The following is a 57,671-nucleotide window of genomic DNA, read 5'->3' as shown; positions in this document are numbered from 1 at the left end:
ACTTGCGACGAAGTCGAGCTGCATGTGGCTGAGCCGCCGGCCCGCGGGTGGGATCACCAGCCCGATCGTGCGCGTCCGGCCCTCCTTGAGGGCGCGCGCGGCCGCGTTGGGCCGGTAACCGAGCTCGTCGATCACGTCCTGGATGCGCTTGCGCGTGCCCGCGGCGACCGGGCGCTTGCCGCTGAGGGCGTAGGACACCGTGCTGCGCGACACACCCGCTCTCCGCGCGATCTCCCCGATGTTCATCCAGCTCCTCACCCCGGCCGCGGTGACGATCATACTCGGGGCGAATCGGTTCGATCACCCCTTGACTGGTCGGGCGGGTGAGCCTACCTTCCCGAGGTAGGTCGAATCGATTCGCCGAGAGAATCGGCCACCTCCTGCCACCTTCCCGGCACGGAGCCTTCTCGTCGGCTCCGCACCCCGCACGGCCAACTGTCGTCGCCTCAAAGGATCGAGCGCACACCGGTGACCGCAGCCTCCGACAGCTCCGCCTTCTCGATCGCGACCATGCCCTTCAGCCGCCAGGGGGCGTGGTTCGGCATCTCACCGATCACCGCCCAAGGCCGTCAGGAAGAGGACCTGCATCTCGTCTCGCACCAGAGCGGCATGCACCCGGTCCTGCGCTTGACCCCGCGCCTCCCCGTAAGCGCACACCGGGCGGAGACCGACTGGCACGCCACACCGTCCCGCTTGGTCTGGCAAGGTGACGGCGGCCAGGTCTCACTCGCCTACGAGACGGCCGACACCGTGCGGCTGCGCGGCGAGCACCTGGACCTCGCCATCACGCCCGCCGCCGGCGACCTGACGCCGTTCGCCGGCACCTACTTCTACCGCGATCCGGTCGACGGCTCCCACGTGTTCACCTCGTACGAGACGGGCCGCCGGTACCGGATCACCCTGCTCACAGGCGCGGTGTCGCGTACGTGCGGCACGGAGGAACTCGGCGACGCGGCCCGCGGGCTGGTCCTGTCGGGAGCGGAGGGCTGGGAGGCCGTCGTCGAGGAGATCGACAGTGCGCGCGCGCCCTACTCCGCGTGCCTCGACTTCGAATCGGTCGCGGCGAGAACCAGTGCCGATTTCCGCGACTTCGCGGACGCCGTCGTACGGGTGCCGGCCGGCGCGGCTCCCGCCGCGGAACTCGCGGCCTACGTCCTGTGGTCGGCGACCGTGCGGCCTGCGGGGCTCCTGGGCCGCTCCGCGGTGCTGATGTCCAAGCACTGGATGGACAAGGTGTGGAGCTGGGACCACTGCTTCAACGCCCTGGCACTGGCTCCGTCGCTGCCGGCGCTGGCATGGGATCAGTTCCAGCTGCCCTTCGACCACCAGGACGAGTCCGGGGCGCTACCGGACTCCGTCACCCACTCCGAGGTGCTGTACAACTTCGTCAAACCGCCCGTGCACGGCTGGGCTCTGCGGAGGCTGCGCGAGAGCCTTCCCGGCCGTCCCGCCCGCGGCGAGCTGCGGAGGACCTACCGTCGACTGGAGCGGTGGACCGCCTTCTGGCTGACCGCTCGCACGGCGTCCGGCGAGAGGCTGCCGCACTACCAGCACGGCAACGACAGCGGTTGGGACAACGCCACCACCTTCGACACCCGGCGCGTGCTGATCACGGCCGATCTCGCCGCCTTCCTCGTGCTGCAGTTGGCGGAGCTGGCCGAACTGGGCAGGGAAGTCGGCGAGAACGAAGCCGCGGACCGGCACCTGCGCACCGCGCAGTCCCTGCAGGACGCACTCCTGGAACAACTCTGGACCGGCGACGGATTCTGCGCCCGTACACCGCGCACCGGTGAGCTTTCCACCAGCCGAAGCCTGCTCGACCTGATGCCGATCGTGCTGGGTGACCGCCTGCCGCCGGATGTCGGGGCACGGCTCGCCGAGCGAATCGCCTCTCATCTCACGCCGTTCGGCCTGGCCACCGAACATCCGGACTCTCCGCGGTACGCGCCGGACGGATACTGGCGGGGCCCCGTCTGGGCACCTGCCACCCTTCTCGTCGAGGACGGACTGCGCCGGGCCGGTCACGTCGAGCTGGCCGACGAGGTCAGCCGCCGGTTCCTGTCGCTGTGCGAGACGTCCGGCTTCGCCGAGAACTTCGACGCACTCTCGGGCGAGGGGCAGCGGGACCGCGCGTACACCTGGACAGCCAGTGCTTACCTGCTCCTCGCCCACGCCCGCCATGAGCGCGCCACCGCGCCCGACACGGAAGGAGCACGCGGAAGCGCTCGGGCGTGACCCACGTGTCGCCCGACGGCCGTCGCACTCGTGACCTGCTCGCGCAGCGCAGGTGCACCGGGGTGTGATGGCCCCGGTGCACCGGCTCGCCTCTCAGGCGATGGCTCTCAGGACAGGCTCCACCTCTGGTTCGCGCCGCCGTTGCAGGTCCACTGTTCGACCTTCGCGCCGTCGGCCGTCGATGCTCCCGTGACGTCCAGGCAGAGCCCGGACTGCACCCCGGTGACGGTGCCGTCGGATTGGAGTGTCCACTGCTGGTTGCTCTGGCCGTTGCAGGTCCACACGACGACCGGCGTACCGGGCGCGGTGCCTTGTCCGTTGGCGTCCAGACACAGCAGGCTCGCACCGCTGTAGACGCTCAGCCCGCCTTCGGTGGTGCGTGTGAAGAGCTGGTCGGCGCCGCCGGAGCAGTCCCAGATCTGCGTCTGCGTTCCGGGTGCGGTGGACGCGTTCGGTACGTCCATGCACTTGCCGGCGCCCGCGGCGTGCAGTGCGCCGGCCGTGGCACCGCCGCCGGCGGGCACACCCGCCTGGCTGATCACCTGCTGTGCCCCCGACGGCCAACTGGTGCCGCTGACCAGCACGTTGCCGGTCAGGGTGTTGTTGTGGGGGGCGCCGGTGGCGACTTGGGTGGCGCCTGAGTTGTACCAGTTGGTGTCGAAGGTGTTGTCGTTGGTGTTGTTGGTGGCGCCGGCGTTGGTGAAGGCCCACACGCCGGAGTCCTGGACGACGTTGTGGGACATCGTGACGTAGCGGGAGCCTTCGTCGAGGTAGAGGCCGACGGTGTGCTGGTTGTCGTAGATGTAGTTGCCGTCGAAGACCGAGCCGGGGTTGGCGGACAGGTTGTACAGGCTGCCGCCGTCGTGGAACACCTTCTTCGTGCCGTGGATCAGGTTGCCGGTGACGACGGTGTTCTTCAGGGTCGTGGGCGTGGTGTAGACGGGCTGGTAGGCGTAGAGGCCGCGGTTCTTGTAGTCCTGGCTGCCACCGGGGTCGTTGGCCCCCCAGCCCCACCCGACGTCGATGCCGTCGTACGCCAGGTCGGACACCTCGTTGTGGCTGATCACCGCGTGCGTGACATACGTCGACAGGATCCCGGCCATGTCCTTGTAGTCCTTGGCGACGCCGTTGATCCGGTTGCCCTGGATGGTGATGTCCTGGTCCGTCATCGCCGGGTCGGAGGGGTGGTGGGCGTCGGGCTGGACGCCGCCGACGACGATGCCCGCGCCCGCGTCGTCGGTGAAGGTGCTGCCGGACACGCTGATCCCGGACGCCCCGAGGCCGATCCCCGAGGCGTGGGCGTCGGCGTCGTTGCCGATGCCGAGGGCGACCTGGCCCAGGTGGGTGAAGGTGTCCCCGGAGAAGGTGACGGTGTGCGCCGCCGAGACCTGCACCGCGGCCGGTACCTGGCTCCAGCTGTTGCGGGCGGCCTCGAACAGCGGGCAGCCGGACTGGCAGGAGGACAGGAAGTCGGAGGGCTGGCTGAAGGACCGTCCGAGGAACGTACCGCTCTGCTGGTCGGCGTAACCGGTGCCGGTGGAGGGCTGCAGCCAGGTGGTGTGCTGGAAGGAGATGCCCTGGAAGGCGATGTCGTGGACGGGGTCCGTGTAGCTGCCGCTGATCTGGAGCAGCGAGGTCAGGCGCGGGAGTTCGACGTCGTGAGCGCTGGGGTTCCAGCCGGCCGGTGCTTTGTAGTACAGCTGACCGGCCTGGGGGTCGAGGTACCACTGCCCCGTACTCTTCAGGAAGGAGTAGGAGTTCTCCAGCAACATCTGGCCGCCCGCGAAGGGGTTCGCGATCGTGTCGTAGCCCCAGTTGTTGTTGTTCCACGCGGGCTGCTGCATCGTGATCGAGGAACCGCTGACGGACTGCACCGGCGCATAGCGGTCCGTGAACGAGTCCTGACTCTCCACCTCGATCCGGTTCTGCTCCGGCAGAGACGCCAGGTAGTTCAATGCCGGGTTGACGATGGTCATCCCACTCGAGGTGACTTTCACATCACTGCGGGAGATCGTGACCGCCGCCCGAGGCGCCGATGCGCCGTCGACATACAACTGCCGGGAGTCCACGCCGGCCGGCACCGACGCAACGTAGACGTTGCTCGACGCATCCTTCAGCGACCAGCCGGTGACCTGCTGGCCACCGGAGACGACCGGTGACTGTCCCGGTGACGCCTGCCAGGTCACCGTGTGACCGTTGCGTCCGGAGTCGGCGGCCGTCAGTTTCCACGGCTCGGTCAGGCGATAGGTTCCGCCCGCCATGGACACCACCACGTCACCGGTCATGTTTGCGGTGAGGGCCTCGACGGAGGACTTCGCCTGGGTCAGGGAACACGGTGCGGCGGCGGAGCAGGAGGTGCCGCTCCCGGCTGGTGACGCGTACAGCGTGGTCATGGTCGCGGCGCGTGCCGTCACGGCGGGGACGGCGAGCACTACGCCCGCGGCCACCGCCGCTACGACGATGCCGGTCAGGGGCCGGTCCAGGCCCGGCCGGCTTCGACGGGTGAACACCATAACGGGCTCTCTTCCGGTGAGTCGGGCTTCGCGAGGGGTCCAAACGCCGTCCCCGGGCGGGGCCGGGGACGGCGTGTGCCGTCAGTTCCGGGACCACTTCTGGTTGCCGGCTCCGGTGCACGCCCACAGCTGGACGAGCGTGCCGTTGGCGGTGCCGTAGGCACTGGCGTCCAGGCAGAGTCCGGTCTGGACGTTGGTGATGCTGCCGTCGGAGTTCACGTTCCACTTCTGGTTGTTCCGGCCGTTGCAGTCCCAGATGATCGCCCGGGTTCCGTTCGCCGTCCCGCCGGCCTCGTCGTCCAGGCACTTGGAGCCGTAGACCCGCAGTTCCTTGGCGCCGGTGACGGTCCACTGCTGGTTCGTGCCGCCGTTGCAGTCCCACAGTTCGGTCTGGGTGCCGTTGGTCTGAGTCTGGTTGGGCACGTCGAGGCAGCGCCCCGAAGCCGTGCCGCGCAGAGCGCCGCCGGTGCCGCCGCCACCGGAGCCGCCGTAGCCGGCGGCGGTGATGCCGGCCTGCACCGCGTTCTCGGTGGCGTCCGAGGGGAAGCCCGCGGTGATGGCGCCCTCGAAGAACTCGCCCTGTCCGCTGGGGCTGTTGTCGCCCCCGGTGCCGAGCAGGAGCGAACTGTCGGTCTTCATCGGGGAGTAGCCGCCTGGCAGACCGCCGGAATAGGTCGTGGTGAGTCCCCCGCTGGCGGCGCTACCATACTTCAGCGTGAAGTTGCTGGTTCCGTCGTTCTTCTCCCAGGCGCTGACGAACGGATAGTGCACGCCCTGGTTGTTGGGATCGTGGTTCGAGCCGCTCCCCGTGTGGTACATCCCGTTCTCCAGATCGGCCTCCACCCAGGGGCCACTGCCGGTGCAGCCTCCGAACCAGCAGGCGTTGCCCCAGTAGAGGGAGTTCATGGTGGCGTTGCCGGTGTCCGTGTGCGTGTTCTCACCGCTGCCGTAGTCGAAGCAGCACCACTGGTTGGTGTAGTCCGAGGACGTCACCATGTAGATGCCCTCGGGCTGGGACCCGGTCGGCGCCCCGCTGGCATGGTCGATCCGGTAGCCGGTGCCCGGGGTGACCTTGACGCCGAAGACCTGGTGCCCGCCGGCGGTGACGGGCAGCGCCGCGGCGTCGGCGCCGATGTCGGCACCGTTCGCCCCCGGTCCCTTCCAGTAACCACCCCAGGAGATGGGCAGGTCGTTGTGGCGGCTGGTCTGGTCGTAGATCTTGGTGATGATGCAGGAGGTGCCGGCGCAGAACGAGGTCTGGGCGGAGGCGTCGGCGTATCCGCCGGCGGCCAGTACCCCGACGTCGTGGTAGCCGTGGTCCGAGGCGCGCTGGACCTGGTAGAGCGGCCCGCTGTACGCCGCGAACAGCGCTCGGGTGGTCGAGTGCGCCGCGATGCAGGGCGTGCCGCCCGCGGCGTAGATGTCGCAGGGCAGGGACGATGCGGCCGCGGCGGGGCGGGCGGCGGCCGGATGGGCCGCGGTGGCCGGCGCTCCGGCACTCGGATCGCTGGCGGCGGCGCGGCCGCCGAAGAGGGCAGCGGCCAGTGCCAGGACGAGCAGGATGACGGCCAGTGGTCTGGCCCGGCGCGGGCCGGTTGACGCGGACAGCACGGGGTCGCGCATCGGGTCTCCTCGGGTTGTGGGGGGATGAGGTGATTCCGGTAGCCGTCTCTGCAGTCCCAGGCCAGACGTATGTGAGCGCTCACATTCGTTCGGCCGGAACGATTTCGCGCAGGGAGGGATATCGCACCACCGCGCATGTCCCCTGCGCAGTGGGCCCAGATGAGACTGACACATTCAGAACGGCGAACTCAAGAGTGCTGCATTGATCGCCGCCACCAGCCCGGGCACAGCCCTGGACGCGGAGTGCCGGCCGTTGCCCCGGCCTGCGTGACACCACATACGAACGGCCAGGTCAGCACACGCAACGGCGAGAAGGCGCCCTTCCCGCGGCAGGGAACACATCCGTCCCTCCGCGCAGTCCGCGAACAGACGCAGGCTTCCGCAGCGAAGGCGAAGGCTCACGCGCTGGCGTCGTTCCGCGGGCGAGCGGCGTAATGAGTACGACAGCAACTGATGCATCGGCATGGCCCGTGAGCCCGCCGGGGTACCGGCGAGCTCACGGGACGTCGGCTCTCTGCTCTCGTCGCTTCGGGAGCTATCCGAGGGTCCATTGCTGGTTGCTGCCGCCGTTGCAGGGCCACAGTTCGGCCAGGGCGCCGTTGGTGGTGGAGGCACCGGTGACGTCCAGACACAGTCCCGACTGGGTACCGGTGACCGTGCCGTTGGAGTTCACCTGCCACTGCTGGTTCGCGCCACCGTTGCACGTCCAGGCCTCGACCTTGGTACCCGCCGCCGTCTGGTTGTCATACGCATCCAGACACAACCGCGCACCACCGGACACCACCGTCAACTCGTTGGCCGACGTACGCGTCCACGCCTGGTTCGCCTGCCCGCTGCAGTCCCAGATCTGCACCTGCGTACCCGGCACAACCGAACTGTTCGGCACATCAAGGCACTTACCCGCACCCACCGCGCGCAACGCACCCGACGAACCCTGCGGGGGCGTGGTGCCGCCACTGCCGCCGAGCGCCGCGACGGTGGCCGTGTAGGCCGGTTTGGGCTGGAAGTTGCCGTCGTACATCGTGGCCGCGCCCCACCCGGGGAAGGTTCCCGGGATCCACGAGTTGGCGTCGTCCACCCCCCATTGCGAGATACCCACGCAGCGCGAGACGCCCAGGCAGTCGCGGACGACGTTGCCGTAGTCCGTCGCTTGCTGCTGCAGCGCGGAGTTGGACGCCGGCAGCTGGATCCGGTCGTCCAGTTCGGTCACGGCCACGTCGAGGCCGAGGTCCGCGAAGCGCTGCATGTTGGCCTTGAAGTCCGAGGGGACCTGGCCGACGATGAAGTGGCTCTCGAAGCCGATGCCGCCGAGCGGCACTCCCTGGGCGAGCATCGACTTGGCCAGGTTGTAAAGGGAGTTGCTCTTCGCGTTCTCGCCCTCGATGCCGTAGTCGTTGATGTAGAGCTTGGCGCCGGGGTCCGCGGCGTGCGCGGTGCGTACCGCCTCGGCCAGGTATCCGGAGCCCATGGCCCTGGAGAACGCGTCGTTGACGAGGGAGCCGTCGCCGTTCAGCGGTTCGTTGACCACGTCCCATGCGTAGACCTGGCCGCGGTAGTGGCTTGCCTCGGTGGTGATGTGCGCGGTCCATCGCCGCTTGCACCTGGTTCGACGGCAGGTTGCTCACCCACGAGGGAAGCTGAGCGTGCCAGACGAGGTTGTGCCCGCGCACGCGCATGGCGTGGGACGCGGCGTAGGACGTGATCTGGTCACCGGGGCCGAAGTTGTACTGCCCGTTGCCGGGCTCGGTGGTGTCCCACTTCATCTCGTTCCCGGGGGTGACCATGTCGAACTGGGCGTTGGCGACGGCGGTTTCAGCGGTGTTGCTCAGGTCCGACCGCGTCAGGGCGGTGCCGAAGTAGCGTCCCTGGGCCTCGGCCAGACTGCGCAGGGACGTGTCGGCGTGCGCGGACGGCGCCATGCCGAAGGTGAGCAGGGACGCCGCGGCGACGGCGGCGGTCAGACCGGCGGGCACGAGGGCCAGCCGGTTCTGGCGCCTCCCTCGCGCTGGGGTGTGGGGGGTCATGTGATCTCCAACATGGGTGCGACAGCCAGGGCTGTTGTGTGACGCGCACACCGCTGGGAGGAAGGCGATGTCCCGCGCGTGGCGATGAGCGGAATCGGCCCGTCCGTGGGCTGTTGCTGCCGCGCTGCGAGGGTGAACCGATTCGAGAATCGGCGGGCGACCGGGCGGGACCGCAGGCCTCAGGTAAGCAGTTGGGTCGGCACACGTCAAGGAACCGATCCGGAACCGAGCGGTCGAGGCACTGAACGAACCCTCACTGAACTGGGATGATGTGGTGTCGACGAGAGGCGCGCCCCCTCCCCCACCCTTGCTGCGGGCTGCGCACACGCCCGCTGGGGCTCAGGCGGGACGTCGTCGCCCGCACTTCGGCCCGCGACCAGCGCACGAATCGGATCGACTGCCGGCGGGGTTGACACCGGGTGCACCGTGCTGCACGCTGCCGTCGTTCCGACGACCGACTCTGCCTCGACAGGAGGGCGCCTGTCCGAGGCAGAATGTTAGCGCTCACACCTCCCTTGTGAGCGTGTGTTGCCTTGGCTGACCCCCACCTGCCAGGAGACCAGCGTGAACGTCAGAACCACTGACGCGAAGGCGTCCACATGCCTTCGCATCTGCCCGCCGGCACCCGATCCGCCGTGGGCTGCCCGTGCCGGGCCGCGGCCGGTCCCGTGAGAACTCCAGCCGGCCTCGTCGCCAGATCCACCACCGCAGTCCTGCGTGGCTGCCTCGAACAGGGAGAACACCGCATGAACGACGTACCAGACCAGCCGCACTCACGGTTACGGACGCGCCCCCGACGGCGTCCCTGGGATTCCGCCTCCCGCAAGCCCCACTCCGACCGAGCGCGCTCCCTCCGCACGTCCCCGGGCCGTCGGTTGTTCGGCCTGCCCGCCAAGCTGGCGGCCGCCGCGGTCCTCATCGCGGGCGCCCTGGCCGGTGCCACGGCAACGGCCGGAACGGCCGGGGCTGCGACATCCGGACCCTGTGACATCTACGCGTCGGGCGGTACTCCGTGTGTGGCCGCGCACAGCACCACCCGGGCGCTGTACGCCTCCTACAACGGCGCCCTGTACCAGGTGCGCCGCGCGTCCGACAACGCCACCAAGGACATCGGCCTGCTCAGCGCCGGCGGCTACGCCGACGCCTCCGCGCAGGACAGCTTCTGTGCCGGCACCACCTGCGTCATCACGATGATCTACGACCAGTCCGGCCGGGGCAACAGCCTCACCCAAGCCCCCGCGGGCGGCGCGGCCGGCGGACCTGACAACCTCGCCAACGCCACCGCCGCCCCCACCACCGTCGGCGGCCACAAGGCCTACGGCGTCTACATCCCTCCCGGCACCGGCTACCGCAACAACCACACCAACGGCATCGCCACCGGCGACAACCCCGAGGGCATGTACGCCATCTTCGACGGCACGCACTACAACGGCGGCTGCTGCTTCGACTACGGGAACGCCGAAACCAACAGCAACGACGACGGCAACGGCACGATGGAAGCCATCTACTTCGGCAACATCAAGGTGTGGGGCTACGGCGCCGGCAACGGCCCCTGGATCATGGCCGACCTCGAGAACGGCCTGTTCTCCGGCGTCAACCAGCACTACAACGCGAACGACCCCACCATCAACTACCGCTACACCACCGCCATCATCAAAGGCGGTGCCAACCAGTGGAGCATCCGCGGCGGCAACGCCCAGAGCGGCGGCCTGTCCACCTTCTACAGCGGCGTGCGCCCCAACGTCTCCGGCTACAACCCGATGAAGAAGCAGGGCGCCATCATCCTCGGGACCGGCGGCGACAACAGCAAGGGCGCCCAAGGCACCTTCTACGAAGGCGTCATGACCAGCGGTTATCCTTCGGACGCGACGGAGAATGCGGTGCAGGCCAACATCACCGCGGCCGCCTACGGAGGTTCCTCGTCCGGCGGAGGCGGCACGTCGGGTGCGTTGCACGCGGTGGGTGCGGGTAAGTGCCTTGATGTGCCGAACAGTTCGGTTGTGCCGGGTACGCAGGTGCAGATCTGGGACTGCAGCGGGCAGGCGAACCAGGCGTGGACGCATACGTCGGCCAACGAGTTGACGGTGGTGTCCGGTGGTACGCAGTTGTGTCTGGATGCGTATGACAACCAGACGGCAGCGGGTACCAAGGTCGAGACCTGGACGTGCAACGGTGGCGCGAACCAGCAGTGGCAGCTGAACTCCAACGGCACGGTCACCGGTACCCAGTCGGGACTGTGTCTGGACGTCACCGGTGCCTCCACCGCCAACGGCGCCCTGGCCGAACTGTGGCCCTGCAACGGCGGCAGCAACCAGCAATGGACCCTCGGATAACCGGCACTTCCTGAACCACAGCCACACACCGCGCCTGTCAAACGGCCCGCCGGCACCGCCGGCGGGCCCACCCACGTGAGCACCGCGTACCTTCCGCCTGATGCCGAAACCGCTCTGCGGCTGTGGGACAAAGGCGCGCAGCAACCGGGTGTGCACGCAGCGAGAAGCCCCCCGTGACCCGGGCACGAAGCGCCCCGCCTGCACGGGCGAGGCGCCACCCGCCGACCGCCGCGGTCGATGGCCACGCAGAAACCACTGCCGCGTCCCGGCTCCGCGACGACGGATCGCCCTCGGTCCCTGCGGGCCGAGGGCGATGCTGTCGCTGCCTGCTCTTACCAGAGATTCCCTTGCTGGTTGCTGCCGCCGTGGCAGGGCCACAGTTCGACCAGGGCGGCGTTGACCGTCGAGGCACCCGTGACGTCCAGGCGCAGTCCGGACGGGGTAGCGACCGTCAGACGCCGGTGACGGTCCACTCGTTGTTGGTGCTGGAGTTCGGCGACCACAGCACTGTGGTCGAGCCGGCCGCCGTGCTGCCTGCGCCGTCGAGGGCGGTTCCGGTGCCGCGGTTGACGATCTGCAGGCGCCCGTTCCCGAGGCTGGTGAGCGACCACTGCTGGTTGTTGCCGCCGTTCCAGGCCGCCTGCCGGGCGGGCGCGCCGTTGGCCGTGTTGCCCCAGCTGTCGGCCACCATGCCGTTGGTGCGGTTCACGATGCGGTGGTAGCCGTTGCCGAGGTCCACGAGTTGCCACTGCAGGTTGGTGCTTCCGTCGTAGTTCCACTGCTTGAGGTTGGAACCGGAGGCGACGTTCCCACCGCTGTCCAGTACCAGGCCGGTCGTGACGTTGGCGATCCGTACCCAGGTGGTGGATCCGCCTCCGCTGCCAGGAGCGGGGATCTGGCCGGAGAAGGTGAGCTTGACCGTGTAGGCAAGGGCGCTGAAGGGCGCGTTGGACGAAGGCATGGCCAGATGCAGGCCGGCCGCGTCCTGGGTGGGTGTCGACAGGTTGATGTAGCTGCCGGCGGTGTTGTTCAGCAGTTGCGCGCCTGTCAGCGTGCTGATGTCGAACTGGCCCGAATTCAGGGAAGCGACAGTCATGGTCCCGCCCTGCCAGCCCAGCGCGGTGACGTACAGCACCTTGTTGTCCTGGCTGCGGGTGAACCTGATGTCCTGCGCGGTGCCGGCCTTGGGGCCGCTGAAGGAACCGCCGCCCATCGCGGTCGGGCCCTCACCGTAACTGGCCCAGGACCGGGTGCCGTAGACCGCCTCTCCGAACCGGCCGAGCCAGTCGCCCATTCCGCGCAGGATCGTCTGCTGGCCGGAGGGGATGGTGCCGTCGGCCATGGGAGCGATGTTCAGCAGCATCGTGCCGCCCTTGCTGGTGCGGTCGATCAGCGCGTGCAGCAGGGCCTGCGTGGTGTAGTAACCGATGCCGACCGTGTAGCACCAGCTGGAGGACGAGATGCTGTCGTCCGTCAGCCAGTACGGGGTGAGCAGTCCGGACGGGCCGCCGCGTTCGAAGTCGAGGACCTCACCCGCGGTGTCGAAGCCGTCCTTGTAGGTCGCGGCGACGTCCTTGTTCCAGGCGACTGCCTGGTTGTAGTAGTGCGCGAGGAACTGCAGCCGATAGGACTCCTGCACCAGGCCGAGGTCGAAGTCCTGCCAGATCAGGTCCGGTTGATAGCCGTCGATGACCTCGATCAGCTTGTTGTACCAGAGCTGGTTCTCCGCTGCCGTGCCCTGCTGCCCGAAGAGGACGCGCAGCGTGGCGTCCGACTGGTACGGCACGTGGTCGTAGTAGCCGTTGAAGTGATAGGCGTGGTGGAGCGAGGCCATGAACTTCAGTCCCTGCCCGCGGATCGCTTGCGCGTGCAGCCCCACCAGGTCGAGCCGGGGGCCGTGCTGTACGGAGTTCCACGGGTTGGAGCGGCTGTTCCACATCGAGTACCCGTCGTGGTGCTCGGCCACGGGACCGGCGAACTTCGCGCCCGCGGCCTTGAACAGCTGCGCCCAGGCGTCGGGGTCCCAGGCGCCGCCCTGCGAGACCGGCTTGGGTGCGAACTGGACGAAGTTGCCGGCCTTGTCGCGGGCACCGTCGATGAAGTTGTTGTACGGCCACACCGACGGGTCGCCGTAGGTGGCGACGTGGTGCTGGTTCTCCGCGGAGCCGCCGATGTACATGTTGCGCGGGTACCACTCGTTGCCGAAGGCGGGGACGCTGAACACGCCCCAGTGGTAGTAGATGCCGAACTTGGCGTCCTGGAACCAGGCCGGGGCCGGGGGGTGTTGGTCGACCGAGGACCAGGCCGCAGTGTAGCTGCCCGGACCGGCGGTGGCGGCCGCCTCGGGGGCGAATCTCAGCAGGCCGAAGGCCGTGGCCGCGCCGGCGGCCGCCAGCAGGCCGCGCCGGCTGATCGGGCGGGACGACGCAGAGGGCGGGAAGGGGAAGGAGGAGGGCATGTGGGGGGCCTCTCGGGTGGGTCGACTTGGAGGTCGGGGAGCGGGGAACCGGCCGATCGGGGGCCGGTCAATAGCGCGTCCACTTCTGGTTGCCGCCGCCGTTGCAGGTCCACAGCTCCAGAAGCGTGCCGTTCGTGGCAGCGCCGCCCGTGGCGTCCAGGCACAGGCCGGACTGGCCACCCGTGATCGTGCCGTCGGCGTGGACCGTCCAGTGCTGGTTGCTGCCGCCGTTGCAGGGGTAGATGTCCACCTTGGTGCCGGGGCTGGTGCCCTGGCCTGCGGCGTCCAGGCAGTCGTCGCCGTAGACGCGCAACTCGCCGGCCGAGGTACTGGTCCACTGCTGGTTGGCGCCGCCGTTGCAGTCCCAGAGCTCGACCTGGGTGCCCGCGGTCTGCGACTGGTCGGGGACGTCCACGCAGCGGCCGGAGCCGACGCCGGTGATCGGGCCGCTCGCCCCACCCCCGGTCCCTCCGGTGCCGGGTGTGATCGACAGGTTGTCGAACTGCGCGGTCTCCCCCTGGCTCGTCGCGTATCCGACCTGTCCCCCGGCCCAGGTGTGGTCGGCCGCGGAACCGACCGTCGAGCCGTCGACCGCGGCGGTGATCGTGCTGCTGGAGAAGGTGAGCGCCAGGGTGTGCCAGCGGTTGGTGCCGAGCGCCGAGGTCGTACCGTGGGCAAGGGTGGACACACTGCCGCCGGTGGTGGAGCTGAGGATCGACCAGGCTCCGGTGTCGCTCACCCGCAGGTGGTAGGCGTTCAGGCCGGCCGCCCCGCTGTAGCTCTGGCTGTTCGCCCGGCCGAGCAGCTCGGCGTACCCGGACTTCTCCAGCATCACGTCGGAGGAGACGGTGTAGTTGCTCCAGCCGAGGTCGCCGAGCAGGGTGTGCGGATCGGTGAGCGGGTCCCACGTGATCGGGGCCTGTGCACTCATCTGGCGTACGCAGTCGCCGCTGCGGCCGCCGCCGCAGGCGACCTCTTCGAATGCGCCTTGCCAGTCCATGAGGTACTTCGCTTCGGTGCCCACGGCGCCCCCGTCGAACGAATCGCTGTAGGGCAGGCTCATGACGGCCGACGCCGGACCGGCGGCGGTGCCTTTGCCCTGACCGGTCGTGGTGGTGAGGGTGTACACGCGGCCGGGCTGCACGGTCAGGCTGAAGCTGCCGCCGGACGGCGTGATGTCCGCGGTGTGGACGAAGTAGTCCGCTGGATTCGCGGAGTTCACGTCGGTCGACCAGACGTGCACCGTTCCGGTGGAGAGGCCGCCCGTGACGTTGACGTTCAGCGTCTGGGCGCTCGCGGCGTCCATCGTCTCGATGACGGTGGAGTAGTCGGACCGGTTGGTGGACTTCAGCGAGACGTAGCTGCCGTTGTTCCGGTTGCCCGCGATGTAGCCGCTGGAGGAGTCGAGGTACTGCCAGCCGGGAGCGGTGAACTGACTGGTCTGGGCCATCACCCAGGTGTTCTTGCCGATCGCGTAGGAACCGGACCACGGTTGTGAGGCGAGGGCCAGGCCCATGGTGGGATACGGCAGGTTCGGGGTGATCGCGGCGACCACCGGCCAGTTGAGGTAGGCGGTCATCCGTCCGTCGATATACCCGCGATTGATGCCACGGGCCATCGCGTTGGCACCGGCGTTGTAGTCGTCCGAGCCGTTCTCGCTGGCCCACAGTTGCTTGCCGGACGACGTGGCGGCCGACGGTACGGAGCAGCTGGACTGGGCGGAACGGTATCCGCACGGGTAGTGCGTGCCGATGATGTCGACGGAGCCGGCGAACGCCGCGTCGGCGTCGACGTCGTCGGCCACCGACCAGTCCGAGTCGGCCGCGACGACCTTGACGCCGCCGTAGCCGTTGGCGTTGAGCGCGCTGCGCAGCTGCTCGTACCAGCCGATGTTGTAGCCGCGCTCGTTCCATCCGCCGAGGTAGTCGATGCTCAGGCCGTGCTGCTTGGCGCAGCCCAGCCAGGAGAGCAGGTAGCTGATCATGTCGCTGGACCAGAAGTTGCCGTTGCCGATCCAGCCGGGGGCGCCCCAGGCGAGCCCGTAGAGTTTGATGGCCGCGTTGCGCTCCTTGGCCTGCTGCATCAACCACCATTCGTAGCCCCGGTTGCAGTTCAGGTCGCCCCTGGTGTGCTCGTGGCTGGGCTCGGCGCCCGAAGTGGAGTTGGTGTCGCCGCCGATCTCGGCTTTGAGGATCTGCAGGGAGGCGCCGTAGCCGGGCTTGAACAGGTAGTCCAGGATCTGGCCGCGTTCGGGCTCCGGGTAGTCGATCAGCAGGCGGCTGTTGCCGCCGCCGCCGCTGATCGCGCCGACGCCGTCGAAGGTCCGGCCGCCGGATGAGCCGTTGATCGTCACCGAGGTGGCCGCGTGGGCCGGCTCGGCGGTGGTGGCCACGATGCCGCCGGCGGCCAGCACAAGGCCGGTGAGCAAGACCGTGGAACGGCGTAGTGGGCGGAGTAATCGGCTGAGGACTGACACCATGGGTTCCTTTCGCAGGTGGTGGTGCCTTTGCGCGGCCGGCGCGGTGCGGGCCTGCCGCCGTCGGAAGGACCGAGCCCACGGCGGCCCTCCGGACCTGCCGGCCGGCCGCCATCGCCCATGCCCCAACACGGAGTTCGTTTCGAGATCATGGTGAGCGCTAACATCCTGCTGCTGCCGTGAGTGCCGTGACGTCATGGGATTGCCGTGGGCTTCGCAGAGACGGTCTCCTTCGGAGCGCGGCTCTGTCAAGAGGTGCGCAAGGCTCGCTCAGGGGCCCGCACGTCACCATGCGCTGCTTGCCGGAAGGGCCAAGCAGCGAGGGTTGACGGGTCACGCGCAGTCAGGGCACGCCACGGCCGTTTGCTGAGCCACATCCCATCTCCTGGCCGCGAATGGACAAGCCCCGAGCCGTGGGATGTGAGCGCTCACCCACTCTTGACTCCCCTGATGGCGATCCGTAAATTCCCCCCAAAGAACATTCGGAAATCATTTCGAAACAATCGCCACTCTCCCGGCACCGGGAAGGGAGCACACCCCGTGCACCTGTACGACAACCCCGTGATCAGCGGGTTCCACCCCGACCCGAGCGTGTGCCGGGTCGGTGACGACTACTACCTGGTCTGCTCGAGCTTCGAATACTTCCCCGGCCTGCCGATCTTCCACAGCAGGGACCTGGTGCACTGGCGGCAGATCGGCAACGTGCTGGACCGCCCCGGTCAACTACCGCTGCCACTGCCCAGGGCAATGGCCTCCCGCGGGCTCTACGCCCCGACGATCCGCCATCACGACGGCCTCTTCTGGGTGATCAACACCAACGTCAGCGACGGCGGCAACTACATCGTGACGGCCGAGCGACCCGAAGGTCCCTGGTCCGACCCGGTGTGGATCGATCTGCCCGGTATCGATCCCGACCTGGCATGGGAGGAGGACGGCACCTGCTGGTGCGCCTTCTCCGTCCCCGGCGTCCATCTGGCCCGGATCGACCCGGTCAAGGGCGAAGTCCTGGAGGGCCCGTTCCCCACCTGGTCGGGCACCGGCCTGAAGTACGCGGAGGCGCCGCACCTTTACCGCATCGGTGACTGGTGGTACCTGCTGCTCGCCGAGGGCGGCACCGAACGCGGCCACGCCGTGTCCATCGCCCGCGCACGCTCACCACGCGGCCCCTGGGAAGGCGCACCCGGCAACCCGCTGCTGTCGCACAGCGGCACCGACCACCCCATCCAGAGCACCGGTCACGCCGACCTGGTCACGGCGCCTGACGGAAGCTGGTGGATGGTGCTGCTCGGTACCCGGCCCCGTGGCTACACCCCCAACTTCCAGGTGCTGGGCCGCGAAACGTTTCTCACCCCCGTGGAATGGGACGCCGACGGCTGGCCCACCGTGGCACCCGTGCCCGAGCGCCATGCCGCACCCGCCGGGGCCTGGCACCCCGTCCCGGCGCCGCCCGCCCGCGACGACTTCGACGCGACCGCACTCGCCCCGCACTGGATCTCGCCCTATGCCCGGGCTGCCGGCAGCTGGTCGCTGACCGACCGGCCGGGCTGGCTGACGCTCCGAGCCACCGGTCCGGCCCTCGACCGCCCCGGCTACACCTTCGTCGGCCACCGCCAGCAGCACCACGAGTGCCGCATCAGCGTGTCGCTCGACCCCGGCTCCGGGCGCGGTGGTCTGAGCGTGCGCATGGACGAGGCTCACCACTTCGACCTGGAGGCCGGCGAGGGAGAGCTCGGCGTCGTCGCCCGCATCGGTCCACTGCGCCAGACCGTGGCGAGCCGTCCGGTGCCCCCCGGCACCCTCGCCCTCACCGTGACGATCCGCACGACCGGCATCGTGTCGCCCTCACCCGAAGCACCCGGCATCGAGCCCACCGGGCCGGACACCATCGCCTTCTGGCTGGGCGACCCCGACGCCGAGGACGCCGAGCCCCTGGCCGAGTTGGAAGGACGTTATCTGTCGACCGAGGTGGCGACCGGGTTCACCGGGCGCGTCATCGGCATGTACGCCGTCGAGGGCACCGTCGCATTCGATTGGTTCGACTACCTCCCGGCCTCCCCGATCGAAACGTAAGTCATCACACTCGAAAGGTTTCGCACATCCACGCAGATGGAAGCGCCAGGCGCCTGCTCAGTAGGCCTCGTTGGGGTCGTCAACTTCTCGCCGGGCCTCCTTGCGCGATGTATTGACGTGCCCTGACCCAGAACCTAAGGTTCCCGAAACGATCGCAGCTCGCACAAAATCTTTCGTTATGCAGCCCTTGCAGTCGCCCCTTGGGAGGAGAACTCCGTTCCCCTCCCGGATCCACGCCGGGCGTGAGAGATGGGCTGCGGCACGAGCCGAAGCGCACGGGGAGGAGTGTCTGTTAACGCTCACCAGCCTAGGAGACATCCGAACGCGGCCCGGCCGCTCGCGTCGGGCGCGCTGCGAGTGAGCTCATTGTTAGCGCTCACGCAATAGCTACCCTCCAACCGTTTGACCGAGCAAGACCGTCCATGGCGATTGCCTCGGCCTGCCCTCGGCGCCGGACGTCGTACGCCGCCGGCCGGCCCCCGCTGTTCCCAGTTCAGCTGAAGCAATGACGACAGATCAGGGATCCAAGGATGACGAGGAAGACATACAGCGTGGCGGCCGTCGCGATCGGCGTGGGCCTCGCACTCGCCGCCACGGCCTGCGCCGGCGGCGGCGCGGACAACAGCAGTGGTCCGTCCGGCGGCAAGGTCACGTTGACCTTCTGGGAGAACGCGTCACCCGGGCCTGGCGCGCAGTACTTCCAGGACGCCGTGAAGACCTACCACTCCCTGCACCCCAACGTCACGATCAAGATCCAGCGGATCCAGAACGAGGACTTCGACGGCAAACTGCAGACGGCGCTCAACTCGAGTTCCGCGCCGGACATCTTCCTGCAGCGCGGCGGCGGAAAGATGCAGGCCATGCTCGACGCCGGCCAGATCCAGGCGCTGAGCCTCACCGCCACGGACACCGCGAACGTCGGGACCGCGGCTCTCGCCAGCGACTCGATCGACGGCAAGGTCTACGCGATTCCGCTCGACACGCAGCCCGAGGGCATCTACTACAGCAAGGACCTGTTCCGGCAGGCCGGCATCACCTCGACGCCGACCACCATGGAGGAACTGGAGTCCGACGTCGCGAAACTGAAGGCGATCCACGTCGCGCCCGTCGCGGTGGGCGCCAAGGACGCCTGGCCGGCCGCGCACTGGTACTACAACTTCGCGGTCCGCGAGTGCAGCCAGGACACCATGGAGCAGGCCGGCAAGTCGCTCAAGTTCACCGATCCCTGCTGGACCAAGGCCGGTGAGGACCTCGCCTCGTTCCTGAAGGTCGACCCCTTCCAGAAGGGGTTCCTGACGGCCTCCTCGCAGCAGGGCGCCGGGTCTTCGGCGGGCATGCTCGCCAACCACAAGGCCGGCATGGAACTCATGGGCAACTGGGAACCCGGAGTGGTCGCCGGACTGACGCCGGACCAGAAGCCGCTCCCGGACCTGGCCTGGTTCCCCTTCCCCGCGGTGGCAGGCGGCCAGGGCGACCCGAGCGCGATCATGGGCGGCAGCGGCGGGTACTCCCTGTCCAGGAACGCGCCGAAGGAGGCGTTCGGTTTCCTGGAGTTCCTGGTGACCAAGGAGCAGCAGGAGGCCTACGCCAAGGCCTTCGTCACGATCCCGGTGAACAAGACCGCCCAGGGGGTCGTGACGGACTCCTACAACATCTCGGCGCTGCAGGCGTTCAACAAGGCCGCCTACTCCATGCAGTTCCTTGACACCGAGTACGGCCAGAACGTCGGCAACGCCATGAACACCGCCGTGGTGAACCTGATCGCCGGCAAGGGGACCGCCGCGGACATCGTCAAGGACACCAACAGCGCTGCCGAGAAGGGCTGAACAAGGAGACCATGAGCAACCCCCTGGGTACTGACACGGCCACCGGCCGCCGGTCGCGGGGCGCGTCTCCGGTCGGGGGCGCGGCCCCGGCCACGGCCCCGGCCACGGCCCCGGCCACGCCGCGAGCGGCTGTGCGCCGCCGCGGTCGTGGCAAGACGCGACTCGAGATCGCGGTGCTGTCCGGTCCGGCGATCATCATGTTCCTGGCGTTCGTGGTCTTCCCCGTCGCCCTCGCCGCCTACTACGGCTTCTACCGGTGGCACGGTTACGGGGCGCCGACCGACTGGGTGGGCCTGAACAACTACAGGCTGATCCTCACCGACCACGCGTTCCAGCAGGTTCTGCGGCACAGCTTCCTGATCATGGTGCTCTCGCTGCTCATCCAGGGACCGCTGGCGATCGCTCTCGCGCTGCTGCTCAATCAGAGGATCCGCGGCCGCTCGCTCATCCGTGTCCTCATCTTCGTGCCCTACGTCATCTCGGAGGTCGTCGTCGGTACCGGCTGGAGCCTGATGCTCCAGAGCAACGGCGCCCTCAACGACCTGCTGCGGAGCTCCGGCCTGGGCTTCCTGCAGGCCGACTGGCTCTCCAACCCCAAGCTGGCCATCTGGACGCTGATCGGCATCGTCTCGTGGAAGTACATCGGCTTCGCCGTGATCCTGATGCTCGCGGGCCTGCAGTCGATCCCTGACGAACTCTTCGAGGCGGCTCAGATCGACGGTGCCTCGTACTGGCAGATCCAGCGCCGCATCACGCTGCCGCTGCTGGGGCCGACGATCCGGATCTGGGCGTTCCTGTCGATCATCGGCTCGCTGCAACTGTTCGATCTCGTCTACATCATCTGGGGTCCGTACGTCTCGGGCACGGCGGGCACCTCGACGATGGCGATCTACATGGTCGCGCAGGGCCGCAACGCGGGCAACTACGGCTACGGCAACGCGATCGCGGTCGTGATGTTCCTGATCTCGCTCGTCGTCGCGCTGCTCTACCAGCGCTTCGTCCTGCGCCGCGACCTCCAGGGCGCCGTCACCGAAGGAGTCTCCTGATGAGCGCCACCGCCGCCGGGTCCTGGCTCTCCCCCACCGCGGAGCCGAACACCCCCGTGGACCGAAGCGGCCGTCGGGACACGCCGCAGAAGTGGGGGAATCCGTTCACCTACTTCGTGGCGCTGCTCTTCATCGGGGTCTGCGTCGCACCGGTGCTCTACATCGTGGTCGGTGGATTCCGTACCAACTCGCAGATCACCACGAACCCGGCCGCCCTGCCGCACCCCTGGGTCGCCGGCAACTACGCCGCCGTCCTGCGGTCGACGACCTTCTGGGGCGAGTTCGCCAACTCCGTCATCGTGGCGCTGGCGAGCACCGCCGGCATCGTCGTCCTCGGCCTGATGGTGAGTTTCGTGATCGCACGCTACGACTTCCGGCTCAAGGGCGCGATGTACTCCCTGTTCGCCGCCGGCCTGATGTTCCCGATGGTCATCGCGATCACCCCGTTGTACATCGTCATCAAGGACCTGGGGCTCATCGACAACCTCCTGGGCGTGATCGTCCCGCAGATCGCCTTCGGCCTGCCGATGACGGTCATCATCCTGGTGCCGTTCCTGCGGGCCATTCCGAACGAGATCGAGGAGGCCACCGCGATCGACGGTGCGAGCCGACTCGGCTTCTTCTTCCGCATGGTGATCCCGCTGTCGCTGCCCGGCGTGGTGACCGTCGGCATCCTCGCGTTCGTCGGGAGCTGGAACAACTACGTCCTGCCCCTGTACGTCCTCAACGCGCAGGCGAACTTCACGCTTCCGCTCGGGGTCCAGGCGTTCTCCTCGCAGTACTCGACGGACACCGCGAAGGTCCTCGCGTTCACCTCACTCGCCATGCTGCCCGCGCTGGTCGTCTTCTCGGTCTTCGAGAAGCGGATCGTCGGCGGTCTCACCGGAGCGGTCAAGGGCTGACACCGCTCGCGACACGCTCCGCGCCCTCCCACAGATAGGACCACCGCATTGCCCCGCGCCCACATCGAGCTCGACCGGCGGGCCGTCATCGCCCCTGTCCGGCGCCGCACCTTCGGCTCGTTCGTCGAGCACCTCGGCCGCTGCGTCTACACCGGGCTCTACGAGCCGGAACACCCGAGTGCGAACGACGAAGGGTTCCGCATGGACGTCGTCGCACTCGTCAGGGAGCTCGGCAGCACGACCATCCGCTACCCGGGCGGCAACTTCGTGTCCGGGTTCCGCTGGGAGGACTCGGTGGGGCCGCGCGAGAAGCGCCCGGTGCGCCGCGACCTCGCCTGGCATTCGCTCGAATCGAATCAGGTCGGACTCGACGAGTTCGCCCGGTGGCTCAAGCTCACCGACTCCGAGCTGATGCTGGCGGTCAACGTCGCCACGCGGGGCATCCTTCCCGCGCTGGACCTCCTCGAGTACGCCAACCACCCCTCGGGTACGACGCTGTCGGACCTCCGCGTCGCCAACGGCACACCGGAGCCGCACGACGTGCGGATGTGGTGCCTCGGCAACGAGATGGACGGGCCGTGGCAGACCGGCTTCATGACGGCGGACGACTACGGCAAGCTGGCCGCACGGACCGCCGCCGCGATGAAGACGGCGGACAAGGATCTCGAACTCGTCGTCTGCGGCTCCTCCGGGTCCGGCATGCCGACCTTCGGCGACTGGGAGCGCACCGTTCTCGAGCACGCCTACGACCATGTCGACTACGTCTCGTGCCACGCGTACTACCAGGAGCACGACGGCGACCTCGGCTCGTTCCTCGCCTCGGCGACCGACATGGACTACTTCATCGACACCGTCGTCGCCACCGCCGACCATGTGGGGTACAAGAAGCGGTCGGCCAAGAAGATCAACGTCTCCTTCGACGAATGGAACGTCTGGTACCTCAAGGAGCACATGGCCTCCGAGGAGGTCAACGACGAGTGGCGGCACGCGCCACGGCAGCTCGAGGACGTGTACACGGTGGCGGACGCGGTCGTGGTCGGCAACCTGCTGATGACACTCCTCAAGCGCAGCGACCGGGTCACCTCGGCATCGCTCGCTCAGCTCGTCAACGTGATCGCGCCGATCATGACCGAGCCCGGCGGACCGGCCTGGCGGCAGACGACCTTCTACCCGTTCTCGATCACGAGCCGGCTCGCCTCCGGCGAGGTGATCCGTCCCGTGACCGAGGCGCCGACGTACACGACGGCACGTCACGGCGAGGCATCGCTCGTCGACGTCGTCGCGACCGTCGACGAGGACCGCGCCGCGGTCTTCCTCGTCAACCGGGACCTCGCGGAGGCCGCACAGGTCACGATCGACGTGCGCGGTCTCGGTTCCTCGCGCATCGCCGAGGCGATCACGCTCGCCGACTCCGACGCGTACGCGCGGAACACACTCGCCGAGCAGCACCGGGTCACTCCGTTCGCGAACAAGAGTGCGGCGCTCACCGACGGCACGATCACCATCGAGCTGCCTCCCGTGTCGTGGACGGCGATCGCACTCCGCTGAGCGCAGACCGGCGCCCGGCACCGAGCCGCCCGGCCCGGCACCGCCGGAGGGTGCGGAACGCCCGGTGCCGGCGATTGCCGGTCAGCGACCGAGCCAGCCTCCGTCGACCGGGAGGAGGGCTCCGTGGACGTAGTCCGAGGCGGGCGAGGCGAGGAACACCGCGGCGCCCGCGATGTCCTCGGGACGGGCCCAGCGGCCGGCCGGGATGCGCTCCAGTATGGCGGCGTACCGTGCCGGGTCGTCCCTGAGCGCCTGGGTGTTGTCGGTCGCCACGTACCCCGGCACGATGGCGTTGACGTTGACCCCGCGTCCGGCCCATTCATTGGCCAGGGCCCGGGTCAGGCCCGCGAGCCCGGACTTGGCCGCGGTGTAGCCGGGGACGTTGATCCCGCCCTGGAGGCTCAGCAGCGACGCGGTGAAGACGACCTTGCCGCGCCCCCGGTCCAGCATGTGCCGTCCGACCTCACGCGTGAGGAAGAACTGGCTGGTGAGGTTGACGGCCAGGACGTGGTCCCAGTCGCTGTCGGAATGCTCGGCCGCCGGGGCACGGGCGATGGTCCCGGCGTTGTTGACCAGGATGTCGACCGGGCGGTCCAGGCGTGCGAGGGTGTCCGCGAGGTCCGCCACGGCGGCGCGGTCGGCGAAGTCGGCGCGCAGGGCCGTACAGGTGCGGCCCTGCGCCGCCACCCGCTTCCCGACCTCGCTTCCGGTGGATTCCAGACGTGCGCTGACGGCCACGATGTCCGCGCCGGCCGCGGCCAGCGACTCGGCGACGGCAAGCCCGATCCCCCGCCGGGCTCCGGTGACGACCGCGAGTTGGCCGGTCAGGTCGAACGGCTGAGCGGTGGTGGTCATCGCGCGTGCGCTCCCGTGTCGGACTGGCAGTCGATCAGGACCTTCATGACGCCGCCGCCGGACTCCAGGAGTGCGAAGGCCTCGGCGGCCCGGTCGAGCGGATCGATCCGGGAGATGAGCGTCTTCGCGGGCACGTGGCCGTCGGCGATCAGGTCCACGGCTGTCTCGAAGTCCCGGCGTTCGTACAGGCGTGCCCCCACGAGGGTGAGCTCGCGCCAGAAGAAGCGGTGAAGGCTCACCGGGCGTGGGACGGGATGGATGGCGACCTGCACCAGGCGCCCGCGCGTCGCCAGTGCGTCGACTGCCGTGTTCACGCCGGCTTCCGCGCCGGAGACCTCGAAGGCCACGTCCGCGCCGGCGCCGGCGGTCCAGTCGCCGACCGCCTGGACGGCGTCGACGGCGGTCGGATCCAGTGTCGCCAGACCGAGTGAGTCGGCGATCCCGCGACGGTAGGGATCGGGCTCGGCCACGAGCAGGTCGGCTCCGGTACGGCGGGCGACGAGGGCGATGAGCAGTCCGATCGGGCCGCCACCGACGACGAGGGCCTTCTCGTCACCGCGCAGTTCCGCCCGCCGCACGTCGTGTACGGCCACCGCCGTGGGCTCGGTCAGTGCGGCGTGGTCCAGCGGGAGGCCGTCAGGAAGACGGACGAGCGTGTCGGCCGGGACCGTCCAGCGCGTTTGGAGCGACCCCGTCGCGTCGATGCCGAGGAACACGAGGCGGTGGCACACGTGCCGGTGGCCGGACCGGCAGGCGGGGCACTGTCCGCACGAGATCAGCGGCATGACGGTGACGTGGTCGCCCGACCGCCATCGCGTCACGTCGGGCGCTGTCCCGGCGACGACGCCCGACATCTCGTGCCCGATCACCGCCGGCGGGTGGACCCGGGCGTCCATGGCTCCGTGGAAGATGTGGAGATCGGTGCCGCAGATCCCGGTGTAGGCGACGTCGATCGTCACCTGCCCTGGCGGGGGCGGAGTGGTCGCGGTGCCCTCCGTGTCCAGGGCCAGGGTTCGGGGTGCGGTGTAGGCGACTCTTCGTTCGGTCACGCCGGGGACTCCTCGCGTCGTTCGAGCCGCAGCCGGTTGGTCTGCGCATGGCGTTTCATCGGGGTTCTGCCTCTCCGGAAGCCCGCCCGGCCCCGTCGTGACCGGCGGCCGGCGCTCGGGCCTGCTCCAGGCGGTAGGTGCGGACGGTGTTCGCGCACATCACCGCGTCGGCGTCGGCGGCCGGCAGGTCGGCGAGCGCGGTGCGGACCAGGCCGAGCCACGACTCGTACGTGGTGGCCAGGGTCATGACCGGCCAGTCGCCGCCGTACAGGCACCGGTCCGGACCGAATTCCTCCAGGGCCTCGCGCAGGATCGCCACCAGGCCCGCCGGCTCCGTGCCGGGGGCGGCCTCGGTGGCCAGCCCGGACAGTTTGCAGACGACGTTGTCCTGCCGGGCCAGCCGGCGCAGGGACGACCGCCACGCTGAGTCGACGGCCGGGACGGACGGCTTGCCGAGGTGATCCAGGACGATGCGGGTCCGCGGGCACGCCGCCGCCAGCTCGGCGAGCTCGTCCAGTTGCGGCTGCCGCACGCACGCGTCGAACGCGAGCCCCGCCTCGCCCAGCAGGCGCACCGCCTCGCGGAAGCCGGCGCCCGCGGTGAAGCCCGGCTCCTCGTCCTGGACGTTGTGCCGCACGCCGACGACGAACGGGTCGGCGGCGAAGCGGCGGATGGCCTCAGGTGCCGTGCCCGGGTCGTCCAGGGACACGTGGGCGACGGCGCCGCGGATCCATGGCCGGGTGCGGGCCAGTTGGCGCACCCACTCCACTTCGTCGGCTGCCTGGGCGGGGATCCGTCCCGCTTCGACGAAGACCGCCTCCACCGGTTCGCGAAGGGCGTGGAGGAGATCGCCGGGGCCGAACGGACCGTCCAGTGCGGGGACGCCGGAAAGCCAGGGGTAGCGGAGCCTGTCCGGCTGCCAGAAGTGGACGTGGCTGTCGATCACCGGCGCGGGTCCGGCCGGGAGGCTGTGGGCAGAGCGGGAGGCGCTCACACATGCTCCCCGGGGTGCTGGTTGTCCGGGAGCCCGTTGATCCAGCCCTGATCACGCACCGGTGCCAGGCAGGTGTCGACGGCCCTCAACAGTGCCTGGTCCAGTGGCTGTTCGATCCACCTGACGGTCCGGCGGATGTCCTGCGCGCCGGAAGTGCCGATGACGTTGGTGGCGAAGCCGCCGGTGGCGACGGCGAACTGGACGGCCAGCCTGGCGATGTCGGCTCCGAGCGACCGGCACAGCGCGGCCGCGGCCGCGCAGCGTTCGAGGACCGGCGCGGGCGCGGGGTGCCAGGCAGCCGGCCCCTGCTGGGTGAGCGCCCCCATGGCCAGCGGCGAGGCGTTGATCACCTCGGCGCCGGTCTCGGCGAACGCCCGTCTGCGCTGCGCCCGCCGCCGGTCCTGCAGGGTGTACTGGCAGTAGGACAGCACGGTGTCGACCCGGACCCGGGCCGCCACGTACCGCAGGGCGTCGAGCGGGTATCCCGTCACGCCCACCGCGCGCACCAGACCCGCGTCCTCGAGCTCGCGCAGGGCGGGAAGCGTCTCGTGGACGATCTGGCCGAGGTCCCCGAACTCGATGTCGTGACACTGGATCAGGCCGATGTGGTCCGTCTGCAGACGCTTGAGGCTCTCCTGCACGCTGCGTTTGACGCGCTCGGCGCTGAAGTCGACGTCCTCGTCCCCGTACCGGCCGACCTTGGTGGCCAGGACGTAATCGGCACGGTCGACACCGTGCAGGGCCTTGCCCAGGACCGTCTCGGCGAGGGTGGCCCCGTAGTACGGCGAGACGTCGAAGAAGCAGACGCCGAGGTCCAGCGCCGCGTGCACGGCGTCGATGCCGTCCGGCTCGGCGAACGCGCCGTAGACCGCCCCGAGGGGCGAGGCTCCGAAGCCCACCTCGGAGACCTCCAGGCCGGTGGAGCCGAGCATGTTGCGCTTCACGACGCGTTCTCCCGCGACGGCTCGTCGAACGGAGTGCGGTAGGACGGGGCCTGCGTGCGCAGGTCGAGCCGGAGGGTGAGCCGGACGGTGCTGGAGCGGGGCAGCTCCACCCGAAGCCACGGGCCGCCGACCGTCGTCGTCGCGGCCGTGACCTTCGGCGCCGTGTGGCCGTAGTCGTACAGGTCGCCGATCCAGGACGGGTCCTCGCAGACGGTGTGCTCCGCCGAGCGGATGGTGTGCTCGGCGAAGGCGCCCGCCTGGACGATCACCGAGCGCGCCGACTCGGGATCGAGGTTGACCAGGTCCACGACCGTGGCCTCCGGGTCGATGGCCGAGACCAGGGCGGCGACACCGGCGGGCAGGCCGGGTCGCATGGCGGCGGCGTCGTGATAGCGCAGGCGTGCCTGCTGCAGCCCGCCGTTGTAGACCACCTGGGGACCTCCCCAGGTCAGCTGGACCAGGGCCTCGGTCACCACCGGGTTGGACTGCTGCCACAGGTGGATGTCCGCCTCGGCCACCTCGGTGTCCTGGTACAGCTCCATGCGCGACAGGCGGTGGCGCACCTGGGCCTGGGCGGCGGCCAGGATCTTCTCCGGATACGCCGGGTCGTCTCCGGCCAGGAACGCCAGCCACGGCTCCTCGTGACCGGCTTCCTCCTTGCTCCGGAAGGAGCGGACCGTGCGCCAGTCGTAACCGCTGGCCGCGCGGAGGCGTTCGATGCGCTCCCGGTCGGCGTCCGAGGCGGTGTGGTGCCACAACGCGGTCGGCACGGCCATGAGCATGGGGTTGTAGTCGAACCACCCCTCGTCCTTGTACCGGAAGGGCACGTGGAGGGTGGAGGTGTCCACGTCCTCGGCCAGTTGCGGGATCCACTTGGAGCGGATGCTGGAATCGGACTCGGTGAAGGCGATCACCTTGCCGCGCGCGATGATGCCGTCGAGCGCCGGGCGCACCAGGTCGAGGTACGAGTCGTCGCCGGTGGCGGCGGCTCCGGCGAGCGCCGCGACGACCGCGGCGTGCCCCACGCTGTACCAGCCGTGCGGCCAGGACCATCCGTAGTGGCCGCCGTACCAGCGGCCCTCCAGGAGGCCGCCGACCGTGCCGTCCGGTGCCACGTTGTCCGGCAGCACACCGCCGTTGGCTGCGGCGCGCTCGCGCCAGGCGCCGACGTACTCGGCGATCCAGTCGGCGTAGCGCCGCTCGCCGGAGAGCATCCAGGCGTTGAGGACGAGGCCGGCGGCGGCGAGGTTGACGGCGGTGTCGCCCGAGCCCATCCGGCGGTGCATCTCCTCGCCGAGACGCGGGTCGGACTCCGGGGTGGGCTGCCGCGTGTCCGGCGAGACGGTCCAGTCGAGCGGGAAGCCGTACATCTGTGCTTCCTTCGGCAGCCACGGGTACGCGTCGCCGTCGAACAGGCCGTCACGCCCTGGGTCGCTGCCGTTGTGCGGACGCCTGATGATGCGGTGATCCGGGTCGTAGTTCCCGTACTCGGGGTCCACGTACAGCTCGGCGAAAGCGCGGGCCCGGTGGGACCACCGGCCCGGCGCGGCCATGCAGAGGAAGTACAGCAGCAGCAGGCTCTCGCCCTGGTGGAACCAGTCGTATCCGCGCTCGTACTCGTCCTTGAGCATGCCCAGTTCGGTCAGCTGACGGGTGACCCCCTCCCAGTGCCGTTCGGAGTGCGCCAGCAGGTCGTCGGCGCCGCCGAGCAGGTACAGCTGGGGCCAGTTGAAGAACACCTCGTAGAAGTCGTCGACACCGTCGCGGGAGGTCAGCCCGGAGGTGTACCGCAGCCGCCCGTCCGGTTCGGTGAAGTCACGGGCGAACCGGCGCCAGGCACGGTCGAGCAGATCGAACAGCTCCCGTTGCGCTGTCGCCCAGCCCGGCGGTTCGAGCAGCGGCACCGAGGCCGTGATGACGGGATGCATGGAAGGGGCTCCATTCGCTGTCGGGAGGGCCGCGTTCGGGCATGGCGGTGCCCGCGCAGCGCCCCTGCGGGCGGTGCGCCGCGCGTGGTGCGGGGCCGCGACCAGGCGGTCAGGTCAGTTCTTGGTCGCGCCGGCGAGCATGCCGGACACCAGGAACCGTTGGGAGAAGAGGAAGACGGCCAGCACCGGGACGATCGCCAGGAGTGTGGCGAGGGCGAGCTCGGGACGCTGGACCTCCAGCGTGCCGGCGGTCGGGTTGAACTGCGGGACGGAGTCCAGCAGCGTCCCCAGCCCGACCTGGACCGGGAACTGGTCGCTCTGCGGCAGCATGACGTAAGGCAGGTAGTAGTTCGTCCAGTTGGCGACGAAGCTGAAGAATCCGACGAGGGCCACGACCGGCGCCGCCAGGGGCAGGGCCACCCGGCGGAAGACGCCGAACTCCGAGCATCCGTCGAGCCGGGCCGCGTCCAGCAGATCTCGGGGCAGTGCGGTGCTGAAGTAGATGTAGGTCAGGTACACCCCGAACGGGTAGAACGCGTACGGCAGGATGATCGACCACATCGAGCCGATCAGGTGGACCGCGTTGACCTCCAGGAACAGCGGGACGACCAGCGTCGCGTTCGGCATCAGCATCACCACGAGGGTGGCGATCAGCAGCGTGCGCCGGCCCCGGAACTCGGTCATCGCCAGCGCGTAGCCCGCGGGCACGGCCACGCACAGCGTGATCACCAGCGCGAGGAAGGAGTACACCGCCGAGTTCCGCAGCCACATGAACATGGCGTCGCCCTGATAGGACGTCAGGGCGTCCCAGTTGGCCCGCAGCGCGTGCAGGGAGCCGAACGACAGCGGGTTGTCGTGCACCAGTTGGTCGTCGGTCTTGGTGGCGGCCAGCAGCAGCCAGAGCACGGGCAGCACGAAGAAGATCACGAAGAGCAGGAGCACCAGCGTCGGCAGGGGGTTCGGACGGCCCCGCCCGGGTCGGCCCGGCCGGGTACGCCGCGGCCGTGACCGGGTGCCGGGCCCGACGGCGACGGCCGGCCGCCGTATGTCAGTCTGCATCGAAGAACCCCGATCTGGCGACGAATATCCCTGCCACGACCAGCCCGACCACGAGCAGTTCGACGGATACGGCCGCCGCGGTGTTGACGTCGTTGTTCTGGAACGCGAAGTCGTAGGCGAGCTGGTTGAGGGAGTAGTCGCGGCCGGCGACCCCGGTGCTCGCCTGGGACAGCAGCTGCGGTTCGACGAACAGCTGGGTTCCACCGGCGAAGGCCAGGATGACCATGTACACGATCCACTTGCGGAGCAGCGGGATCTGGACCTTCCAGGCCGTCTGCCACGGCCCCGCTCCGTCGATCCGGGCGGCCTCGAGTACGTCGGGCGAGATGTTGTTCAGCGCCCCGTACATCACGACGATCCAGCCCCCGGCACCGGTCCAGAAGGCGATGAGGGTGAACAGGACCGGCAGATGGCCCGGTGCGATCACCTCGCCGAAGGTGTGATAGCCGAAGGCCCGCAACAGGAAGCCCACCGGGCTCACCGTCGGGTCCAGGACGAACAGCCACACCATGACGCTGGCCGCCCCCGCCAGCGCTCCCGGCACGTAGTACAGGAAGCGGAGCGCCCGGCTCACCCCCTGCAGCGCCAGGCGGTGCAGCAGCAGGGCGAGCCCCACCACGAAGACGACCAGCGACGCCAGCCACCACGCCAGGTAGAGCGCCACGTGCTCGACGGCCGGGGCGAAGCGGAAGTCGCTCACGGCGGTGGAGAAGTTGGACAGGCCGTTGAACGAGCCGCCGCCGTCGGTGAAGGCGAAGTAGATCGCGTATCCGGTCGGCACCAGACCGAACGCGATGAGCAGGACGACGTAGGCGGCGACGAAGCCGTATCCGGCCCGGCCGGACCACAGCGTGCGCGTGGTGCGCGCCGCGGTCCGGCCGACCGTGGTGGGCGGCGCGGTCACGGGCTCACCTTGTACCCGTCGGCACGGGCGTAGTTGGCGATGGCGGTCTTCCAGGCAGGCAGGAGCGACACGATGGACTGCCCGGCTGTCAGCTTGGGGGTCAGCGTGGCGGCCCAGACGGCTTCCTGGCTGAACTGGCCGTAACCCCAGCCGGGCCAGACCTGGTTCGCCGCGGCCTGCAGCGGAGCGGAGATGTCACCCGCGAAGTAGCCGGAGGACCCCTGCTTGGCCAGCCAGTTCTTCGCCGCCGGCGCGTACGCGGGATACCCCGGGGCGAGCTTCGCCTGGTAGTCGTCCGACGTGGTCACCCAGGTCAGGAAGGCGGCCGCCGCCTTCAGGTTCGCGCTGTGCGCCGACATCAGCCAGGTGCCGCCGCCCACGTTGCCCGACGTGCTGGCGGCGTCAGCGGACCACCTGGGCATCGGTGCGACGGAGATCTGGTGCGCGGGGGTCTTGAAGGTGCCCTGGAACAGGGCTCCGCCGAACCAGGACGGGCCGGGCATCATGAGGATCTTCGACGCCTGGTTCTTGTCGAAGTCCGAACTGAACACGCTGCTCAGGGACATGGACTTGTGCGTGATGAGCGTGTCGAGCAACGACGCCATGCGCGTGCAGTTCGCGCTGGTGGTCTCCACCGTGACGGCCTTGGGACCGGCGATCTGGTTGGCGCCGCACTTGCTGGGCCACATGTAGAGCTCAGGCGCCCAGGAGTCGCCGGCCGAGCCCACCAGGTAACCGGGATGCTCGGTGGCCACCTTCTGTCCCAGGGCCTGGTACTGCTCCCAGGTCTGCGGGACCTGATAGCCCCACTGTTTCATGAGCGGCGCGTTGTACCACAGGACCGTCTGCGCGAGGTCGTTGCGCAGGCAGTACAGCGTGCCGTTCACCTCGCAGGGGGCGTTGGCCCCCTGGGCCCAGCCGGACAGCGTCGAGGCGGGGATCAGGCCCTTGTCGAGCGGAGCCGTGAAGCCGGCGTCCACTGCCCAGGTGGTCTCGTTGTTCTGGCTGCTGAAGACCACGTCGGGCCAGCCCTTGCGGGTCCGGTTGAACAGGCTGACCTTGGTGCGCAGGTAGTTGGAGCCGTTGGCGTCCCCGTCGTAGGTGACGATGTCCATCTTCACTTCGGGGTGCTGCTGCTGGTAGAGCTTCGCGGCCGGCAGGCGGGAGGAGTCCACCCACACGGTCAGCGGCCCGCCGGTCTGTTTGACGGGGTGGAAGCCGCCGGCCGATGCGCTGGTGCCGCCGCCACCGCAGGCGGCCACGGCCGCCAGGACGAGAGCTCCGGCGGCGGCCAGCAGGCCGCTGCGTCTGCGGGTTCCGCATGGTGTGTGCGCGCCGACCGCGCGGACCTTGGCTGTCATCAGCAACTCCACTGTCTCGTGGGGCCCGTCCGCCGAGGGGACGCGGGCCGAACATGTCCTGCCCGGCGGGCCGACCGCGGGCGTGAGCGGTCCTGCCGACCGGGATGAAGCCGTCTCCACCCGAATGTTTCAGGCGCAACGACACCGTGCTTTGGTCACACATAACAAGGGCTGAGAGCCCACCCCGTCAACAGGATGAGCATGGTTATTTTCAAGATCTTTTAACGCAGACGACTCATAACCCGGGAGAAATGACCAGTTTCTCCCGCTAAGCGGCAGCGAAGAGCGAGAATGTGTCGTACACATCCTGGGAACAAGGTGCGACCGGTGTATGCTGCGGCGAGACGCGGGAGTGGCCGCGCGTCGCGTGGCTCGCGGCGGAAGACGAAGGAGGCGGTCGTTGGACGGCAAGCCCGTACCGGCGGCAACGGACCGTCCAGTGCCGGCGCAGGACGCGGCCGAGGAGGCACCGGCGTACCGGCCCGGCTACGAACTCGTGGCCGAGGAGATCCTGAAACTCATCGCCGAGTTGAGACTGCAGCCGGGCGATCGGATGCCGACGGAGAACCAGTTGGCGTCGCGCCTGGGCACCAGCCGCACGGTCGTACGGGAAGCGGTCAAGATCCTCTCGGCTCTCGGGCGCGTCCGGGCGCAGAAGGGGCGCGGCCTCTTCGTGGCCAACGACGAGGGCATGCTGGGGTCCTCGCGCTGGGGGAGTTTCTTCCTGCCCACCGACCTCGACCACGTCTACCGGCTCTTCGAGTTCCGCCGGGTGCAGGAGGTCGCCGCCAGCCGGCTGGCGGCGACCCGGGCGACGCCGGCGGATCTGCGGGCGATCGAGGATGCCGCCCAGATGTGCCGCGAGGGGCACACGACGGGACAGCGTGAGCTGTTCGATCGCGGCGACGACGACTTCCACCTGAGCGTGGCGCAGGCCTCGCAGAACCCGTTCCTGGTCGACGCGGTGCGTGAAGTCCGCCGTCTCCAGCACCAGTCCAGCACCATCGGGCTGCACGGCACCGTGGGCGGCCACGCCGAGGAGGCCGTGGTGGAGCACGAGGCGATCTACCGCGCCATCAGGGAGGGCGACCCGGAAGCCGCCGCCCAAGCCGCCACGGTCCATCTCGACCAGACGCTGGAGGACTACCGTCGCGAGATCCAGCGCCGCGTCTTCGGCTGAACCGGTCCGTCCCCGCGATCCCGCGCGCGGACGGCGTCCTCACCCGGAGGGGCAGGGGCACGAGCCCCCCACCCGGCTCAGAGGGTGTCGCGCCAGGAGTGCCGGGGTGCGTAGCCGAGGACGCTGCGGGCCCGGTCGATGGCGAGGAGGGTGTCGTAGGGGTCTGCCAGCTCGCGGGTGAGCTCGACGGTCGGGAAGACCTCGGCGAGCAGGTCCGCCGAGGGGCGGGCCATGATGGTGTCGGCAGCGGCGATCACGAAGTTCTGCGAGCCGGTGACGGGCGCGGTCAGGGCGAGGCGGCAGGCCTGCGCCACGTCGCGGGCGTCCACGTAGCCCCACAGGTTCCACTTCCGCAGGTGCGGGTCGTCCTGGTACCCGGGCACGAGCGCGTAGTCCGCCTCGACGTGGACGTTGGACAGCCGCAGGCCGACGAAGGGAATGCCGGACCAGCCCGCGATCTGCTCGGCGGCGGTCTCGGCCAGCACCTTCGACAGGGCGTAGGTGCTCGTCGGGTAGGGGAAGTGGTCCTCGTCCACCGGGGCGTAGCGCGGCGGCACGTCGAACGGCAGGCCCAGGGTCGTCTCGCTGGACGCCCACACGACGCGGCTGAGCCGGTTGTGGACCGCCGCGAGGAACACGTTGTGGTTCATGACCGTGTTGGTGTTGAGCGTGTGGGCGGGCGGAAACAGTCCGGGCGCCGGGATGTTGGCCAGGTGCACCACGGTGCCGGCCTCGCGCAGCGCGTCCACGGCCTGGCCGTGGTCGGTCAGGTCGGCGCACAGCAGCTCCGCGCCGAGCCCCGCGGCCCAGGCGCGGTCGGCGGCCCCGACGGCCGCGTCCACCGCGAGCACCTCGTGCCCGTGCGCCCTCAGGTCGGCGACGACGACGCGCCCGGTCTTCCCGGTCGCGCCCGTGACGGCCACCTTGCTCATGCCCGTGCTCCTCGGATCCTCGTGTGGTCGCTCGGCAACGCGTCGCCGGACGGCGGACCCGCGAGCTCCTCGCCATCGTTGACGCTCACCCGGCGCAGGTCAATGTCTGATCGTTTTGTTACCCCGGTCGACGCACGGCCGCGGGCCGGCCGGCGATCAGCTCTTGAGCGCCCGGGCGGAGTTCCAGAGGCCCGCGGTCATCGGCGAAGATCCCTTGCGCCGAAGCGCGCTGTTCATGCGGTGAGCCGGTCCGCCTCGGCGAGGAGCAGGTCACCGAAGGGCTGGAAGCCGATGCTCCGGCTGTACAGGCCGCTGATGACGCGGTGGATCGTGCCCCACTCCCAGATCGCGGTCGTCTCCAGACCGGTGCGCGCGGCCAGTCGCCGCGTTCTGGCCCGCAGGTCGTCGCCGTACCCGGGGTTGCAGCGCACGAGGGTGCCGACGTCGTACGCCGGCTCGGCGCGCAGGCCGTCGGGATCGATGAGCTTGAACGTGCCGTCCGCCGCCTGCAGGGCGTTGAGCTCGTGGACGTCGCCGTGCACGAGGACGGCGCGGCGGTCGTCGTGCGCTCGGCGGCGGCGCTCCAGGCACGCGAGCGCGTCCTCGACGGTCTCGGGCGAGCACGCTCGTCCCGTCTCCTCCCACAGCCGCGGCAGCAGATCGGCGTACCGGCGTGCCACGTCGGCGCCGGTGGGCAGGCCGACGCCGGGGCCGACCGGGCGCCACCCCCGGGCCGCGACGTCGCACAGCAGGTCGTGCCGGGTGGCGGGATCGGGCACGACGTCGGACATCGCGGCCCCGAGCCGTTCGAGCAGAAGCGCGTCGCGGTCGAGATCCTCGCGCAGCAGGCCGGCGTACCCGTCGCCGTCGGCGAGGCGCAGGGCGGCGGCCTCGCGGGCCAGCTCGCGCCGCGCGCCTGGGACACCCACCTTGAGGACCGCCGCCGTCGTGCCGGTGAGTGTCGCCTCCACGGCGAGCGCCGCGTGGCCGCCGCGCAGCGTGGCGCCGAGGGTCAGCGACCAGTCCCGCGCCAGGGACTCGACGACCGAGGGCAACTCGTCGAGCCACGACGCGTTCCCCTCGGCGACCACCTTGTTCCGGACCTCGTCGGGGATGTCGAGCGTCATGCACCCGGTTATAGCCCCGTGCGGCCCCGCCGGCCGATACTTCGGCACAGGCGCACTCGCACTCCTCCTTCACCCCCACCGCTCCTGGCGGGGCGAGGGCCGCTGGGGCCGCGGTGTGCGGAGGGCGGCACGGTCAGGCAGGGCCCAGGTAGGACCAGTCCTGGTAGTAGTTCTCGCCGTTGGCGTTGCAGCCGTTCTCCGGGTAGCCGTAGGTGTCCGAGTATCCGCCGTCCAGGCAGACCCGGTACTGGAAGTTGAAGTAGTTGAGGTAGCCGTCCGCGCTGCGGGTGCTGGCCCACTCCTGGTCGGTCGCGGTGTCGCAGGGGCGCGGAGCGACCTCCTGGCCGAATCCGCCGGGGCCGACCTGGTTGAGGACGGCAAGGCACTCGTTCAGTTCGGTACTGCGGATGCGGACGTTGGCGTAGGCGTGGTTCGACGCGTCCGCGTAGACGGACTCGAAGTTCCGGTCCGTGTCGATCCCGTAGACGCCGCAGGTGCCCAGGAAGCTGCCGGCGCCGGGTTCACCGACGATGCACTGGCCCGTCTGACGGAGGCCCAGTTGCTGGTTCTCGACCTGTACTAGTCCGTCGTGGCCGGCGGGAGGGGGACGGCTGTCGATCGCCCCCGGCGGACGAGGCGGCGCAGCATGGACCTGCGCCGGTGCCAGGTGCGCTGCGTCCGGCTGCGGTGCATCAGCTGGTCAAGCACGTCGTGCGACATCCGCTGCGCGTCGTGCGCGCAGTCCTCCAGGGTGCGGAGCAGGTACTGGCCGTCGGTGCCCATGAGCTCCCGCTCGCGGAGAACGAACGGCGCGGTCGCCTCCCACACCCGGATCACCCGTATCCGAAGAAGCGTCACCACCTCGTCGTCCAGGATGCCCGTCAGCCTCAGGGTCGCGAAGGTCTGGAAGTAGTACACGATGTCGTACACCTGCCTGCGCACGTCGTCCGGGAGCTCGGACAGCCCCAACTCGGGCTCGTACTCCAGGGGCAGGCGCTGCGTCACGAACCGATAGCGGTCGTGGAAGTCCACGGAACGGAAGTCGGAGAGCAGGTCCACGTAGGCCGGCAGCTGATTGCTCCGGCGTTGCAGGGCGGCCTGCGAGACGGCCCCGTACAAGGTGATGAGCAGTGCGAGCACTGACAGCGCTATGGCCACGAGATTGAACACGTCAGGCCTTCCCCCCGGCACGACCGCACAGGCCGTCCCCCTCCCTCATCATGACCCTGGCGGCGGGCCTCCGGCCGGGGTTCACCGACACTCACCACCCGCACGCGGCAGCGCGCGATGCGCTTCACCCCCGTGCTGGGACGTCGGCGTCCGTGTGGCGGGATCTCATGGCGTCGTGCGCTGAGCGATGACGTAAGTCTCGGGGCGGGCGACGAGTAATCGGGGGCAGGGCTGCGCAGACAATAGGTGTGGCCGGTTCTCTGCTCCTCTCGTTCATGGGAATGTTCGGAACCCTGATCGGCAGTGGTCTGACGGGTTTTCTCGCTCTGCGATCGGAGCGCGCCAATCAACAGGCTCTGGAGCAACAGGAGGAACGTCAGTCACGTCAGCGGGAAAGGCTTCAGGAACTCGATCTCCGCCTGGAGCACCACCGGTGGCGTCGAGAGCACCGGAAGGCGATCTACGAGGAGTTCGCCCTGAAATCCCAGACGGCCCGGATCGCGGCTCTCGACTATCACCGAAGCTGCCTTCCCGGCGTTCCGGAGTCCGTGCAGCGGGAGGAGATCCGGCTGCGCGGCAGAATGACGTACCGGGAGGCACTGCAGACGTCCTACACGGTCGAGTTGCAGGGACCCGACGAGGTGGCCGAGCGGGTGGGTGACTGCATAGCCGGCCTCCGGGACCTGCTCACCTGCGCCGAGGAGCACGAGGCGAGGGCCATGGCAGGCCCGCTGGACAGCGCTGACGTCCTGGAGATGGACGAGCAGATCACGGCGCGCTTCAACGACGTGCAGCACGTGCTGCGGCTCTTCATCCGCGCCGGACGCGAGGCTCTGGACCGGCCCACGCCGCCCGTCTGAACCCGGCTCCCCCTTCGGACCGGCTGCGTGCCCGCGGCGGCGAGGCCGCACCCCTCGGCCACCCGCGAACGACCGGCCCTCGTCGCTCCAGGACCTGCCCCCGGATATAGTCCGCTGGCCGGTGAAGAACCGGCCAATGGGGAGGGAACACCGATGAAACGAAGCGTGAGGCGGCTCGCTGTCGCGGCAGGCAGTGCAGCACTCGCGGTGGGCTCGCTGGCCGCGCCGGCGCAGGCCAGCAGCCCGGGGAGCGACTGTCCGGCGGGCTACGCCTGCGGGTGGTCGGGGCTGAACGCCACGGGTTCGATGCTGAAGACCAAGGTGTCCATGGCCACGTTGGGCACCTGGGACAACAGGATCCGGTCCTACTACAACCGGACCTCCGGAGTCGCCTGCTGGTTCGACGGTGCGAGCTACAGCGGGAGCTTCTTCGCCGAGCCCCGGGGCAACGGCGTCACCATGTACGACTCCAGCCTGGACAGGAAGATCAGCTCGATCAAGCTGGTCCGCAACGAACGGGACTGCGACGACACCCCGTACGTGGAGTGGTATTCCGACCAGGCCTCGAAGGCGGCCGGCTTCGGTGACCTGAACGGTGACCGGCGGGCCGATCTTCTGTCCCGGGACCGCAGTGGCCGGCTGTGGTTCGTCTCGGGCACCCGCGCAGGCACGCTCATCGGCGCCGGCTGGAACGTGATGACGGCCCTCACCCGGCACGGCGACCTCAACGGCGACGGCCGCGAGGACCTCCTCGCCCGCGACACCACCGGGAAGCTGTGGTTCTACCCCGGCAACGGGTACGGCAAGTTCGGCGCACGCCACCTGATCGGCGCCGGCTGGAACACGATGACGACCATCAGCGCCGTCGGAGACGTCACCGCTGACGGGCGCGGCGACCTGGTGGCCCGCGACACCGCGGGCACCCTGTGGCTGTACCCGGGCACGGGACACGGCGCGTTCGCCGCCCGGAAGAAGATCGACACCGGCTGGAAGTCCGTCAGCGCCACCACCGGCCCCGGCGACCTCAACGGCGACGGCCATCCCGACCTGCTGGCCCGCGAACTGGGCAAGCTGTGGTTCTACCCCGGCACCGGCAAGGGCGGCTTCGCGGCCCGCAGGCTCATCGGCGCCGGCTGGAACGTGATGAGCTCCTTCATCAGCGTCGGTGACGTCAACGCCGACGGGCACAACGACCTGATGGCCGCCACGCAGGACGGCTTCGACAACCCCTATGCCGGCGACTCCGCCAACGAGTTGCGGTTGTACGCGGGCAACGGCAAGGGATGGTTCGCCCCCGGCCAGATCTACGACCAGGACTGGTACGACCTGAACGGCGGATTCTGAGCACGGGCGCGCGCTTCGTGATCCTGCCGGCTGTCCGGCAGGGGGCAACGCGAGGCGGTGGAGGCCGCTGACCGAGCCAGGGCGTCCTGCCACCGCCGGGGGCGGGGCGGCGGGGCCGTGCCCCGCCGCCCCGGGCGCACCGGGCGGAACGGGCGGGGCGGTGGTCAGCGGGCCGCGGCGACCGCACGCCGCAGGGACAGCCCGAGAAGGGCGACGACCGCGACGGGCAGCAGCCACCAGGCGTTCACGCCGGCGCCGTGGACCAGGCCCGCGGTCGCGCCCAGCGCCACCGCCACCCCGGCCGCGACCCGCCAGTCGTCGCCGACGACGAAGTCGTACCAGAACAGTGCGAACGAGCGGATCCACTTCACGACAGGCTTCCCTTCGCCGTCGGGGACGGTGCCGTCGGCGCCGCGGACGCCGGGTCGGCGACCGCGGGGGCACCGGCGCCGGCGGTCTTGGTGCGGCGCATCAGCACGGCGGTGCCGAGCCCCAGCACCGCGATCGCCGGGATCAGGACCAGCAGGGCCGCGTCGGCGCCGGGCCATTCGACACCGGCTCCCTCGGCGGACCAGAACGTGCCGAAGGCGGTGAGCATGATGCCGACGGCGAACTTCATGCTGTTCTCCGGCACCCTGGCCAGCGGCGCGCGGACCGCGAGGCCCACACCGATGACCGCCACGACCGCGACGACCGCGCCGAGGACCGCGAGCGGCACGCTGCCCTGGTTGTTGCCGAACGTCACGACGATGAAGGCGACTTCGAGCCCTTCGAGGAAGACGCCCTTGAAGGACAGGGTGAAGGCGTACCAGTCGCTGACGACGCCGCGCCCGCCGCCGGCCGCGGCGCTCGCCGACGCGACCTCCTTGGCGTAGGCGTCGGCCTCGTCGTGCAGCGCCTTGTAACCCGACGCCCGCAGGATCGCCTTGCGCAGCCACTGCAGCCCGAAGACCAGCAGCAGGGCGCCGATCACCAGGCGCAAGGCCTGGAACGGGATCAGCCCGATGGCCGGCCCGAGCGCCGCCACGGTCACGGCGAGGGCCGCCACGGCCGCGGCGGTGCCCTGCAGGGCCGAGCGCCAGTTCCGGCTGGTGCCCGCCGCCAGCACGATGGTCAGGGCCTCCACCGCTTCGACGGCGCAGGCCAGGAAGACGGTGAGGACGAGGACGAGGCCGGTCACGGGCAACCACCTCCGGGGCGGCCGGTACGTGGGGTGAACGTGCGAGACGACACGGTGAACTCCTTGGGTGAGGCCCGGAAGGGACCCGGGGACGGCGGGAGGCAGTACGGGAAGGGTGACACCGGCCGGGCCGGTGCCGGCGGGCGGACCACGCGGCCGGGTCAGGGTGCGGCGGCCACCGCGGGCGCGGGCCGCGGCGTCCGGTGGAACGCGGCGGTCAGCGCGGGGACCACGTCCTGCCAGTCCGCGACCAGTCCGACGTCGCAGTGGGCGAACACGGGTGCGTCCGGGTCGCTGTTGACCGCCACGACGGTGCCGGCGCGGTCGACTCCGGCCAGGTGGTGGGGACTTCCGGAGATCCCGATCGCCAGATACAGCCGGGGCGCCACGGCCCGCCCGGTGACGCCCAGTTGGCGGCAGTGGGCGAGCGCTCCGGCGTCGGTGACCTTGCGGGTCGCGGCCAGCTCCGCACCGAGCACGGCGCGCAGCGGCTCGATCTCCGCGTACCGGCCCGCGTCGACACCGGCCCCGAGACCGATCACCGTGCCGGCCCGCTCGAGCGCGTCGAAGTCGTCCTCGGCCTCGCGGCCCCAGCGCCACACGTGCGGGTCGTGCGGCACGTCGAGGGCCGCGACGGGGATCGGCGCGAGGAGGGCGCGCGGGACGCGCGGCGCGAAGGCGCCGGTGCGCAGGGTGGCGAGCTGCGGCTGTCCGGTGCTGCTGACGTCGGCATGGCTGCCGTTGGACGCCGGCTTGCCGCCCGCCAGCAGGACCCGGCCCTCGCGGCCGGGGCGGGTCCCGACGCCGGTCAGATCCGAGAGCAGCCCGGTGTCCAGGTGCACGGCCAGCCTGGCCAGGACCTCCCGGTCCCAGGGCGTCGCTCCGCCGAGCACCGCCCAGGGAAGGGCGGCGCTGCCGCGGACGAGGGCGGCGAGGGCGGCCGCCACCGGGCGGGGCTCGGTGCCGGTGAACCGCAGGGCGGCGTCTGCCCCCCAGGCGGCGAGCGCGACGGGGTCGGCGGGCGGGGTGGCGGCCACGACGTGGCCGCCGATGGCGGCGGCGAGCCCGGCAGCCTCGCCGAGCAGCGCGCGACCGCCGTCGTCGGGGCTGCCGGTCACCGCCAGGACGGCGGGGCCGGGAAGGGCCGCGCGGGAGTGACCGGTCCACGGCGTGGCGGCGTTCGGCGCCGGGACCGCCGTGCGCGGGCCGGGCCCGTCGTGCGCGGCCGCACGTGCGGTGACCAGCTCGACGGCCCGGGCGGCCTGCTCGGCGGGGGTGCCGGACAGCAGCACCGGGCGGCGGGTGGGGGCGGCATAGCGGACGCGGTCCACCCGGGTCGGGCTGGCGGTGCCCGGCCGGCTGCCGCTGAGCCGGTCCGCCGTGAGCGTGCGGATCGGCGCCGGGTCGGGCCACGTGCCGGGAGCCGCCTTCGCCGGACGGCAGGACCGCTCGGCGACGGCGAGGACGGCGGGAAGGGCGAGTTCGGCGGTCTCGGTGACGGCGTCGAGCTGGAGCACCACGCGCAGCGTGTCGGCGCCGGCCGTGTCGATGGTCAGGGCCGGCCCGGCGAAGGGCAGGCCGAGCAGCTCGGCGACCATGGGCCCGACCGTGCCGGTACCGCCGTCCACGGTGCTGCGTCCCACGAGCACCAGATCCACCGGGCCCAGCGCCCGGACGGCGGCGGCCAGCGCCTTGGCGGTCACCAGGCAGTCGGCGCCGGCGAGTTCGGGGTCCGACACCAGCAGGCCCTCGTCCGCCCCGCAGGCCAGCGCCTCGCGCAGGACATCGGCGGCGGCCGGCGGTCCCATCGTGATCACCGTGGTGCGGCCGCCGGCCGCCGCGCCGAGTTCGACGGCCCGGGTCACCGCGCGGCGGCACCAGGGGTTCAGCTCGGTGGCGAAGCCGTCCCTGCGCAGCCGTCCCTGGGCGTCCAGCGTGCCGGGATGGTCGCCCAGCGGCACCTGCTTGACCAGCGCGACCGTGTGCAGCGGACGCCGGTCCCCGGCGGTGGCGTCCGCGGGCGGTGCCGCAGCAGGCGGGCGCGCCGCTTCCGGCGCGCGCTTCGCCTGCGGTGCGTCCTGGGCGCCCCCGCCGCCGGCGGTGTCCGTCGTCGCCATCGGTTACGACACCCCCGTACCGACCAGCAGTCCCACCCCGAAGGTCACCGCGGCCGACAGGCCGCCCAGCACCAGCTGCCGGCTCGCGCCGAACCACTCGGAGCGCGCGGTCAGTCTGGCCGTCAGCCCGCCGGTGACGATCAGGGCCGCGGAGCTGGCGATCAGCGCGGCCGCGAGGGTGGAGGCGCCGAAGAAGAAGGGCAGCAGCGGCACGAGGGCGCCCAGTGCGAACGCCGCGAAGGAGGAGGCCGCCGCCGTCCATCCCGAGGGCAGGTCGTCCGGGTCGACGCCCAGTTCCTCCCGGACGTGCACCCGCCAGGCGACCTCGGGGTCCGCGGTCAGCTCGCGCGCGATCTCCGCGGCCAGCTCCGGCCGCACGCCCTTGGCCTCGTAGGCCAGGGTCAGCTCGCGCAGCTCCTCCTGGGGGTTGGTCGCCAGTTCGCGCCGCTCGCGCGCGATCTCGGCCTGCGCCAGTTCGTTCTGCGACGACACCGAGACGAACTCGCCGGTGGCCATCGAGCAGGCGCCGGCGGTGAGGCCGGCCAGTCCGGTGAGGACGACGGCGTGCGCGCCGGCGCCGCCGCCGACCACGCCGGCGACCAGGGCGAAGTTCGACACCAGGCCGTCCACCACGCCGAAGGTGGCCGGACGCAGCCAGCCGCCGGTCACGTCGCGGTGCTGGTGGTGGATCTCGGGAGTGCCGAGGTCCGCTGTGGCTGTCATCGCGCGGGTCCAATCTCGGCCGGGGCGAAGGCGCCGCAACGGCCCGGCAGGCAATCAGGTAGGAATGACCTCGGTCATCCGCGTTCTCGGTCAGGGAGCACTGTGGCCGCCGGGCCGGCGTCGTGTGATTGGCGGCGGGCGAGAACTCAGCGGGGAAAGATTGGCCGCACGCCCAAAGCACGGTGTGCGCACCCCGCGCAGACTGGCCGCGCCTGCCAGGTTGCCGCCGTGCGATTGCGAGGACACACCGCATGATCCGCCCGTTGACGTTCGACCGGTTCTACGTCCACGACGAGTTGACCGCGCTGCTGCGCGACTGGACGGACAGCCGTCCGGACCTCGCGGCGCTGGAGAGCGTGGGGCGCTCGTGGGAAGGGCGGGACGTCTGGCTGCTCACCCTCACCAACACCGCGACCGGGCCCGCCGCCGAGAAGCCGGCCTACTTCGTCGAGGCCGGGATCCACGGCACCGAGTGGTCGTCGTGCTTCGCGGCCCTGCACCTCGTGCACCACCTGCTGTCCGGCCACGGGAGCGACGAGCGGGTGACCCGGCTGCTGGACACCCGCACGCTCTACGTCGTGCCGCGGCTCAACCCCGACGGGCACGAGCACGCGATGGCCGAGGGCCGCTTCATCCGCTCCAGCGTGCGCCCGCACCCGAGCCCGGACGCTGAGCCTGGCCTGCAGTTGCGGGACGTGGACGGCGACGGGCGGGCGCTGTTCATGCGGATGCGCGACGCCGACGGGCCGTGGAAGACGCACCCGGACGAGCCCCGGCTGCTGGTCCCGCGCGAACCCGACGAGGTCGGCGGCGACTACTTCCGGCTTTTCCAGGAGGGCGACATCACCGGCTACCGCGGTGACGTGGTCGAGGTCGCGGAGCCGGTCGAGGGCCTCGACCTGGGCCAGAACCTGCCGACGGACTGGGAGGCGGCACCGTCGCTGCCGCGCAACGCGGGCCCGTTCCCCGGCTCGGAGCCGGAGACGCAGGCGGTGCTGCGGGCCGTCACCGACCGGCCCAACATCACCGGGTACGTCACCTGCCACACCTTCGGCGGCCTCCACCTGTTCCCGCCGATGAACGCCGACGTGCGGCTGCCCGGGCCGGACCAGCACGTGTACGAGGTCTTCGGTGCCAAGGCGGCGGAGCTCACCGGTTACGACGTGATGTCCTTCCAGGACCTCAAGCACGACCCGGCGGCGGACTTCCGGGGCGGACAACTCGGCTGGTACTACCACCAGTTGGGCATCTTCGCCTGGATCACCGAGTTCTGGAGCCCGCAGCGGGCGGCCGGCATCGAGTCGTACCACGCCTCGCGCTGGCTGATCGACCACCCGGTCGCGGACGACCTGCGGATGATCAAGTGGAGCGACACCGAGCTCGACGGCAAGGGCTTCGTCGACTGGTACCCGTTCGAGCACCCGCAGTTGGGGACCGTGGAGCTCGGCGGCTGGGACATGATCAACTACTGGTACAACCCGCCGATGGACCGGATCGAGGCCGAGGTGGCCCCGCACACCGACTGGGTGGTCTTCCAGGCGCTGGCCTCGCCGCGCCTGGAAGTGCGGCGGCTGTCCGCCGCCGAGGTCGCGCCCGGCGTCCACCGGATCCGGCTGGTCGTCGGCAACACCGGCTGGCTGCCCACGTACGTCACGCGCACCGCGCTGAACCGCCAGGTGGCCGGGGAACTGGCCGCGGAGATCGCACTGCCGGACGGCGCCGAGCTGGTCACCGGTGAACGCGTCGAGCGTCTCGGCCAGTTGGAGGGCAGGAGCGGGACCCTGTCGTCCACCACGTGGTGGGGCCACGACCCGGGCACGCCGGACCTGACCGCCGTGGAGTGGACGGTCCGCGCCCCCTCCGGGACCGTCGCCTCGGTCACCGCCCGGCATCCCCGGGCCGGCACCACCCGCGCCGAGATCTCTCTCGGCTGACCCCGCCTCCCCGCCGAGGGGCCACCGGACTCCCGTCCGGTGGCCCCTGACCCGTGTCCGGCGGCCGCCTGGGACTTCCCCCGCGCCCCGCACGCACGAGGCGGCGGCCGGCCGGTGAGCCGGCCGGCCGCTGGGTGGGGGACGTGACGGGCTTCAGGGCCGCGGGGCCTCAGCGCTCGAGGGCTTCATGAGGCGGCGCCGTCCGCGCGGTGGGTGAAGCGGCCGGCGAGCATGGTGCAGAACACCGGCATGCCGGGCAGGTCGTGCGCGGCCCGTGCCGCCGGATCGTCCTCCGTGACCACGAGATCCGCACGGTCCCCCACACGCAGGGCGCGTCGGCCCGCCGCGGCGGCGGCGAGCGCGGAAGGCAGCCCGATCGCCTGCTCCGGGTGCCACTCGGGCCGCCGGTCCGCCCCGGTGCGGTACACCGCTGCGGCGATGCCCCGCCACGGGTCGAGCGGGGACACCGGTGCGTCCGAGCCGATCTGCAACTGCGCGCCGGCCCGCGCCAGATCCGCGTAGGCGAAGGACCGGTCGGTGCGGCCGGCCCAGTGGTGGTCGGCGACGTCCCGGTCGTCGGCGGCGTGCGCGGGCTGCACGCCGAGCACCAGGCCCGCTCTGGCGAAGCGGGGCAGGTCGGCCCGGTCGATCAGCTGGACGTGCTCGATCCGCCCGGCACAGCCGACCTTCTCGAAGGCGTCCAGCGCGATCGTGTTGGCGCGGTCCCCGATCGCGTGCACGGCGCTGTGGATGCCGTGCCGCGCCGCGTGCGCCATCAGCCGTTCCAGCTCGGCCGGTTCGGTCTGGAGGATGCCGTACTCCTGGCCGGCCGCCGGCGTCCCGGGATACGGCTCGTTGCACAGCGCGGTCCTGGTGTTGAGCGAGCCGTCGACGAAGAGCTTCAGCGGCCCCACCCGCACCATCCCGCCGGTGTCCGGCAGCGCGTCGCCGGTCCGCAGCCGCCGTGCGATCGCCTCGTCCAGATACGCCGGGTAGATCGCGCAGGCCACCCGCGCCCGCAGCGGAGCCTGCCGGGCCCGGCGCGTCCAGTCCGCGACGTTGTCGGCGTACTCGAAGTCGAGGAAGCCGACCACGCCGCGCGCGGCCGCGGCCCCGACCGCGTCGGCGACCCAGCGGTCGACGACCTCGGGGGCGGCCGCGCTGAGCCGCGCCACCGCGTCCAGGCACTCGGCCTCGCGCAGCACGCCGGTCGGGTGGCCGTGGCGGCCGAGCGCCTCCAGAGCCGCCCGGTTGAGCCACGCGGTGTGCAGGTCGTTGCTGACCAGGGCCACCGCCCGGCCGGAGGCGTCCGACCAGGCGAGCAGGGCGGGTTCGGGCCGGTCGGGCCACAGCCCGTCACGGAAGCCGAAGCCGATCAGCGGCTCGTCGTACGGGCGCTCCCCGCTCCCCGCCGCCTCCGCCATGAGCCGGGCCGCCGCCGCGGCGGAGCCGGCGCCGGACAGGTCGACGCGGCGCCGGGCGCTGGCCCACTGGACCATGTGCACGTGCGCGTCCCACAGGCCGGGGAGCACGGTGCGGCCGCCGGCGTCCACGACCTCGCCGGCCGTGCGCGCGGGGGCCTCGGAGGTGATGGCGGCGATCCGGCCGCCGGCGATCAGCAGGTGCGCGAGCGGTCCGCCGGAGCCGAGCCGGACGTTGCGCAGCTGCACCGGCGCGGCCTGCGCCGCCTGGTCCGCGGTGGCGGTCTGCGGGCTAGTCACCGGTCACCAGCACCCGTCGCATGGCGGCGGCCAGGGCCCTGTTGCCGTGCGGGCCGTCGACGTCCAGCGCGGCGGCGGCGCGCAGCGCGACGTCGTGCGGCTTGTCCTGGCTCAGCTTGTGCTTGCCCGCCACCCGGCTGGGCCGCAGCCGGAAGCCGGTGGTGTAGGGCGCGATGTCGCGGGCGTAGTCCTCGACGGTCGCCAGCCGCCACGGCTCGGGCCGACCGGCCTCGAAGTGCTCCACCGTGCGCTCCAGGACGCGGTAGGTCTGTTCCGCGTCCAGGACGGCCGGCCGGCCGTGCAGGTGGGCGACGACGAAGTTCCAGGTCGGGACATAGGGTCCGGCGCGGTAGGTGCTCGGGGAGACGTAACCGTCAGGACCTTCGACGATCACCACCACGTCGTGCCGTCCCAGTTCGTGGAGTTCGGCGTCGGCCCGCGCCAGATGCCCCAGGATCGTCAACGCGTCCCCGTCCCCGTCCGCGTCAGGGTCGGGATAGGGATCGGGGATCACGGGCAGATGGGAGACCACCGGGCCGCCCCCGGTGGCGCTCACCAGGGTCGCCCAACCGTGGGCGGCGACCAGCTCGCGTAGTCGCACCGGGTCGGTCAGGGCGTAGATCGGTTGGTCCAGCATGGGTTCCCCCATCGGCTCGGCTGTGTTGTCCGGGCGACGGTAAGCGCGGGGAGGGGCGCCGGTGTTCGTGGAGCCCACGCAATTGGGCCGGGCGGCGTTGTCGGAACGCACAGCGGCCGGCCGGCGCCCCCGCGGGACGGGCGCCGGCGGCCGGCGCTATCCGGCGATCTGGTGCAGCCGCAGTTGCAGCCAGGCCACCAGCCGGGTGTCGGGGTCGTCCAGGTCGAGGTCGAAGAGCTCCTGGATGCGGCGGATCCGGTAGCGCAGGGTGTTCTCGTGCACGGCCAGCCGGGCCGCCGCGGGGATCGCCTCGCCGAAGGCGTCCAGGTACGCCAGCAGCGACTGCGCATAGGTCGTGGAGTGCTCCACGTCGTGTTCGATGATCCGCTGCACCGGACCGGGTGGCAGGTCGACGGCCGCGGCGCCCCGCTCGGTGAGCTCCATCAGCGTCACCCGGCTGCGGACGTCGGAGACGGTGGCGACCGTCGGCGCCTGCGGGTCGCCGGCCAGCGCCCGCAGCACCCGGTCGGCGGTGCGCCGGCCGTTGGGCACCTCGTCGAGCTGGGCGGCGGGGACGCCGATGCCGGCCTGGAGGGCCAGTCCCGCGCTGCGCTGCACGGTGGTGACCACGTTCTCGGCGAACTTCACCACACGGCGTTCGGCTCCCGGGTCGGTCCTGGTCGGCAGCAGGGCGTACACCAGGCCGCCGGTGGTGGTGCACAGCGCCTGCGGGTGCCACGCCTCGCAGTACAGGCCGACCAGGTCGACGATGCGGGCGCCGCCGAGTCCGGGCATCTCCTCGGGCGCGGCCTGCGCGAACGCCACCACGGTCGTCGCGGTGTCCCCCGCGATCCCCAGCTGCGCGGCGGCCGTGCGGCCCGACACGGCTCCCTCCAGCAGCGAGGCCAGGGCCTCGCCGCGGCTCCACCGGTCCGGGTCCCGGTGGCTGCGGGCCCGCAGCAGGTGCAGGGCGGTCACCTTCGCGGCCTCCTCCAGGGCCGCCTCCGCGCCCTCGCCGAGCGGCGGGTTGCCGTCCAGCGCCCAGAGCAGGCCGAGCAGTTGCGGCCCGGCGCGGACCGCCACGGCGAGCCGGTTGACGTGCTTGGTGTCGGGAATGTCGAACACCACGGGGCCGTCGGCGCGGATGACCCGCTGGTACTCGTCGAGGTTCGTCGGGCGGTCCGGCGTCTGCCGCCCGAGGATGCCCTGGCGCCGGATCTCGTCGATCTCCTGGTGCGGCAGGTTGGAGTAGGCCAGCACGTGGCCGAGCGGGTCCTCGATGGTGATCGCCCCGCCCACCTGGTACGCGATGGCGTTGGCCAGCGGGAACAGGTCACCCATGCCGATCGAGGTGTACGTGTCCTGGGCCGGCCCCGACGCGCTCGTGGCGGCGGTGACCAGCGCGTCGAGATGGCGCCACGGCATGTCGTCGGGGATCACCAGCAGGGCCACGCCGGCCGACCTGGCCGCCGCGGACGCCGCGGCCAGGTCGCCGCCGCGGGCCTTGACGACCACGGCGCTGTAACGGGCGGCGCCGGCCTGCCCGATCGCCGCCAGGAAGTCCGCGCCGCCCGGCGAACCGCCCACCGCCAGCAGGACGCCGTCGGCCTGCGCGGGCACCGGCTCGCACGGGTCGTGGATCACCTGCCGGCCGATGAGGACGTCCTCACTCTGGGGTGCGCACTCGATCTGGAGCACCAGCGGACCCAGGTGCTCGCGGAGGCGGCGCAGCGTCGTACCACCGGAATCGTCGGGCGCCGACGCGTCGGTGACCTGCGGGGCGGGGCGGGAGGTGCTCGGCATCGGCACATCATAGGCACCCCCCGGAACCCCCTACCGGTCAACGACGTGGTGACGTACGGTAGTCGCCTCCGGGGCGCGGACAGGGCGCGCCGGGCACTTCGGCCTGCCCGGGCGGAGCAGGCAGGCGGTGGCGCGGCGAGACCCGCATGTGCGCCGACACAAAGCGGCGGGGGCGTTTTTGCCCGGACCGATGAAGCTGCCGCATCCGTACTGGGCCAGTCTCGGCTCACTCGACATTCCGACCGCCCCTGGAGGTACCCCAGATGACTCCGCCACGACCAGGACGTGTCAGCCGCAGGACAGTGGTGGCCCTGGGAGCCGCCGGCGCACTGGCCGCCGTGAGTGCCTGCGGTGGGGGTGGTGCGCAGTCCGGTGGCACGAGTGCCGCGGGCGGCTCGTACTCGATCGGCGTACCGAGCTGGTACATCGCCCATCTCACCCCGGGCAAGGCCGGCTTCAGCGGCGTCGCCGACGCGATATGGACGCCGCTGACCCAGGTCGACCGCGGCGGCAAGGTCGTCGACGCCGTCGCGCAGTCGCTGCGGTCCACCGACCAGAAGCACTGGACCATCACGCTCAAGAGCGGCTGGAAGTTCCAGAACGGTGAGCCCGTCACCGCCCAGTCGTTCGCCGACTCGTGGAACGCGGCGGCCTACGCGCCCAACGCCATGACGAACGGGTACCTGTTCGCGAACATCGACGGGTACGCGGCGCTCAACCCCACCAGCGGCAAGCCCACCACCGACAAGCTCTCCGGGGTGCAGGTCGTCGGCGCGAGCACGCTCAAGGTCACCCTGGTCAAGCCGCTGTCGATGTTCCCCTATGTGCTGGCGGGCACGGCCTTCGCGCCCATGCCGAAGGCCGCGTTCAAGGATCTCGCCGCCTACGACCGGCTGCCGATCGGCAACGGCCCCTACCAGGTGGCGTCGCCCGGTCTGGCGCCCGGCGGTCAGCAGATCACCCTCAAACGCTTCGACGGCTACCCGGGCGCGAAGGGCAAGGCCGCCCAGATCACCGTCAAGACCTACCAGACCGACGCCACCGCGTTCACCAGCTTCCGGTCCGGTGCCGTCGACATCGCGACCGCCAGTGGCAACGACCTGTCGACCGCGAGCCGGATGTACTCCTCGCAGCTGGTCACCTCGCCGACGGCCGCGGTGGTCTACCTGGGATTCCCGCTGTGGGACCGGCGGTTCGCCGACGTGCGGGTGCGCGAGGCCTTCTCGCTGGCCGTCGACCGCAAGGCGATCGTCGCCTCGCTCCTGCAGGGTCACGCGCAGACCGCGGCCGGCATCGCGCCGAACGTCATCGCGGGCGGCGGCGGGACGGACTGCGCGGACTGCTCCTACGACCCGGCCAGGGCACGCCAGTTGCTGGCGGCCGCGGGGGGCTGGAAGGGCTCGCTCACCCTGTGGACCAAGCAGGACCCCGACATGCAGACGGTGCTCGAGGCGATCGTCAACCAGCTGCGCAGCAACCTCGGCATCAGCTCCCTCTCCATGAAGGTCCAGCCGACCGACCAGATCTACCCGAACCTGCTGGCGCACAAGACCACGGGACCGTTCCTGCTCTACATGGGTGCCTCGTACCCCAACCTCTACTCGCAGGCGGACCAGTTGTTCGGCAGCACGTCGGGCACCAATGTCGGCGGGTACAAGAGCGGCGCCTTCGACTCCCTGATGAACCGGGCCGCGGCCGCGACGACATCCGGCGCGGGCTTGAAGCTGGCCCAGCAGGCCACCCGTACGGCGATGGCGGACCTGCCGCTCGCGCCGCTCTACTACCCGGTCAGCGGTGCGGTGCACGCCAAGAAGCTCTCCGGCCTCCAGCTCGGCTATCTCGGGGACGTCGACCTGTCCTCGGTCACGGTCCGATGACCGCGCCGCGCGCCGGCGCCGGCGCACACCGAGGGGGCGGGCATGGCTAGTTACGTCCTGCGCCGGATCCTGCTCATGATCCCGGTGCTGCTGGGCACGACCTTCGTCATCTACGCGGCCGTCTACGCGCTGCCGGGCGACCCCGTGCAGGCGCTGGCCGGCCCCGACCACGTGGTGACGCCGGCGACGGCCGCGGCGATCAAGGAGCACTACCACCTCGGCGACCCGTTCCTGGTGCAGTACTGGCACTACCTCACCGGGCTGCTGCACGGCGACTTCGGGATCGACCTCGCCAACACCCCGGTGTCCGCGATCATCGCCGCGAGCTGGCCGGTCACGGTCAAGCTCGCGGTGATGACCTGGATCATCGAGGCGGTCGCGGGCGTCGGTCTCGGCTACCTCGCCGCGCTGCGCGCGGGCCGGCTCCCGGACCTCGCGGTGCTGGGCGGATCCAGCCTGGTGCTGGGCGTGCCGTACTTCATCACCGCCTACGTCGCGCAGATCGTGCTGGGCGTCAAACTGCACTGGTTCCCGGTCTCGGGCACCGACGACGGCTGGCCGCTGAGCTATCTGGTCCCCGCGCTGTGCCTGGCGCTGCTGGGGGTGCCGGAGATCGCCCGCCTCACCCGGGCCAGCGTCCTGGAGAACCTGGGGGCGGACTTCGTCGACACCGCGACGGCCAAGGGGCTCAGCCGCTCCCGGGTCCTGGTCCGGCACGTGCTGCGCACCTCGCTGGTTCCCGTGGTCTCCATGCTGGGGACGAACCTGGGCTACCTGCTGTCCGGCACGATCCTCATCGAGGGCATCTTCAACCTGCCGGGCCTGGGCTTCCAGGTCTTCCAGAGCGTCCAGCAGCACGACGGCCCGACCGTCGTCGGCATCAGCACCCTGCTGGTGCTGGTGTTCCTCCTTGTCAACCTGGTCGTGGACCTGCTCTACGGCGTACTCGACCCGAGGATCCGCCTTGACTAGTGCCCTGCAGCCGGCCACGCCCGCCGCGCCGGCCGTGGCCGCCGTACCCGGCGCGGCCGGGCCGTCCCGGCGCGTCGAACGCGGCACCCTCCACCGCCTGGCGCGCCGCCCGCGCTTCTTCCTGCCGCTGGCCGTGGTCGTGCTGCTGTGCGCCATGGCCGCCGTGCCGTCGGCCTTCGCCGGCTGGTTCGGGCACGGCGACCCGCACCGGTGCTCCCTGGAGCACAGCGGGCAGGGGCCCACGTCGGGCCACCCGTTCGGCTTCGACGTCCAGGGCTGCGACCTCTACAGCAACGTGGTGCACGGTGCCCGCGACTCGCTCGGCATCGGCCTGCTCACCACCGCGCTCACGCTGGTGGTCGCCGTCGTCCTCGGCTCGCTCGCCGGCTACTTCGGCGGCGTCACCGACATGGTGATCAGCCGCCTGATGGACGTCTTCTTCGGCTTCCCGATGCTCGTCGGGATGATCGTGGTGCTGGAGACCTTCAGCGTGCACAGCATCCTGAGCGTGTCGCTGGTGCTGGCGCTGTTCTCGTGGCCGGTGCTCACCCGGATCATGCGGTCCTCGGTGCTGGCCACCCGCGGCCTGGACTACGTGACCGCGGCCCGCGAGTTGGGCGCCGGGCCGCTGCGCATCCTGCTCCGGCACGTGATCCCGAACGCGATCATGCCGGTCGCGGTGCTGACCAGCATCACCGTCGGCGGGGTGATCACCGCGGAGGCGTCGCTGACCTTCATCGGGGTCGGCCTGTCCGCCCCCGCCATCTCATGGGGTGTCCAACTGAACTCCGCCCAGCAGTACTTCACCGTCCACCCGGGGCTGCTGCTGTTCCCCGCGCTCTTCCTGTCCCTGGCCGTGCTCAGCTTCGTGCTGCTGGGCGACTGCCTCCGCGACGCCTTCGATCCGAGGCTGCGATGACCACCACCACCGGCAACGCGCCCACCGGCCGGCGCCACCCGCTGTCCCGCTTCGCCGGCTACGACCCCGACGCTCCCCCGCTGGAGGTCACCGATCTGCGGGTGGTGTTCGCCGACGCGTCGGGCCGGCCGGGCGCCGGCGGCGTCGTCGTCGACGGTGTCAGCTACCGCACCGCGCCCGGCCGCACCCTCGCCGTGGTCGGCGAGTCCGGCTGCGGCAAGAGCCTCACCGCCCGGGCGGTGATGGGCATCCTGCCGCGCGGCGCACGCGTCACCGGCGGCACGGTCCGGCTGCACGGCATCGACCTGCTGGGCCTGGACCAGCGGGCCCTGGCGCAGATCCGCGGCCGGCACCTCTCGATGGTCTTCCAGGACGCGCTGTCCGCGTTGAACCCGGTGCTGCCCGTCGGCCACCAGATCGCCGAGGTGTTCCGGGCGCACGGCGACATGAACCGCCGCCAGGCGCAGCGGGCGGCGGTCGGGATGCTCGACCGCGTGCACATCCCGGAGGCCGCCCGCCGCGCCGGCCACTACCCGCACCAGTTCTCCGGCGGGATGCGGCAGCGGGTCATGATCGCCATGGCGCTGGCCCTCAACCCCGAGGTGGTCATCGCCGACGAGCCGACGACCGCGCTCGACGTCACCGTGCAGGCGCAGATCATGGAACTGCTCGCCGACCTGCAGGCCGAACACGCCGTCAGCCTCGTGCTGATCAGCCACGACATGGGCATCGTCGCCAACGCCGCGGACAGCGTCGCGGTGATGTACGCGGGCCGGGTGGCCGAACAGGCCCCGGCCGAGGACCTCTACCGCCGGCCCGCCCACCCCTACACCCGCGCGCTGCTCGACTCGATCCCCCGCCGGGGCTCGCGCGGCCGGGCGCTCACCGTGCTGCAGGGCTCCCCGCCGGACCCCGCGGAGTCGACGGACGGCTGCACCTTCCGGCCGCGCTGCCCGCTCGCGTCCGACGCCTGCGCAACGGCACCGTCCCCGCAGGCGGTCGCCCCGCGGCGCACCAGCGCCTGCCACAACTGGAAGGAGGTGGTGGGCGCATGACCGCCGCACCGTTGATCCTCGAAGTCCGCGACCTCGTCAAGCACGTCCCGGTCGGCGGTGGCGGCGTGCTGCGGCGCGGCGCCGGCCGGCTCAGGACCGTCGACGGCATCGACCTGGAACTGCGCCGCGGCGAGACCCTCGGCCTGGTCGGCGAGTCCGGCTGCGGCAAGTCGAGCCTGGCCCGGCTTCTGACCGCCGTCGACCGGCCGACGTCCGGGGAGATCCGGTTGTTCGGCGAGCGCCTGGACCAACTACGCGGCAGCCGGCTGCGGGCGGCCCGCCGCCACATCAAGCTGGTCTTCCAGGACCCCTACGCCTCGCTCGACCCGCGTATGACCGTCGAGGCCCTGGTCCGCGAGCCGTTCCTGATCCACCGCGACGTCGCGCCGCGCGCCGACCACCGGCGCCTGGTCGGCGAGCTCCTGGAACTCGTCGGCCTCAACCCCGACCACGCCCGCCGCTACCCGCACCAGTTCTCCGGCGGCCAGCGGCAGCGCATCGCGATCGCCCGGGCACTCGCGCTGCGTCCGGAGATCCTGGTGTGCGACGAGCCGGTGTCCGCGCTCGACGTGTCGGTCCAGGCCCAGATCGTCAACCTGTTCACCTCGCTGCAGCGCGAGTTGGGCATCGCGTACGTCTTCATCGCGCACGACCTGTCGGTGGTGGAGCACATCGCCGACCGGGTCGCGGTGATGTACCTCGGCCGGATCGTCGAGCAGGGCACCGTCGAGGAGGTCTACGACGGGCCCCGGCACCCCTACACCGACGCGCTGCTGTCCGCCGTCCCCGTCCCGCTCCCCGACCCGGACCGCAGGTCCGCCCGGGTGCGCCTGCAGGGCGACGTCCCCAGTCCTCTGGACCCGCCCTCGGGCTGTCGCTTCCGCACCCGCTGCCCCCAGGCCGTCGCAAGGTGCGCCACCGACGAACCCCCGCTGCGCTCCCCCGCCACGGCCGGCGCCCACGCCGCCGCCTGCCACTTCCCCCTCGGACCTGCGTCCGGCGTCGGGGGCGGACCCGTTGACTCGGGCGGAGCCTCAGGCCGGCAGCGGGAGTAGGGACGTGCCGGGGACGAGTTGCCGTTCGACGGCCGGACCAGTAGCCGGCTTGATCGCGCGTCTGCGGGTCCCAGGCCTTGTTGACGGCCGTAGCCCCCCACCGATGCGGTGGGGGGCCTTCTCGTGGAGCGCCAGCCCGGACTCGAACCAAGACCTCCCGCCAGGAAGGCGGGCGTGCTGCTTGCACCACTGGCGCGGGTGGCCGCCTGCCCAGTGCGCAGGTCAACCAGCCACTGACGACGCTACACACCGCTTCTGTCATCCGCCCGTCACGTTGCTCCGTTGGGCTGACGACGGTTGGAGCTGCCACTGGGCACCGTCCATGAGCGGATGCGTGACGTGTGGTGGGCGGGGAGAGTCGGGAGTGTCAGCGAGAGCGAGGTACACGAACAGGTGGCGGCCCGCTTGTGCCTCGCCGCACCCGAGGTGGAGTCGTTCATGGCTGATCTGTGGGCGGAGTATCTGGGGACGCCGAACGAGGAGTTGATCGGCTATGTGCGAGGGCTGCGCGGAAGCTGCAGGCTGGGCATCCTGAGCAACAGCTTCGTCGGCGCGCGGGAGCGGGAGGCGTCGCTGTACCACTTCGACGAGCTGGTCGAGCAGATCGTCTACTCGCACGAGATCGGCGTGGAGAAGCCCGACCCGCGTGCGTTCGACACCACGTGCGCCAGATTGGCGGTGCGGCCGGAGAACTGCCTGTTCATCGACGACGTCGCAGCCAACGTCGAGGCAGCCCGGGCGGCAGGCATGCAGGCGCACCTCTTCGAGGACAATGCCAGGACCATCACCCGCATCGCAGCTCACGCGCGTCAGCCACACCTTCGGTAACCGTCCAGTCGTTGCGGTTCCCCGGCACCGGTCGCGCGGCGCAGGGATCCTGGCGGCCGGGCCGTATCCGCGCGAACAGCTGCCAGGCGACGCGCCCGAGCAGCAGCACGCCCTCCTCCAGCGCGGGGCCGAGGCGGAATCTGTCCCCCGTGACGATGACGCTCCGCCAGGGTTTCCCTTCGGTCCGGTGCTCACCGATACGTACCGGCGGCACCGCCCCGACTCATCGCCCCGGGCGGATTCGCCCGGAGGAGTCTCATCCACCATCTTGCGCGAGGTCCACGGCCACGTCACCCAGGAATGCTGAGCGCCGCCCAGGCCGACGTGCCCCGAGCCTCCGGCGCATGAGCCGCCGCCCCACCAGCCGAAGATCAATAACGGGACCGCCCTTGGTCTCCTGGGCGAGGAACGACAAGGGGCCCGGGTCGCCGTGGCCGGGCAGCGCCGCGTACACCGGCGCCGTGGCACTCGGTCCGGCAGCCCACGGGGGCCGGTCCGCCGAACGGGATCAGCCTGATTCGGTTCGGCCGGCCGGCATTCCGTGCTCCACGGATGGCTGGTGATGCCGACGGCTATGTCGCGTCGTTCTCGAACGCGGTGATCTGTTGCTGGTCGTCCACCTCGCCTGCGGGTCGGTGGTGGGGGTAGGCGCCGGAGCCCGGGTGGGCCTTGTCGATGAGGTCGAGGTATCGCGGGTTGCGGGCGATGAACTCGCCCACGACCGGGCAGATCACGGTGATCTTCTTTCCGGTCGGGCGAATCTCGTCCAGCACACGTGCGATGAGCTCTGGCGCGACCCGGTGGTGGCGGTAGGCGGGGTCGACCCATGTCGTCAGCAGGACGACGCGGCCGCCGACGAAGCGGTACGAGAGCTCTGCGATCGCCTCGGTACCGACGGCCGCGAACCAGCGGCCGCGCTCGGGGTCGTTGACGACATCAAGCTCCCAACTGGAGTCCACCTCACCGGGATGCGTCTCGTCCAGTGCCGCAATGAGCGCCGCGTTGTGTTCTTCACGGATGGCCGCTTCGGCCTCGATGCTGGTTGCCACGGGTCACACTTTCTGTCGGGGAGCCCAGAGGGCTGCTCTAGGACCGGTGCGGCCCTTTGGCCACTCCTGGGTGCCTGGGGTCGATGAGGTCGGTCGTGTCCTGGCCGAGGAAACCGGTGCGCACGCGGATGATCGTCTTTCCCTTGGCTCGCTCGGTGGGGTTGAGCGCCGTAACGGCGTCGTCGAGGTCCGCGACCCGGCCGATGACGGTCCGCAGGCGTCCGTCCCTCACCCGCTGGACGATCTCGCCCAGTTGGGTGCGGTCGGCCTCCACGACGAAGTCGATCGCCAGTCCGTCGGCCGGTCGGGCTTCGGGTGGGCCGGCGATGGTCACCAGCGTGCCTCCGGCTCGCACCAGCCGTGCGGACCGCTTCGCGATGTCGCCGCCGATCACGTCGAAGACCAGGTCGACTTCGCCAGCGTCTTCCAGGACGTCGTTGTCGAGGTCGACGAACTCGCGCGCGCCGAAGTCGATTGCGGCCTGCCGGTCGGCGGCGCGTCCGGTGCCGATGACGTAGGCGCCGGCCTCGCGGGCGAGTTGGGTCACCACGGAGCCGACTCCGCCGGCCGCCCCGTGGACCAGGACGCGCTGTCCTGACTGGAGACGCCCGTGCACGAACAGTCCCTGCCATGCGGTCAGGCCCGAGATCGGCAGGCTCGCACCCACGGTGAAGTCGACGTCGCCGGGCAGCGGCGCGAGGTTGCGCGCCTCGACCGCCACGTACTGCGCCAGCGTGCCGTCACGCGTCCAGTCCGTGAGACCGAACACCCGCTGCCCCACCGACAGCCCCCTCGTCCCGTAACCGAGCGCGCTGACCACACCGGCCACCTCGTGCCCGGGAACCGACGGCGTGCGATCACGCCCGAGACGATCAGTCCAGCTCGACGGCCACGACAACTCACCCGGAGTGAAACCCGACGCATGAACCTCCACCAGCACGTCGTTCCCCGCCGCCTCCGGCTTCGGACGCTCCACCAGAGCCATCCCCGCCGTCCCCGCGGCCTGATCCGTCACCACAACCGCCTTCATCAGGCACCTC

42 protein-coding genes, 1 tRNA gene and 2 pseudogenes (1 of these 45 running past the window's edge) are annotated in these 57,671 nt (G+C 70.7%); 17 read left to right on the top strand and 28 right to left on the bottom strand.

Features of this window, described 5'->3' with window-relative positions; translation table 11 throughout:
* A protein-coding gene (locus BMW99_RS31565; protein WP_069463094.1) for a LacI family DNA-binding transcriptional regulator crosses the window boundary here: on the bottom strand, positions 1 to 246 show its beginning. The gene continues 786 nt to the left of window position 1, outside the view; 246 of the gene's 1,032 nt are visible here — the first part of the coding sequence; it begins with the start codon at positions 244 to 246; its stop codon lies off the left edge, out of view.
* Between the two features lie 222 nt (positions 247 to 468).
* Here BMW99_RS31565 and BMW99_RS31560 point away from each other — a divergent pair, with 222 nt between their 5' ends.
* Positions 469 to 2,235 (top strand): amylo-alpha-1,6-glucosidase, encoded by a 1,767-nt coding sequence (locus BMW99_RS31560; RefSeq protein ID WP_079138338.1) that lies wholly within the window; start codon positions 469 to 471, stop codon positions 2,233 to 2,235.
* A gap of 107 nt (positions 2,236 to 2,342) precedes the next feature.
* Here the strand turns inward: BMW99_RS31560 and BMW99_RS31555 are convergent, their stop codons facing one another.
* From BMW99_RS31555 to BMW99_RS42965, 4 genes and pseudogenes are all read right to left on the bottom strand, one after another.
* Positions 2,343 to 4,748, bottom strand: a complete 2,406-nt coding sequence (locus BMW99_RS31555; protein ID WP_069463093.1) for a ricin-type beta-trefoil lectin domain protein — start codon at positions 4,746 to 4,748, stop codon at positions 2,343 to 2,345.
* Between the two features lie 81 nt (positions 4,749 to 4,829).
* Positions 4,830 to 6,371 carry an arabinofuranosidase catalytic domain-containing protein gene (locus BMW99_RS31550; protein WP_069463092.1) on the bottom strand — a complete coding sequence of 514 codons (1,542 nt, stop codon included), beginning with the start codon at positions 6,369 to 6,371 and terminating at the stop codon, positions 4,830 to 4,832.
* Between the two features lie 535 nt (positions 6,372 to 6,906).
* On the bottom strand, positions 6,907 to 7,947 hold the full coding sequence (locus tag BMW99_RS42970) for an endo-1,4-beta-xylanase (RefSeq protein WP_322899608.1): 1,041 nt from the start codon (positions 7,945 to 7,947) through the stop codon (positions 6,907 to 6,909).
* Positions 7,948 to 8,032: 85 nt separating this feature from the next.
* Positions 8,033 to 8,290: pseudogene (locus BMW99_RS42965) on the bottom strand (endo-1,4-beta-xylanase); the annotation flags it as partial.
* Positions 8,291 to 9,270: 980 nt separating this feature from the next.
* Here BMW99_RS42965 and BMW99_RS31540 point away from each other — a divergent pair.
* Entirely contained in the window at positions 9,271 to 10,728 is a 1,458-nt protein-coding gene (locus BMW99_RS31540; protein WP_407640345.1) for an arabinofuranosidase catalytic domain-containing protein, read from the top strand.
* Positions 10,729 to 11,179: 451 nt separating this feature from the next.
* On the opposite strand, the gene BMW99_RS31535 is transcribed toward BMW99_RS31540, so the two are convergent.
* The gene (locus tag BMW99_RS31535) at positions 11,180 to 13,186 is read right to left on the bottom strand and encodes an alpha-L-fucosidase (RefSeq protein ID WP_075018027.1); all 2,007 of its coding nucleotides are present in this window, start codon (positions 13,184 to 13,186) and stop codon (positions 11,180 to 11,182) included.
* Positions 13,187 to 13,253: 67 nt separating this feature from the next.
* Complete coding sequence (locus BMW99_RS31530) at positions 13,254 to 15,662, bottom strand: ricin-type beta-trefoil lectin domain protein (protein ID WP_075018030.1); 2,409 nt, start codon at positions 15,660 to 15,662, stop codon at positions 13,254 to 13,256.
* A gap of 540 nt (positions 15,663 to 16,202) precedes the next feature.
* Between BMW99_RS31530 and BMW99_RS31525 the strand changes: the two genes are divergently transcribed.
* The 5 genes from BMW99_RS31525 to arfA all read left to right on the top strand — a co-directional run bounded on the left by BMW99_RS31525 (position 16,203) and on the right by arfA (position 23,054).
* A complete protein-coding gene (locus tag BMW99_RS31525; RefSeq protein ID WP_107451585.1) occupies positions 16,203 to 17,732 on the top strand; it encodes a glycoside hydrolase family 43 protein in 1,530 nt (509 codons plus the stop codon).
* A 530-nt stretch (positions 17,733 to 18,262) separates the two neighbouring features.
* Complete coding sequence (locus tag BMW99_RS31520; protein ID WP_069464020.1) at positions 18,263 to 19,558, top strand: ABC transporter substrate-binding protein; 1,296 nt, start codon at positions 18,263 to 18,265, stop codon at positions 19,556 to 19,558.
* Positions 19,559 to 19,569: 11 nt separating this feature from the next.
* Positions 19,570 to 20,604, top strand: coding sequence for a carbohydrate ABC transporter permease (locus tag BMW99_RS31515; protein ID WP_069464021.1), 1,035 nt, complete (start codon positions 19,570 to 19,572; stop codon positions 20,602 to 20,604).
* Positions 20,604 to 21,506, top strand: coding sequence for a carbohydrate ABC transporter permease (locus BMW99_RS31510; RefSeq protein WP_069464022.1), 903 nt, complete (start codon positions 20,604 to 20,606; stop codon positions 21,504 to 21,506). The genes BMW99_RS31515 and BMW99_RS31510 overlap by 1 nt, the downstream gene beginning before the upstream one ends.
* 48 nt (positions 21,507 to 21,554) lie before the next feature.
* Entirely contained in the window at positions 21,555 to 23,054 is a 1,500-nt protein-coding gene (gene arfA / locus BMW99_RS31505) for an arabinosylfuranosidase ArfA (RefSeq protein ID WP_069464023.1), read from the top strand.
* Positions 23,055 to 23,135: 81 nt separating this feature from the next.
* On the opposite strand, the gene BMW99_RS31500 is transcribed toward arfA, so the two are convergent.
* From BMW99_RS31500 to BMW99_RS31465, 8 genes are all read right to left on the bottom strand, one after another.
* Positions 23,136 to 23,909, bottom strand: a complete 774-nt coding sequence (locus BMW99_RS31500) for an SDR family oxidoreductase (protein WP_069464024.1) — start codon at positions 23,907 to 23,909, stop codon at positions 23,136 to 23,138.
* On the bottom strand, positions 23,906 to 24,958 hold the full coding sequence (locus BMW99_RS31495) for a zinc-dependent alcohol dehydrogenase (RefSeq protein WP_069464025.1): 1,053 nt from the start codon (positions 24,956 to 24,958) through the stop codon (positions 23,906 to 23,908). The genes BMW99_RS31500 and BMW99_RS31495 overlap by 4 nt, the downstream gene beginning before the upstream one ends.
* A gap of 55 nt (positions 24,959 to 25,013) precedes the next feature.
* On the bottom strand, positions 25,014 to 25,952 hold the full coding sequence (locus tag BMW99_RS31490; RefSeq protein ID WP_075018026.1) for an amidohydrolase family protein: 939 nt from the start codon (positions 25,950 to 25,952) through the stop codon (positions 25,014 to 25,016).
* The gene (locus BMW99_RS31485) at positions 25,949 to 26,896 is read right to left on the bottom strand and encodes an aldo/keto reductase (protein ID WP_069464027.1); all 948 of its coding nucleotides are present in this window, start codon (positions 26,894 to 26,896) and stop codon (positions 25,949 to 25,951) included. The genes BMW99_RS31490 and BMW99_RS31485 overlap by 4 nt, the downstream gene beginning before the upstream one ends.
* Positions 26,893 to 28,824: a hypothetical protein gene (locus BMW99_RS31480; protein WP_069464028.1), complete on the bottom strand. Its 1,932-nt coding sequence runs from the start codon at positions 28,822 to 28,824 to the stop codon at positions 26,893 to 26,895. The genes BMW99_RS31485 and BMW99_RS31480 overlap by 4 nt, the downstream gene beginning before the upstream one ends.
* Before the next feature lie 114 nt (positions 28,825 to 28,938).
* On the bottom strand, positions 28,939 to 29,883 hold the full coding sequence (locus BMW99_RS31475) for a carbohydrate ABC transporter permease (protein WP_079138486.1): 945 nt from the start codon (positions 29,881 to 29,883) through the stop codon (positions 28,939 to 28,941).
* Positions 29,873 to 30,787 carry a carbohydrate ABC transporter permease gene (locus BMW99_RS31470; protein WP_079138487.1) on the bottom strand — a complete coding sequence of 305 codons (915 nt, stop codon included), beginning with the start codon at positions 30,785 to 30,787 and terminating at the stop codon, positions 29,873 to 29,875. Before BMW99_RS31470 ends, BMW99_RS31475 begins: the two co-directional genes overlap by 11 nt.
* Complete coding sequence (locus BMW99_RS31465; protein ID WP_069464029.1) at positions 30,784 to 32,148, bottom strand: ABC transporter substrate-binding protein; 1,365 nt, start codon at positions 32,146 to 32,148, stop codon at positions 30,784 to 30,786. Before BMW99_RS31465 ends, BMW99_RS31470 begins: the two co-directional genes overlap by 4 nt.
* 439 nt (positions 32,149 to 32,587) lie before the next feature.
* Here BMW99_RS31465 and BMW99_RS31460 point away from each other — a divergent pair, with 439 nt between their 5' ends.
* Entirely contained in the window at positions 32,588 to 33,328 is a 741-nt protein-coding gene (locus tag BMW99_RS31460) for a FadR/GntR family transcriptional regulator (protein WP_245791705.1), read from the top strand.
* Between the two features lie 77 nt (positions 33,329 to 33,405).
* Here the strand turns inward: BMW99_RS31460 and BMW99_RS31455 are convergent, their stop codons facing one another.
* The 3 genes from BMW99_RS31455 to BMW99_RS31445 form a co-directional block, all read right to left on the bottom strand.
* Complete coding sequence (locus BMW99_RS31455) at positions 33,406 to 34,260, bottom strand: NAD-dependent epimerase/dehydratase family protein (protein ID WP_069464030.1); 855 nt, start codon at positions 34,258 to 34,260, stop codon at positions 33,406 to 33,408.
* 233 nt (positions 34,261 to 34,493) lie between these two features.
* Positions 34,494 to 35,387: an aminoglycoside phosphotransferase family protein gene (locus tag BMW99_RS31450; RefSeq protein ID WP_069464031.1), complete on the bottom strand. Its 894-nt coding sequence runs from the start codon at positions 35,385 to 35,387 to the stop codon at positions 34,494 to 34,496.
* A 579-nt stretch (positions 35,388 to 35,966) separates the two neighbouring features.
* Positions 35,967 to 36,557 (bottom strand): DUF4760 domain-containing protein, encoded by a 591-nt coding sequence (locus tag BMW99_RS31445; RefSeq protein ID WP_069464032.1) that lies wholly within the window; start codon positions 36,555 to 36,557, stop codon positions 35,967 to 35,969.
* Positions 36,558 to 36,805: 248 nt separating this feature from the next.
* Here BMW99_RS31445 and BMW99_RS31440 point away from each other — a divergent pair, with 248 nt between their 5' ends.
* Together BMW99_RS31440 and BMW99_RS31435 are read left to right on the top strand one after the other, a co-directional pair.
* A complete protein-coding gene (locus tag BMW99_RS31440) occupies positions 36,806 to 37,417 on the top strand; it encodes a hypothetical protein (protein WP_069464033.1) in 612 nt (203 codons plus the stop codon).
* 153 nt (positions 37,418 to 37,570) lie between these two features.
* Positions 37,571 to 38,761, top strand: coding sequence for an FG-GAP-like repeat-containing protein (locus tag BMW99_RS31435; protein WP_075018025.1), 1,191 nt, complete (start codon positions 37,571 to 37,573; stop codon positions 38,759 to 38,761).
* A gap of 164 nt (positions 38,762 to 38,925) precedes the next feature.
* Here the strand turns inward: BMW99_RS31435 and BMW99_RS31430 are convergent, their stop codons facing one another.
* The 4 genes from BMW99_RS31430 to BMW99_RS31415 all read right to left on the bottom strand — a co-directional run bounded on the left by BMW99_RS31430 (position 38,926) and on the right by BMW99_RS31415 (position 42,781).
* Positions 38,926 to 39,132: a hypothetical protein gene (locus tag BMW99_RS31430; protein ID WP_075018024.1), complete on the bottom strand. Its 207-nt coding sequence runs from the start codon at positions 39,130 to 39,132 to the stop codon at positions 38,926 to 38,928.
* On the bottom strand, positions 39,129 to 39,941 hold the full coding sequence (locus BMW99_RS31425) for a COG4280 domain-containing protein (RefSeq protein ID WP_069467350.1): 813 nt from the start codon (positions 39,939 to 39,941) through the stop codon (positions 39,129 to 39,131). The genes BMW99_RS31430 and BMW99_RS31425 overlap by 4 nt, the downstream gene beginning before the upstream one ends.
* Positions 39,942 to 40,102: 161 nt before the next feature.
* Positions 40,103 to 42,058, bottom strand: a complete 1,956-nt coding sequence (locus tag BMW99_RS31420) for an FAD-binding protein (RefSeq protein WP_075018023.1) — start codon at positions 42,056 to 42,058, stop codon at positions 40,103 to 40,105.
* Between the two features lie 3 nt (positions 42,059 to 42,061).
* A complete protein-coding gene (locus BMW99_RS31415) occupies positions 42,062 to 42,781 on the bottom strand; it encodes a VIT1/CCC1 transporter family protein (protein WP_069466902.1) in 720 nt (239 codons plus the stop codon).
* Positions 42,782 to 43,032: 251 nt separating this feature from the next.
* Here BMW99_RS31415 and BMW99_RS31410 point away from each other — a divergent pair, with 251 nt between their 5' ends.
* Positions 43,033 to 44,715, top strand: coding sequence for a M14 family metallopeptidase (locus BMW99_RS31410; RefSeq protein ID WP_069466901.1), 1,683 nt, complete (start codon positions 43,033 to 43,035; stop codon positions 44,713 to 44,715).
* 185 nt (positions 44,716 to 44,900) lie between these two features.
* Here the strand turns inward: BMW99_RS31410 and BMW99_RS31405 are convergent, their stop codons facing one another.
* The 3 genes from BMW99_RS31405 to BMW99_RS31395 all read right to left on the bottom strand — a co-directional run bounded on the left by BMW99_RS31405 (position 44,901) and on the right by BMW99_RS31395 (position 48,876).
* A complete protein-coding gene (locus tag BMW99_RS31405; protein ID WP_107451753.1) occupies positions 44,901 to 46,436 on the bottom strand; it encodes an amidohydrolase in 1,536 nt (511 codons plus the stop codon).
* Positions 46,429 to 47,073, bottom strand: a complete 645-nt coding sequence (locus BMW99_RS31400) for an FMN-binding negative transcriptional regulator (RefSeq protein ID WP_069466900.1) — start codon at positions 47,071 to 47,073, stop codon at positions 46,429 to 46,431. The genes BMW99_RS31405 and BMW99_RS31400 overlap by 8 nt, the downstream gene beginning before the upstream one ends.
* Before the next feature lie 156 nt (positions 47,074 to 47,229).
* Positions 47,230 to 48,876, bottom strand: a complete 1,647-nt coding sequence (locus BMW99_RS31395) for a PucR family transcriptional regulator (protein WP_069466899.1) — start codon at positions 48,874 to 48,876, stop codon at positions 47,230 to 47,232.
* Positions 48,877 to 49,139: 263 nt separating this feature from the next.
* Between BMW99_RS31395 and BMW99_RS31390 the strand changes: the two genes are divergently transcribed.
* Genes BMW99_RS31390 through BMW99_RS31370 form a run of 5 tightly spaced genes read left to right on the top strand, consistent with a single transcriptional unit; the run spans position 49,140 to position 54,754 of the window.
* Positions 49,140 to 50,753 (top strand): peptide ABC transporter substrate-binding protein, encoded by a 1,614-nt coding sequence (locus BMW99_RS31390; protein ID WP_079176253.1) that lies wholly within the window; start codon positions 49,140 to 49,142, stop codon positions 50,751 to 50,753.
* Between the two features lie 42 nt (positions 50,754 to 50,795).
* The gene (locus BMW99_RS31385) at positions 50,796 to 51,725 is read left to right on the top strand and encodes an ABC transporter permease (RefSeq protein ID WP_069466072.1); all 930 of its coding nucleotides are present in this window, start codon (positions 50,796 to 50,798) and stop codon (positions 51,723 to 51,725) included.
* Entirely contained in the window at positions 51,718 to 52,644 is a 927-nt protein-coding gene (locus BMW99_RS31380) for an ABC transporter permease (protein ID WP_079176252.1), read from the top strand. Before BMW99_RS31385 ends, BMW99_RS31380 begins: the two co-directional genes overlap by 8 nt.
* Entirely contained in the window at positions 52,641 to 53,699 is a 1,059-nt protein-coding gene (locus BMW99_RS31375; protein WP_079138458.1) for an ABC transporter ATP-binding protein, read from the top strand. Before BMW99_RS31380 ends, BMW99_RS31375 begins: the two co-directional genes overlap by 4 nt.
* A complete protein-coding gene (locus tag BMW99_RS31370) occupies positions 53,696 to 54,754 on the top strand; it encodes an ABC transporter ATP-binding protein (protein WP_069463874.1) in 1,059 nt (352 codons plus the stop codon). The genes BMW99_RS31375 and BMW99_RS31370 overlap by 4 nt, the downstream gene beginning before the upstream one ends.
* Before the next feature lie 124 nt (positions 54,755 to 54,878).
* Here the strand turns inward: BMW99_RS31370 and BMW99_RS31365 are convergent.
* A tRNA-Gly gene (locus BMW99_RS31365) sits at positions 54,879 to 54,950 on the bottom strand.
* 98 nt (positions 54,951 to 55,048) lie between these two features.
* Here BMW99_RS31365 and BMW99_RS31360 point away from each other — a divergent pair.
* A pseudogene (locus tag BMW99_RS31360) lies at positions 55,049 to 55,582 on the top strand (HAD-IA family hydrolase); the annotation flags it as partial.
* 572 nt (positions 55,583 to 56,154) lie between these two features.
* Here the strand turns inward: BMW99_RS31360 and BMW99_RS31350 are convergent.
* Positions 56,155 to 56,631, bottom strand: a complete 477-nt coding sequence (locus BMW99_RS31350; protein WP_069463875.1) for a GNAT family N-acetyltransferase — start codon at positions 56,629 to 56,631, stop codon at positions 56,155 to 56,157.
* A 37-nt stretch (positions 56,632 to 56,668) separates the two neighbouring features.
* Positions 56,669 to 57,661, bottom strand: coding sequence for an NADP-dependent oxidoreductase (locus BMW99_RS31345; protein WP_079138460.1), 993 nt, complete (start codon positions 57,659 to 57,661; stop codon positions 56,669 to 56,671).
* Positions 57,662 to 57,671: the final 10 nt, after the last annotated feature.

The sequence above is a fragment of the Actinacidiphila rubida genome, assembly GCF_900110255.1.
In the GTDB taxonomy this organism is placed as follows: Bacteria; Actinomycetota; Actinomycetes; order Streptomycetales; family Streptomycetaceae; genus Actinacidiphila; species Actinacidiphila rubida.
This window is presented reverse-complemented; position numbering and strand designations above follow the sequence as displayed.

Excerpts from the sequence above, each read along its gene's own strand:
- BMW99_RS31515 (WP_069464021.1), top strand. The coding sequence starts at position 19,570 with ATGAGCAACCCCCTGGGTACTGACACGGCCACCGGCCGCCGGTCGCGG.
- BMW99_RS31475 (WP_079138486.1), bottom strand. The coding sequence starts at position 29,883 with ATGCAGACTGACATACGGCGGCCGGCCGTCGCCGTCGGGCCCGGCACC.
- BMW99_RS31410 (WP_069466901.1), top strand. The coding sequence starts at position 43,033 with ATGATCCGCCCGTTGACGTTCGACCGGTTCTACGTCCACGACGAGTTG.
- BMW99_RS31520 (WP_069464020.1), top strand. The coding sequence starts at position 18,263 with ATGACGAGGAAGACATACAGCGTGGCGGCCGTCGCGATCGGCGTGGGC.
- BMW99_RS31500 (WP_069464024.1), bottom strand. The coding sequence starts at position 23,909 with ATGACCACCACCGCTCAGCCGTTCGACCTGACCGGCCAACTCGCGGTC.
- BMW99_RS31385 (WP_069466072.1), top strand. The coding sequence starts at position 50,796 with ATGGCTAGTTACGTCCTGCGCCGGATCCTGCTCATGATCCCGGTGCTG.
- BMW99_RS31420 (WP_075018023.1), bottom strand. The coding sequence starts at position 42,058 with ATGGCGACGACGGACACCGCCGGCGGCGGGGGCGCCCAGGACGCACCG.
- BMW99_RS31535 (WP_075018027.1), bottom strand. The coding sequence starts at position 13,186 with ATGCCCTCCTCCTTCCCCTTCCCGCCCTCTGCGTCGTCCCGCCCGATC.
- BMW99_RS31345 (WP_079138460.1), bottom strand. The coding sequence starts at position 57,661 with ATGAAGGCGGTTGTGGTGACGGATCAGGCCGCGGGGACGGCGGGGATG.
- BMW99_RS31510 (WP_069464022.1), top strand. The coding sequence starts at position 20,604 with ATGAGCGCCACCGCCGCCGGGTCCTGGCTCTCCCCCACCGCGGAGCCG.
- BMW99_RS31415 (WP_069466902.1), bottom strand. The coding sequence starts at position 42,781 with ATGACAGCCACAGCGGACCTCGGCACTCCCGAGATCCACCACCAGCAC.
- BMW99_RS31465 (WP_069464029.1), bottom strand. The coding sequence starts at position 32,148 with ATGACAGCCAAGGTCCGCGCGGTCGGCGCGCACACACCATGCGGAACC.
- BMW99_RS31400 (WP_069466900.1), bottom strand. The coding sequence starts at position 47,073 with ATGCTGGACCAACCGATCTACGCCCTGACCGACCCGGTGCGACTACGC.
- BMW99_RS31480 (WP_069464028.1), bottom strand. The coding sequence starts at position 28,824 with ATGCATCCCGTCATCACGGCCTCGGTGCCGCTGCTCGAACCGCCGGGC.
- BMW99_RS31390 (WP_079176253.1), top strand. The coding sequence starts at position 49,140 with ATGACTCCGCCACGACCAGGACGTGTCAGCCGCAGGACAGTGGTGGCC.
- BMW99_RS31435 (WP_075018025.1), top strand. The coding sequence starts at position 37,571 with ATGAAACGAAGCGTGAGGCGGCTCGCTGTCGCGGCAGGCAGTGCAGCA.
- BMW99_RS31375 (WP_079138458.1), top strand. The coding sequence starts at position 52,641 with ATGACCACCACCACCGGCAACGCGCCCACCGGCCGGCGCCACCCGCTG.
- BMW99_RS31555 (WP_069463093.1), bottom strand. The coding sequence starts at position 4,748 with ATGGTGTTCACCCGTCGAAGCCGGCCGGGCCTGGACCGGCCCCTGACC.
- BMW99_RS31450 (WP_069464031.1), bottom strand. The coding sequence starts at position 35,387 with ATGACGCTCGACATCCCCGACGAGGTCCGGAACAAGGTGGTCGCCGAG.
- BMW99_RS31370 (WP_069463874.1), top strand. The coding sequence starts at position 53,696 with ATGACCGCCGCACCGTTGATCCTCGAAGTCCGCGACCTCGTCAAGCAC.
- BMW99_RS31455 (WP_069464030.1), bottom strand. The coding sequence starts at position 34,260 with ATGAGCAAGGTGGCCGTCACGGGCGCGACCGGGAAGACCGGGCGCGTC.
- BMW99_RS31550 (WP_069463092.1), bottom strand. The coding sequence starts at position 6,371 with ATGCGCGACCCCGTGCTGTCCGCGTCAACCGGCCCGCGCCGGGCCAGA.
- BMW99_RS31395 (WP_069466899.1), bottom strand. The coding sequence starts at position 48,876 with ATGCCGAGCACCTCCCGCCCCGCCCCGCAGGTCACCGACGCGTCGGCG.